The following is a 57,671-nucleotide window of genomic DNA, read 5'->3' on the forward strand; positions in this document are numbered from 1 at the left end:
GCTTCGGGTGGCACTCAAGGATTTCACGTTGACGCGAAGGAGCCGGGACAAACGAGCACCAAGCTTGTTAACCAGCTTCAAGAGATTCGCGGCGCGAACCTCTCTTGCTCCTTCGCGATTCCCAACCCAAGCGGCAAAGAGATCAACTACGACGCGGTCCGCGTGAACTTCACGAGTGGAAAGAACGTCGCGTCGACGGTGCCCTACAGCGAAGCGTGCACCGGCGACAATGGTTGGCACTACGATAAGGATCCCAAGGCTGGCAAGCCGAGCCAGATCGTGCTCTGCAAGAACACCTGCAACACCATCCAGGGCGATCCCGGTGGCAAGATCAACATCGCGTTCGACTGCAGAGGCACGCAGGCCGACGGCGGGAGCGGCGGCGTTCACTGAGATAGCGGCAGCCTAACGAAATAGCGAACGGCCCGCGTCGACACTTGGTCGGCGTGGGCTTTCGTCCGTTAAGGGGACACGATTTCAAGTACGCGTATATGCGCTGTGCCGGTTACCTACGAATCTTCGTACCTCTGACAGATCGGAACGCGCGCGGCCATGGGTCCATGGATTAGCGATGTATCCGTTTTTACTACATTATTCTCAATTGAGGAGAACCTCCCATGATCCGACATCGAAGCGTCACTCTCGCCGCAGTGTCGGCGTTCATCGCGACGGTCATTGCAGCAGGGTGCGGAGGTAGCGACGACTCGGGGTTCAACAACGGCGGGGACGGCAATGAGAATCCTGGAAATGGCGCACCTGGAAATGGCGCACCGGGTAGCGGTGGAGGCGTTACCAATGGCGCAGGGGATGCCGGTCTGCCCGGTACCAACCCTGGCAACACTGGCAACGTGACGAATTGTGCATCGCAGACGGCGCAGGCCACGCTGCGGCCGGTCAACCTGGTCTTCATGTTCGACAAGTCGCGCAGCATGATCCGGGACACGACCACGGGTGCTGATATCACCAGCAAGAAATGGGGGCCGATCGTCGATGCCGCAGAGTCGTTTTATGCGGACTCGCAATCGGCCCGAATGAGGGCATCCCTCACGTTCTTTTCAGGCTCGGGTTTGGCATTGTGCAGCGCAGACGCATTTTCGAAGTCCCAAGTGTCGCTCAGGGATCTACCTAATTCGAAAGACTTCAAAGCAGCCTTCGACGGCGTAAAGCCCGATGGCGGTACCCCTTCGGTCGCAGCCATGGGCGGTGCTGCCAAGCAGGCCCAGACCGTTGCAGCAGAGCACAAAGAGGAGGTGACGGCTATCGTCCTCGCAACGGACGGGACGCCCGAAGACAAGTGCCCGGATGGTTGCACGGATCCGCACGATTGCTGCGTTGCCAACTGCGACGGCCATGGAGGAACGCCGGTCATCGATCAGCAGTGCAAGGATAGGGAAACGACGTGCAAAGTAAATCTCGTCGCCAGCCAAGCCAAAACTGCAAAGGACCAAGGCATTCGAACTTACGTGATCGGAATCACCAGCGACCCTGAACACGACAAGCTCGAAAGGCTCAACACGGTTGCGAAGTCCGGTGGGACGACGGAAGCCATGTTGGTCAAGGTCAACGACACGACTTCGACGAAGCAGGCATTCATCAAGGCTTTGAACGAAATTCGCACGCAGAACATGTCTTGCGATTTCGCGATTCCCAATCCGCCCGGCGGCGGCACCATCAACTACGACGCCGTGCGGGTCAATTTCACGAATAGCAGCAATGCGGCCTCCACGATTTCCTATAGCGAAGCGTGCGCCGGTGGGAACGGCTGGCACTACGACGACAAGGCCGCGCCGAAGAAGATCTCGCTCTGCCCGAACTCGTGCAAGACGGTGCAAGGCGACCCGCTCGGTAAGATCAATATCGCGTTCGACTGCAAAGGCCAGCTCGCCGACGGAGGCACCGGCGGCGTCCACTGATTCACCCGTAATCCCCCCGGCGACCACGTCAGCCAATGCCGACGTGGTCGTCCCCTACCCCGCTACACCCGCAGCAGGTCCGGCTTTTTCGCCAAGAGCCGCACCAGCCACGCGTCGGCGAGCTTCTCTTGCATCGAATTGATGCGCAGCCGCTCGCGCAAGTGCTGGAAGTCGACCGAGTCGATCTCCTGGTCCTGATTGAAGCAGGAGAAGACCACGGTCTCCTTCTTCGTCACGGGGTCCACGTGCTTTTGCAGGCACTGGGCGCAGACCTCTTTCATCATGCACTGCATCGGCGAGTTGATGCTCGCGATGGCGCGGTGCACGGGGTTCAATTTGGGCGCCAGCACGCCGTGGCGAGCCTCCTTCACGGCGGCCATCATGCGGTCGGACCCAATGGCAATGATGCGGTTCACCGTGCTGAGCGGAATATCCACACTGCCCAGTTGGCCCTCGGCGTAGGCGCGCATGCCTTCCACGATGTTGCCGCGGAATTGGCGATCCTGCGGACGCCGCGGCGCAATCTCCTTCCCCATGTCGGTGCACCAAATGACTTGGTCGGTGTACCGCTCGATGTCGTCTTGCTTGAACAGGTCCTCTCCGCGCTTGTAGCCCGCGAAGTACAGCACGCGCGACCCTAATGCCTTGAAGGCCCTCGCAATCGAGAACAACACCGCGTTCCCGAGGCCGCCGCCGCACAACAACACGGTCTCGCCGTGCGCGATCTCGGTCGGCGTTCCCGTTGGACCCATCAAAATAACGGGCTCGCCAGGACGCAGCGCCGCGCACAAGCGCGAGCTGCCGCCCATCTCGAGCACGATGGTGCCCATTTCGCCCTTTTCCTCGTCGACCCAGGCGCCCGTCAACGCGAGGCCCTCCATTGCGAGGCGCGTATTGTCCACGATGGGCGCAAACGTCTCGAAGTTCTGCAACCGATAGAACTGCCCCGGCTTGAACTTCCGCGCCGCCAAAGGCGCCCGCACCACCACCTCGACGATGGTCTGCGTCAGACGATTCACCCCCACCACCTGGGCCACCAGCTCCTGATCCAGCTTGGCAAACGTTTCCCGCAACGCGCGGTCGCGGGCCGGTTGCTCCGACGCGAGCAATTGCTGAATCTCCGGGAACAGCGCCACCACGCGGGGATACCCGTCTTTGGCGCTGGACATCGCTTTGACGACGCTGCCGGCGTAGCGCGGATGGTTGTCGCCGTAGAACGACACCGTGCGCCGGCCTTTTTGGTAGCTCGTGAAGAAGCCTACTTCCGAGCCGCTCACCGGCACCAACGTTACGAGGCCCGAAGCATCCACCTCGGCACGGTGCGCTTTGAAGAAGTACTGCCGCTCGTCGAGCTGGAAGGTGCCCTCGTATTCGCGCTCGTAGGTCACGTTGGGGTTCGTGCCCGCGGCCACGCACACCGTGCGGGCGGGGAGTTCGATCAAGCTGCCGTCCTTGCGTTTGAACTTGATCCCACGCACGTGCGCCCGCTCGTCGAGCACCGCTTCGACCGGCGACATGTTCTCGATGTAGCGCACGCCCTCCTCGAGGCTCTTTTCCACCTCTTCGTGATTCAGCCGGTACGCCGGCGAGTCTTGCAGCGTCTTTCGGTACACCAGCGAAACGCCGCCCCACTTGTCGCAGAGCTGCTGCACCCGCGGCTCGCGGTTTTCCTTCTTGGCCAGGGCCTTTTCGGCGGCGAGCTCCTCGGCGTGAGCCAAATGTTGCTGCAGCAACTCCCATTCCTCGGCGTCGAACATCCCTTTCACGTCGTCCATCGTGCGGTCGCTCAAAAGCTGCTGGAAGCGCTCGCGCGTTTTCTCGATTTGAATGACGTAATAGGCAAGTAGCTCCGTGGCCGTATCGATCGCGGTCAACCCACCGCCAATCACCACCGCCGGAAGCGCAATTTGCAAATTGGCAATCGAGCTCTTTTTGTAAGCACCGGTGAGCTGCAATGCCATCAAGAAGTCGGACGCCTTGCGGATGCCGCGCGCAAGGTTGTTCTTCATGTCGATGATCGTCGGCTTGCCCGCGCCCGCGGCAATGGCCACGTGATCGATGCCCAGGTCCCAGACATCGTCCAAGGTCAAGGTGCCGCCGAAACGCACGCCGCCGTAGATGCGCAAATTCTTGTGCCGCGACAGCGTGAGGTACACCACCGTGAGGAAGTTCTTGTCCCAGCGAACCGTGATTCCATATTCGCTCACGCCGCCGAAACCGAGCAGGATGCGCTCGTCCAACTCCCCATAAAGCTTGTTGAAGTCGTGCACCGGATCGGGCGCTTCGCGATCGCGGCCGGTCAGGGTCGCGGGCAGCGGCTCGATCTTCAGACCATCGACGGCGATGACGCCGAAGCCCTCGCAGGCCAGATGGTGCGCGAGCGTGTAGCCCGCCGGGCCCAAGCCTACGACGAGCACGTTCTTGCCGTTGTACGGCTTGATGTGCGGGCGCGCGATGTTCAGCGGGTTGAAACGTGTGAGGAACCCGTAAATCTCGAGGCCCCACGGAAGCTCGAGCACCTCGGTCAGCACCCGCGTTTCGACCTGCGGAATGTTGACCGGCTCTTGCTTCTGGAAGATGCACGCCTTCATGCAGTCATTGCAAATGCGATGACCGGTGCCGGGGCACATGGGATTGTCCACGGTCACCAACGCCAGCGCGCCGAGCGGATCGCCCTGGCCGCGCAAGGTGTGCATCTCGCTGATTTTCTCTTCCAGCGGGCAACCATCCAGACCGACGCCGAGGGGATTCTTCTTGATGACGTGCTGCTTCGGATCGAGCAGTCCCTTGGAGCAGGAGTCCTTGTCGCGGTTATGACAAAGGATGCAGTAATCGATTTCCTGCTCGGTCTGACGCGCGTTGTAACGGCGATCCGTCAGGGTGAAGTTGCGCTCGCGGCGTTCGTGTTCTTCGCCCACGAAGAGCTCGGGGATGGCCGGATCGGGCCGCCGGAGCTGCACCAGCTTGGAGTAATCGAGCGTCTTCGGCTGCCGCAACGACGGCCACTTGGCCACGGGATCGTGATGATCCGCGCGCCGGGCCGCGAGGTACGCCTCGATGGCGTCGAGCGCCAAGGCCACCGCGGACTCGTCGTCGAGTTCTCCCGCGACGCCCTCCGCGCGCAGAGCCTCCGCCACCGTGTGCGCGCGGGCGCGCAACTCGTCGGTCCATGTGGCACCGCCGCCCTTTTTCACCTTGCGCGCGGTGTCGTCCACCTCGAGCAACGCAAGAACGGCGCGGGCCGTCACGAGCTCCTCGTCGGCCTGCTCCGTTTGGACCGCCGCGATGGCCACGCGGGAAACGAGGGCCGCGCGCGCATCGTCGTGGCCCAGGGCTTTCCAATTCTTCCCCGCGGCGTTGCCGAGCACGCGCTTCTTGGCGAATTCGTGTTTGAACTTCCACAGCGGGCCGCGCGATGCGACTTCATCGCGCAATCGCGCGAGCTCCGCCTCGACCCCGAACAAGCGCCCCACGAAGGAGCTGAAATGCGGCGCAGCCGCCAGGAGCGCTTCGCTTCGCTGCTCCGGCGTCATTCCCTCGCCACGAACGCGGCGATACGCATCGAACTGCGCGTGCGCTTCCGGCGCGCGCGCAGCGAAGTCCGCCTCGAAGGCGGTGTGGAGATCCGCCAGGCGCGCAGGATCGAACAGATCCTCGTAGGCGAATCCCGGAATCCCGAGTTTCAGCTCGGGCGGAGCGGCTGCGGCGATTTCTTTGTCGGGGGAAGTCATCGTCGATGCCGTTCTCCTATTTGGGTTCGTCTTCGCGCGGCACGAAGGCCGTGGCAGCCAGTTCACCTTCCTCGAAGCCGAAGTAGACGGCGGCCTGCTTCAGCATGAACTTCTGCCCCTCGGAGGAGGCCAGATCGAGGCGGTACGTGTTGATGTACTTGACCGAGTCCTTGAGCCATCTGTCCCAGGCCTCTTTGGACACTTCGTTGTAGATCTTTTGCCCAAGCTCATTCTTGTACGGCGGGCGGGCGAGCCCCGGGAGGTCTTTCTTCAGCAGGCGGCAATGGACAATGCGTTCGGACATGGCGTTGTGCTTACCATGCGCCCTAGCCTCGTTCCATGTGCCACGACCCGAGCGCCTGGGCTGGCCCCTAGAACGCGAAGGCCAGCTGCGTGGGCCGGCGCCGAGCGCCCGGTCTACGGCTCGAGCTGACGTCCAGCACGGCGACCGCGCCCGGCGAAATGGCCTGCACTTCGAGCGACCCCGACCTCTGACGCACTGCCTCAAGCGCGCGCTCGGGCATGTTGTTCGTTCGGGAAATGTGCCCCAGTAAAAGACGGGACACGCGGGTCCCCACGAGCTGCGACGCCAACTCCGCGGCCTCGTGGTTGGCGAGGTGCCCGGCCCCGCCCGAGACGCGCCGTTTGAGGCTCGGCGGGTAAGGTCCGATCCAGAGCAGCTCGGGGCAATAGTTGGCCTCGATGACCGCGACGTCGCACGCTCCGAGGAAGGGCGCCAGATCGGGCGGGACCTGACCGATGTCGCTCACTAGCCCAAAGGCCGCGTGCGCCGTGGAGATGCGCAGCGCCGCCTGCGGTGCGTCATGGGGCACGGGCAGCGCCTCGATGCAGAGCGAGCCCACGTGAAAGGGCGTGCGCGCCTCGTAGGTGCGCACCTCGTAGCGCTCACGCACCCGCCGCGCCGCGATACCGGGGTGCAGGTACACGGGCACGCCGAGCGCGCGCGCGTGCGCCTCCAGATGGCCGATGTGGTCGTGGTGCTCGTGCGTTACGACGATGGCATCGATGCCATCGGGGTACACGTGCGCCGCATCGCGGGCCCGCAGCCGATTCACGATCGCGCGTGGGCCCATGCCGCAGTCCACGAGGACTCGGGAGCCATCGGCTTCGACGATGGCCGCGTTACCGCTGGAGCCGCTCCCGAGTATCCAAACGCGCACCTAGGGGACTGTAGCAGCCGTGCAGGTGATCAGTGTCCCAATTTGCTCGCCGCCAACGGTGCACCTGCCCAAGTTGCACCTGGATGCGTCACGTGGCAGGCCGAGGTGCACTGATCGAAGCTTCGCTGCGACGTCTGCCCGACGTACATGTTGTCGATCGGCCCGAAGTCGCGAACGTGCCACTCCGGGTAGCTCTTGTGGCACGAGAGGCAGGCCGACTTGCTCGTGCGCTGGATGCTCTCCTCCGTGATGTGGCACTTCTGGCATTGATCGACCCGCGCATCGATGCGGTTGGAGCGCGAGTGAATGAAGTGCGTGCGCACGTAGATGTTCCCCTCGAGCTCGAACTCCAGCGGAACGTGGCACCCGGTGCAGGTGGCGCGGTCGTTGTTGGCGTGCAGGAGCACCCCCAGCGACGAATTGGCCTGGTGGCAGGTGTTGCACGGCCCCGTACCGAGCGGCGTGGTCGTTGGCTCCGGCGAGCCCACTTGAATCTTCACGGTGTGCGTCGCGGGAACATCTTCCCCGCGGTAGACGCGCCGTCCCTTGGTCGTGATGTAATACGTACCGGGTTTGGCATTGGAGGGAACCGTGTATTCCCACGTATCGGGCACAGGATTGTTCCAATAGGCCTCCCCGCCGAACAAATCGTGCGACGTGGGGAACGTGCGGAATTGGGCGGAGAAGCCATCGCGCTCGGGCAAGGCGGTGGGCTGCACGTCCAAGGTCCGGTCGAAGAAAATCGAACCGGGCGCGATGGTGCGGCTCGGCTGAATGTCCTGCGCCGGCCCCTCCAAGGTGCTCATCAGCATCCGCTCGCGGTGCTTGCGTCGGTAATACGTAGTCGTCGCGTCGAAGAAGGCTTGATAATAGCTAATACCCGTATCGTCGCGTTTGAACCTTACATCGTTGTAGGTCGGCAGCGAGCCTTTCGGATGCAATCGATGCCCGGCACCGTCCAAAAGGCTAATTTGGAATTTAATTTTCCCACCGGCCGGATACGTCCCATCGGCACGCGGTGGGGTGAGCGCCTTCACGTCGATGTTGAAACCATAGTCGAACGCCGGGGAAGGATCTTGCGTAACCGGAATCGTGTAGCACTTGCCCGGGTGCAGGGACCAGGTCAGGCGAAACTGCGTCGTCGACGCCGAAATGTAGAACGTGCGGTCCGGATGCATCGCGTTGCGCAGTTCGACGAGCGCTTCCTCGCGAAACCGCTCGGCGCCGTCGCAGTCCGTGCGCGTCTTGCAGTCGAAGGTCCACTGAATGCCGCGCGTGCGGCGCACGAAAAAGTCGTCCGTGTCGCGCCGATCGCGGTCGATGCCTGCGTCGTAGGTCAACGGCTCCGAGGTCGGTCGGCCGCGGCTGTCGAGCTGCTCCAGAACGAAGAACGAGCGCTCGTTCATCCACCGTGCGTCGCGGTAAAAGCGGCGGTTCGTGTAGAGGCCGGTGACCGCATCCGGGGTGTCCAACGCCGATTCATCGGCCTGCTCCAGGCCGCGCCAGGAGAGATCCGCGAAGTCGCCCCGGCGGCGCAAGCCGTCGATGCCCTCTTCCTCGTCGGTGTCGAACCAAGCACGCAGGTCGATCTGGTTGAGGAAGAACGTCTGTCCCGAACGAACCTTGATGGCGGTGCCCTTGCCGTTGTCGACATCGAGCGCGAGCCCGATGGGCGTTTGCCGCGTCGTCGGCTCGTGCGTGTGGATCGATTCAACGGTTACCGGGGCGCCATTCTCTTCTTGTTTGGAGACCGCACCGTCGTCCCCCTCGCCGGAGACACACGCGCCAGTAAGCGCTCCCCCGATAATCGCCGTCGCAAACGCCAAATAGAAAGAGCCACTCACCCTCCCGCACCGCTCCATAGAGCCTCCCTTTTATCGGAATCTCCTTTGGGCCTCGCGTCGGGACTGCGAAACCTGGCCGGATCGGAGCCTTCCGATAATCCGGAACATACGGTGCGAACTTCGCAATTTCTACTTGAATTATCTATCCATATAAAAATTTGAAGGTGGTTTCTTCCACTCCGCCCCGGTTGTGGGTGGCCGGTTCTGGGCGCGCCATCGAAGTAAAACCACGCTAGGACCAGGCCCGTTGCGGGCCGTTCACTTGGCAAACATTGCGACCAGAACGTCGAACGGTCCACTGCGTGTGCGAATGTCGCGGAAGCCGCGCGCTTCAAGCTCGCGAACGTAGAAGTCGATTTCACGCAACCGACTCACGCAGGAGTCGACGCCAATCAGGAAATAGGTCCAGAAGAACTGAATCGCCAGACGATCCGCCGTGCGGAATTCCTCGCAAATGACGAGTCGTCCGCCCGGCGCCAGCGCGCGCGCGGCCTTGTCGAGAAGCATCCGCGCGGTCGCAGCCGGCCAGTCGTGGAGCACGCGCACGAAGGAAATGACGTCGTAGCCGCGGGGAAATTCCTCGTTCAGAAAGTCGCCGGCCACGAATCCGAGACGCGCGCCCACGCCCGACCCTTCGGCGCGCGCACGCACCAAGGGCTCGGTGATGGGCAAGTTGAGCACGTCGGCCACGAGCCTCGCGTCCCGCGCGAGTACCGACGCGGCCAAGGCGCCATCCCCTCCTCCGACATCGAGCCAGCGCTCCGATCCCGTCACGAACATGTCGTCGTGGGCCGCGTGAAAGGCTTCGGCAATGGGAGGAACGCCCGCCGCCATGCTCGCTTCGAATTGCGCATGCTGCGACGGCGTGGAAGGCGGCCAATCGAAGGCGTCCCGCGGGATGTGGTGCTCTCCGCGCAAGGTCGCGGCCAGCTTGTTTTCCAGCACGCGCCACGGATACGCATCGCGGTCGCGCTCGATGGACGTCTCCCCGAGCACCGCGCGCGCTGCCGCTTCGAGCGGCTCTCGTGCGGTGTAACGCGTCGACTCGATGTCGTCGGCCTTGTCGTCGCGCGGGTCCTCCCGCGCCACGAAGCCCAATGTTTCCAGCGCATCGAGCAGCTTGTACAGACGCAGCGGAACGGAACCCGTCGCGCGCGCCAGCTCGCCCAGGGTCACGCTTCCTCGATCGAGTCGCGCGAGGATTCCCAGGTCGAGCGCCGTTTTCACGACATCGAGCCCTTTGCTTGCATTGAAAAGAAGACTCAATAGCGCCCGCGCGGAAAACGCCTCGCCCATGGCGTTTACCTTATCGCGCTTTCGACGAGCGCCTTCATGAATGTATCGATTTCGCTTTCCGTGTTGAACGCATGAGGACCAATGCGCACCCCACAGCGGTAGCTGCAGACCATTTGCCGTTGGCCTTCCGCTCGACCCGCGAGATCGCGCACCACCTGCTCGTCGTTCTCGAAGTGCAACGAGACGATGCCTGCCCTTCGCTGGGGGGCGCGCGGTGTCGTGACGGTGAGCCCCGCCTCGTCCGCGTGGTCGATGATGCGCTGCGTGTGCGCCAGCGAGAGCTCGCGCACCCGCGCAATGCCGAACGAGCGCATCAGTTCGAAGCCGACGCGCGCCATCATCAGCGGCAGCACCAAGGGCGTGCCCCCGGCGAAGCGACGCGTGCCCTCGGCGAGCTCCGTCTGCGGGCGAAACGTCAGCGGGTTGCGCGAGGCCATCCAGCCGGGCGTGAGCGGCACGAGGCGGGCGGCCAGCTCGGGACGCATGTACATGAATGCCGCGTGGTACGGACCGCAAAGCCACTTGCTCGCACCACCGAAGAGCACATCGGCCCCCAGCTCCGTGACGTCGAGCGGCACGACGCCAAGTGCGGCATAGGCGTCGAGCGCCACCAACGCTCCGACCTTTCGCGCCTGTTCCACAATGGGTCCAAGCGCGAGCAGCGCCCCCGTGTTGGACGTGGCGAGCGACAGAAAGACCAGGCGCGTGCGCTCGTCGATGGTGCGAACGATGGCTTCTTCGTCGATCGAATAGCCATCACGCGATGGCACTACGATGGTTTCCGCACCAAGCCGGTGCAAACCTCGAAAGAGAAGTTCGGCGGTGGGAAATTCCAAATCACTGGTGACAATTCGATTTCGCCCCGAATCGTATTCGAGCGCCGCCGCAAATCGACCGAGCAATGTGGCAACGTTGACGTCACAAAGCACGGATCCCGCCGGCGCGCCGAGAAATGCCGCGATATCATCGGCATAACGGTGAATTTCGCTCCACCACGTTTCCCAAGTATCGTCGCGCCAGTCGTCCAGGGTGTCCCAATATTTGGAAAGGACTTCCTGCACCCCGCGAGGGGCGAGGCCAGTGGAATTGCTATTGAGGTAGATGCACCGCTCCAAAATAGGGAATTGTGCGCGAAGCTTGCGCACATCGAGCGGCATGTCGAGATGCGAGCCGCTGTCCGGCCCGGACTTCATTTGCGATTTCCGAGACCCGCGCGGATACCCGATGCCGACTCGCTTTCGTCGCAGGCGACCAGCGGCCGTGAGGAAAGGCTCGGATGGCTGGGCGAGGTGTCGCGGGAGCGCAACGTTGCGGGGCTCGTACCGCCTTCCCGAGTCCACCCGCGCGACATCTCCACGCGGACGTCCCACAAGGCGGGGAAGAGCGGCTTCGTGGTGCGCGGCCCGAGGGCGACGGTCGGAAATCCGTCGAGCGCTTTCACCGACCGATCGATGCCCAACGTGCGCCGCACCAGCATGAAGTGGGCGGTCAGCCACATTTGAAAGCCGGAATCCAAATCGACGAAGCGTTCACAAATGTGGTGCAAATCGCGATACCGGGCGCGCTCCTCGTACACGTCCCGTATGGATACACCGCGCCGCTTCAACAGATCGCTCAATGCGTCATTGGCCGCCTCGGCTGCCAAGAGCAGCTCGAAGTAGCCCGGCGATTGAAGGCCACTTCCGTTGCCTAGATAACGACGAACGACGAGAAATGCCTCGGGTGAGAGGGTGGAAATCACCGCCAACTCACTTTCCAGGGTCTTCATCACCAGGATCTGGCGCTTCAACGTCTCGGCGGCGGCCCACAAATCGTCGCCGTCGATGGCCTCGACCAAGCCAATCGTCTCGAACGCGGCCAGCTTGAGCCAGAGTTCCTGACTTTGATGGGCGATTTGGAACAACATTTCGTCGGGGATGACGAGGTCCTGCGGCGACGATTGGAGCGATCGCAGCTCCGAGGTGCGCAGGTACACTTCGTAATCGAGCAAACCCGCGCCCACGGGCTTGCCCATGTACTTGTTCTCGATTGGGGCCTGGAGCGCGAGGTGGAGGTTTTTGGCACGCACGCTTCGCATTGCATCTCTGGAGGAAATACCTTCCATCTCATCCCCCTTCCCCCGCCCGCCGCGCCACTTTTCCCGGGTGGACACGTGCGGGCAACGGGAGCGACTGTACTATCGTATACGCCGGGACGGCGGCCCCTCGTTCAAGCCCGAAAATGAGCCTGTGGACGAGGGAGAAAGCATGGCCCGTAGGCGATGCGCAATCTCATTCATAGGGAGGCTTTTGGAAAGCCACCCGTGCGCGCTCGTTTCTGCAGCGCGTAAGCGAAGCTCGGACTCGTCGCTCGCGGAGAGCAAGAAATACTTCGTGTTCGGCCCAGCCGTACGACGGATCAACTCGATGAGCCGGTCCCCCCGCAGGCTCGGAATGTTCAAGTCGAGTAGAACGATATCCGGTTGGAACGCGCGAACCATGTTGGTGACCCCAATGGGCCCTTCGTGCGTGGCGACTTCGAATCCCTCCAAGGTAAGTCCCCGAAACAAAAGGTCCAGTTGCAAAGGATCGTCATCGACCGCCAGAATGCGCGGCCGCCGCCTCACTTCGGGAAGTCCGCTCGGCCTATCCATTCCCGGCTTGCCCCCGAAGGTGTTTTCGAATCGCGGCAATCAAAGTTTCGCGCTCCACTGGTTTGGTCAGGTAGTCCACACACCCTGCGCTGTCCGCACGTTCACGATCCTCCGTGCCCGCGCGCGCTGTAAGGGCAATGACGGGAAGGTGCCGAAGCCTGGGATCCGACTTGATACGTCGGGTTGCCTCCCACCCATCGATGCGGGGCAATGACAGATCCATGAGCACGAGATCGGGCGCATCGCGCTGCGCCCGTTCCAGTCCATGCTCACCATCCTCTGCTTCGAACACATTGAACTCCGGCTCGAGGTAACGGCGCACGATATCCCGGTTTTGCGGCGAGTCCTCCACGTAAAGAATGCGTGGTAGGCGCTCTTTCTGTTGCACACGTTGTTCGACAACGAGCCTCCTGGCCTCCGCTACCAAGTCGGCCATGGCGAGACCTCCCTTGCGTACAATCCGCGCGAAGGCCTCCGAAAGTTCCTGCTCCTCGACCTTGCTCAAGTCTTTGCCGGTCAGGACCACGACCGGAACGATGGTTCCTTCGCTGCGCATGCGGCGCAGCACCTCGAAGCCGTCCACCTTGGGCATGACCAGGTCCAAGATGAGCAACGATGGAGGGCTCACCTTCATGCGGACCAGCGCCTCCGAGCCATCGCGGGCATCCGCGGTGGGGAAGCCGTGACCCTGCAGGACGCGGGTGACCAACTCGCGGGTCGCCGCGTCGTCGTCGACGATGAGGACATCCCCGCCGCCGGGGGCCATCACGCGACGCACGGTTTCGACCAGTTGGTCCGTCTCGACGGGCTTCACCAAGTACTCGCACGCGCCCATGGAGAAGCCGCGCGCGCGTTGTTCCTCGACGGAGACGATGACCACGGGGATGCTCGAGAGCGAGGGATCGCTCTTGAGCTCCGTGAGCACGTCCCACCCGTGAAGCTTGGGTAGGTGCAGGTCGAGCAAGATGACGTTCGGCCTTCGGGCCCGCGCCTGATGCAACGCCTGCACGCCGTCGCCGACGATGATGGCCTGAAAGCCCGCGGTCTCGAGCTCCCCGCGCACCAAGGTTTGCACCAGCGGATCGTCGTCGACCACGAGGACCGTGCAGCCATCGACGGACACGGGTCCGCGCGGCTCCGCCTTGTTCTCCGGCACCGAGGTGCGGCCCGCGTCGATGGCGCCGGGAAGAATGACGGTGAACTTCGACCCGCGTCCGACCGCGCTGGTGACGGAGGCGGTGCCCCCGAGCACGCGCGCCAGCTCGCGCACGATGGCGAGCCCGAGCCCCGTGCCGCCGGCCCGCCGGGTGCTCGACCCGTCGACCTGGCGGAACTTCTCGAAGATGTTGCGCAGTTCCTCGGCAGGGATGCCCACGCCGGTGTCCTCCACCTCGACGACCAAGTCGTCGCCGGCGGCGCTTGCCGAGACGTGGATTTCACCGGTGTCCGTGAACTTTGCCGCGTTGGTGAGGAGGTTCAGAACGATCTGCCGCAGCTTGAGCGAGTCGGTGAAGGCCTGCGCGGCACCGTCCGCGACATGCGTGACCAGCTCGACGTCTTTGCTGCGTATCAGCTCTTTGATGGTCGCCGCGGAGTCCTCGATGAGTTCCGTGACGTCGACCCGCTCGCGCACGATCTCGATGCGGCCCGCTTCGATCTTCGACAGATCGAGAATGTCGTTGATGAGCGAGAGCAACGTCTTCGCGTTGGTCTTGATGACGTTGAGATCGCGGCGGCCGTGGGGCGTGAGGCGCGAGCCCTCACCGCGCATGAGCAGATCGCAGTAGCCGAGGATGCCGTTGAGAGGCGTGCGGATCTCGTGCGAGAAGTTCGCCAAAAATTCGCTCTTGAGGCGGGCGGCCGCTTCGATCTCGCGGGCGCGCTCCTCCTCGATGCGCTTGGCCTTCACCAGGTCGGCGGAGAGGCGCTCGAGGTCTTCGTTCTGCTGGCGGATGATCTCCATCTGCAGAACGCGCCGTTGGTAGCCGGCCAACGTGCGCGCGGAGAGCTCACGCGTGCGGCGGAGGGCCTCCTCGGTGCGTTTGCGCTCGGTGATGTCTTCGGTGACGCCCACGAGGTACGCGGAGTTTCCCTCGTCGTCGAGAATGGCCAGCTTGCGCGTCAGGTAGGTGCGGTTCACGCCGTCGGTGCGGGCCACCTCTTCGAAGACCTTCATCACCTGGGTGCGGAGCACCTCGCGATCCATGGCGTTGAAGCCTTCGACTTGATCGGGCGGGAAGATCTCGTGATCGAGCTTGCCCGTGAGCCACTCTTTTGTGGTGTGGAACGCGTCGGCGAAGGTCTGGTTCGCCATGATCTGGCGGAGGTCCCGCGCCTCTTTGACGAAGACGAGAAACGGCAACGCATCGATGATGGCTTCCTGAAGGGCCGCGCGGGCGGCCAGCGCACCCTGCCGGCGCACCCGCTCGACCTCGCGCGTGAGCACAGCGCCCAGGCGACCGATGCGCGAGGCGTCGATCACGTCGGCGGCGCCGCGTGCGAGTGCGCTTCGTTCCAGCGTGTCGTCACTCGCCTGCTGCTGCGTCACGAAGACCACCGGCAGGTCGTAGCCGAGCGTCTTACTCGCCTCGCGCAGCTTGTCGAGGAAGCCGGCGACCGCCTCGCGCGAATGCCCGAAGAACTCCGTGCCAGCGAGAACGAGATCCCAAGTTGCCGAGAGCCGCTCTTCGAGGCGCTCGAGGCTGTCGACCGAAGTGGTCTCCGCGGCGAACCCCGCGCGCTCCAACTCCGCAAGCGCGAGGGTCGTTTCGCTTTCGCTGAGCGCGACCAGAATGCGCGGCACACTGCCGGGAGGCGACGTTCGAGGGAGAGAAACGACGGCGGGCTTCAAGAGGGGGTTCCCGATCCAAATGCGAGTACGGTGAGCGTCGTGTTGATGTGGAATCCACAATAGATTTCGAAATGGCAATTGAAGCCCACCGCGGGCGGGGCCGTGGTGAACGTTTGCGCGAGCTCGGCGCGCTTTCCGACGGCGTCGGCGAACCATTGCCGTCCGCTGCACTGAAATAGAATCAGCGCATTCGGATTTCCGACACGATGTGGCAATTCCTCACGGAAGAAATGATTCGTCGCACGCACGATATCCCCCAATTGCATGATTTCGAGCTCGGTCCCTTCTTCGATCAAGTTGGCATAGAGGATCGAACCGTCCTCGAGCGGCCTCCACGGTGCGCGCACGAAGTACTCTCGCCCGACGCGCAGTGCGGTGGGTTGCGTGGCAAAGCCGTGCGGCTTGCCGAACTCGAGATCCTCCGGCGTGACGCCGAGCAGCTCGGCGTAGCGTTTGGCCGCGGGGCGGCCATCGATCTCCAACGCGCGGGTGCACGTCTCGTCGACGCGTGTGATGCGCAAGGTGCGCCCCGTGGGCACGTACCAGTGCGAGCGCATGGCCGCCCAGCGCACGTCGGTCTTGAAGAGCGCGCAGACGACGGCGTCGGTCACCACCTCGCCATCGACGTGGAGCTCGGAGCTCTGCTTGTTCGGATCGAGCTCGGTGTCGGAAGCGCCTCCGCCCACGAGCACCAGCGCCGGATTCGGCTCGAGCATGCCCAGGAGAAACTCCTCTTTTTTGTAACGAAACGCGTCGTCGATCACCATGCCGACGTGCTTCGAGCCCAGGTTGTTGGGCAAGATCCCAAGCTCGTCGCACGCTTGGCTGATGGCGATGTTGCCGGAGACGATCGCGTCTTGCGAGAGATCGCGTCCGACGCCGAGGCCCACGTCGAAGTCACCCGAGAGGGCGCCGAGGACGATGGATCGTTCGTGGATGCCGTCGTTGTCGAGCTCCGCACCACTGGTGGTGCCGACGATGCGCGTGCCCTTGGGCAACCTCTCACGCAACGCGCGGTTGAGCGCCAGCTGATCGTGCGATCGCGAGGCGAACACAGTGACGAGCTTGGGCTTGACGGACGACGGTAACTGCTCGAGAAGCCGCTCCGCGGCTTGTTGGGGATCGGTCACGAGCGTGCGTGCCCGATGGAGCTCAACGGATGACATGGGGCGTGCCGTTTTTGCGGTAGCTGTAGCTTGGTGTTTTTTTTCGTGAAGGCCGCGAGCGGAACCTGGCGATGGCCGCGCGCCAGTTTACTGTGTTGGGAATGGGCGACAACAACGCTGCACCGAATCCCATTGTCTGCCCGATTTCGTCCAAACGGTGGGCCAATCGTTGGCCAACCGTGACCGTTTTCTAATTATTGGACTTCGCTGTTTCGCCGACATCGAGATGTACTTGATGTGGCGGGCGAAAAAGAGTTAGGAATATCAAGGGCATCCTCGCCTACGTCGCAGCTTCAGCGACTGTTACGTTTCGTAACGCACTGTTGCTTTTCGCCGTTTCGTCCACCTGCTGTCGTTTGCCGTCCTGTTACGCATGCGCGCTCCGAACGAAGACCCTTACCCCCTGGTGGGGATGCCTCACGACGTGGCTCAAGCGGGAGATGCCACTGAGCTCGAGGACATCGCCGCAAAACTGCTTTCCCTCCCTGGAAGCTTGGGCAGCAAGCTCGAAGCCATCGAGCGTGCGGCCATCGCCGAAACCATGAGAAGTTGTGGCCACAACAAAAGTGAGGCTGCACGCGTTCTCGGCATGGACCGCAAAGCGCTCGAGAGAAGATGGCACCGGTTTCAATCGGAGCCAGCATTTCCAGCGGCCCCGCGCACAGTACCGGAACCTGCGCCTCCCCCATCTCAACGATCGGGTTAGTATCTGGCGCCGCTATGGCGACTCGAACGTGTGGGCATTGCGGAGCAGGAATCCCTGAGAACGCTGGCTTCTGCGGAGTATGCGGGGCCGTATCCCCTGCAGGGGTAAGTCCTTCTGCTTCTTCTGCGCCCGCCGGTTCCTCGGCACCCGCGGCTGCGGGTTCGAGCGGCGGCCCTGCCCGCACCGCGCCTGCGCGCACGATGCTGGGTATCTCCGCCGAGGAAGTGCAGGCGCAGCAGCAAAAAACCGTGCCGATGGCGCAGGTTCCAGGCTCTCTGCCTCCGCAACCCGAGGGAGCTCGGACGATGATCGGCGTGGCGATGCCCGGGGTTGCGCCCATTCTGCCGCCTGCCCCCACGGCGGACCAAAGCGGGGGTCTGCCTCCGGCCGCGCGCGGGGAGCAACGCACCATGCTCGGCCTGGCCATGCCCGGCATCGCACCGACGCGGAGTGATCCGCCGAACGCGCTGCCGCGCGCGCCACTGGCTCCTGCGCCGCTGCCGGCCATCGTGCCGGCCCCTGCGCCCCTCGTGGACGAGCCCCTTCCACCGGCACCGGTCCTCGCGAAAAAGGGTGGGCTGCCGCTCGGGGTGGTCGCAGGTGTGGTGGGGCTCTTGGTCGCGGCCGCCGGTGTGGGCGTCTATTTCTTCTGGAAGGCGGGTGCACCCTTGGTGGTGAAACCGCGGCTCGGCCCCCAGGGGAACGAGCAGCTTCAATTGACGTGCCCCACATGCCCCGACGGGACGAAGGCCACCGCCGCGGGAAGCTCGGGCACGTTCAAGGACAAAGAGGCCGCACTGGAGCTCGCAGCGCCGCTGAAGCTCGGGGAAAATCCGCTGGAGATCCAGCTCGATCGGCCGAGCATGGGCCGCGACGAAACGGTGAAGGCCTCCATCTTGGTGCCGTACCGCGTGAAGGTCGATCTCGCGAACACCGCGACGAGCGATCCCATCGTGGTGCGGGTCGAGACGCTGCCTGGGACGACGGTGAAGGTCGACGGGCGCGATGTGGCGCTCGATGGCGAAGGCAAAGGGACGCAGCCGATTGACGTGCGTGCGGAGACCGAGGGCGCGTCCGACGAGGGAAAGGTCATCGACCGAACCATCCCCTACGAGGTGACGCCCAAGGGCAGCGACACCGAGCGCGGGAACCTCAATGTGCGGGTCGGCGTCGTACCCCTCCACATCGACGCACCGACGGCGCACATGGTGACGGACGCCGATCGCTTCGTGGTGGCGGGGCGCACCGCAAAGGGTGCGAGCGTCGCGGTGAATGGGAAGTCCATCGAGGCGGGCACGGGCATCTTCTTCGGGACCTTCGAGCTTCCGGCGGACAAGGAAACGCCGGTGGAGATCCGCGCGTCGGGCCCGAACGTGGCACCGCGCACTGCACGCTTCGCCGTGCGGCGTGTGGCGAGCCTGGAGACCGAGGCCAAGGCCTTCGAGGCGGCGAACCCGCTCGGGTACGACACGGTCGCAGCCAACATCGAGGGCAACGTCGGCAAAGGACTGGCGGTCGACGGTGAGGTTCGCCAATCGCGCACGGTGAACCACCAGACGGTGGCCATCGTCGACAGCCATCGCGGCTGCGCAAAGAAGCCGTGCCTCGTGCGCGTGGTCTACGGCGGCGATCTCGAGCTCAAACCGCGGCAGGAGCTGCGCGCGTACGGCAAGATCACCCGCGCCTTTTCGGCGGGCGAGGCCGGCGCGGGCAAGCCGGTCCCCGAGGTGGAGGCCGACTTCGTGATCCGCGGGAAGACCAAATGAGACGCGCGAAGCTGGCCGGGCTGGCGTGCGCCATCGGCTTCGGCGCAGTGCTGGCCACGGCGGCCTTCGCGCAGCGTGTGGAACCGGGGCGACCGCGCACGGTCATCGTCGGTGCATCGCAGGCGTATTCGCCGACGGATCGCGTGGATGCGCGCCGCAGTGGCTTCTCGCGAACGACCCTGCCGACGGGCGGGCTACGTGCAGCCTTTCGTCACTCCTTCGGGCAGAGCATCGAGCATGCGCCGCTGGTGCTCGACGATGGAAGCATCGTGGTGGTGGTGAACCACAACGAGCTCGTGATGCTGGAACATGGCTCGCCAAAATTCGTCGCGTCGCTGGGCGGCAGTGCGCTGGGGCCTCCGACGGCGCTGGCCGATGGCACCATCGTGGCGGTGAATTCCGCCGGCGAGGCGGTGGGCGTGCGGCAAGGTGCGGTGCGCTTTCGCACGCGGCTCGGCGGCGATCGATCGCTCGCAGGACATGTTTCGCCGGTGTCGTTGGACGATGGCGGGTCGGTGGTGGCGACGGCGAACGAGCTCACGGCGCTCGATGCCGAAGGCGGCGTGCGTGCGCGGGCCGCGGTTCCGGAGATCCTCGCGACGCCGCTCTTGGCCGCGCTCGGCAAGATCATCGCGGTGGCGGCGTCGGGCACGGTTTACGGCTGGATGCCAGGAAAAGAGGTGCAGAAGATCGGGAGCTTCGGCGGGGGCATCGATGGGGGCGCGGTCCTCGCCGGTCCCAGCACTTTGGCCGCCGTGGTCGACGGAACGCGGCTCGCGGCCATGGACCTCGTACACGGTTCGGTGATGACGCGCTCGTCGGTGCAGGGTGCAATCTTCCTGGGGCCGCCTGCCGTGCGGGGCGACGCGGCCTACCTTCTCTCGATGGCGCCGGGGCGCACCATGCTCGTCGGCGTCGATGGCGCGGGCCAGGAGCTCTCACGGCAACAGGTCTCGACCTTCACGCCGATGGCCTTGGCGGACGGGGGGACGCTCGCATTGGTGGCCCCGCCGCATGCGGGCGTGCTCGTCGATGCCGCCGGAACGGTGGCCTTTGCCACGCCGGAGGGCTTTATTGGCGTATCCTCGTCGAACGGCGGTGTTCGCATGTTGGGCGAGACCCCATGGGCCACCCGCATCACGGCCGCAGGAAAACCGCACGGTGGAAACGTCGTCGGCATGGCGCCAACCCGCGAAGGTTTCGTGGTCGTTTCCGAGGCGGGCAACCTCGTCGAGGTCGTCGGCACCGCGCCATAGTGCCCCACGCGCCCCGCCCACCCCCCTGGCATAATTCCGACGTCGTCCGTATAATCGGCGAAGACCATGATCACCATCACTGAGAAAGCCGCTTCCAAGGTCAAAGAGATCGCCGCCGCCGAAAGCCTCGAAGGCCAAGGTTTGCGCTTGCGGGTCGTTGGCGGTGGCTGCGCCGGGTTCAGCTACGACCTGTACTTCGAAGACGCGATCGGTGAGATGGACGAGCAGTACGAGTCCAATGGTGTCAAACTTTACGTCGATCCGCTGAGCCACCAGTACCTGGAGGAGACCGAGATCGATTACGTCGAAGGGGTCCACGGCTCGGGTTTCAAATTCAACAACCCGAACGTCAAGGGCACCTGCGGCTGCGGTTCTAGTTTTTCTGCTTGAAGGGCTCCGCCCCTCAAAGTCCCGAGAGCTGCTTTGAGGGGGCTTCGTAGCCTAGTTTTGGGGGGCTCCGCCGCCCCAAGCCCCCGAGAAGGGCGTCACACCCTCCTCGGCTGAAGCGCGCACGGCTGCCACGGGGCGGCAGGACTGCCACGTTCATCTTGGAACACGACCTCCGTTTGCGCGGCGCGTCGAGTTGCTGAGGTGCGCGTTTTTTGCGGAACCCACGTCAAGTCCTTGACGACGAGAGCGTGGCGGGGCCGCTCGCACTGATCCTGCATCGTGCGGCCATGTGGACCGAGCCGCCATCGCCCCTTCACACGGCCTGGGTCGTGAAGATCGGAGCTTCGCAACATGAAGAGCTCCCTCGACCCCAACCCCAGCATCTCGAACTACATCGCGCGCGTGCAACGAGCACCGACGTTGTCGCGTGAAGACGAGGTGGCCCTCGCTTTGCGCGTGCGAGACCACGGTGATCCGAAGGCCGTGCGCGCGTTGGTCGAAGCCAACTTGCGACATGTCGTTGCCATTGCGCTGACGTATCGGCGCTACGGACTGCGGCTTGCCGATTTGATTTCCGAAGGAAACGTCGGCCTCATGACCGCACTTCGGAAATTCGATCCCGACCGCGGAACGCGTTTCGTAACGTACGCTGCACATTGGATTCGCGCGTACATCCTCGACTACGTGATTCGCGCCTGGAGCATCGTGGGCGTTGGCGCCGGTCCGTTGCGCTCGAAGGTGTTCTTCCGACTACGGCGTGAGAAGGCGAAGATCTCCGCGCTGACCTCGGACTCGGACGAGGTGACCGAACAGCTCGCGTCACGCTTCGGCACGACCAAGGAGAAAATCTCGCAGCTCGCGCAACGGGTCGAGGCGCGCGATCTTTCGCTCGACACGAAAGCGCATGACGACACGACCTCGTCGATCGTCGATGCGCTTCCCTCCCCGCTTCCCTCGCAAGAGGAACACTTTCTGCGCTACGAGCGGACGCACGAGATCGAGAGCCGCGTGCGCGAAGCCCTCGACGAGCTCGATCCGCGCGAACGTTACATCGTGACCGTGCGGGTGATGGCCGATGATCCGGACGAACTGAGCCTCGCCGAGATTGGGCGGCGCCTCGGGGTCTCACGCGAACGCGCTCGCCAGATCGAATCGCGTGCCAAGATGAAGCTGCGCCGGCGTCTCGGTGAAGAGCTCGAGATCAAAGACGCGCCGGTCAGCGAAACCGAGCCCGGGACCACGACCAAAGCCGCCTGAACGCGCGGCGCTCTCGCCAGCTGCCCTCAGCTGCCGATCACGTAGTCGACCTGGCCGCGGAAGTGATCGGGCATGGCTTCGAAGGCTTCGCGCATCACGATGGCATCGCGGTCGATGGCGTGGTCGACGGCGAGGATGCCGTCGAGGTGGTCCATCTCGTGCTGAAGCAGCTCCGACGTCGAGCGATCGAGCTGCGTCCACGTTCGAGCTTCACCGCGCTCGTCATGGAACGAGAGCGAAATGGAGTCGTGCCGCCGCAGCCGCACGAGGATGGAGGGAAAACTCATGCAGTCGTCCCACATCGTGAAGGTCTGCTCGCTGCGCCACGTGATGACCGGGTTGATCAGGAGGCCGTGAAACGAGGTCCTTCCCGTGAGGTGCACCGCGATGAAGCGCTGCGCGACGCCAATCTGCGGGGCGGAGATGGCGCGCCCGAAGCCGTGCGCCTCGCGAAAGGCGTGCAACGTGGCGGTGAGGCGGCGGCCATCGGCCACGAAGGCGGGATCGGCGATGTCCGCGACCGGCTCCGAGATGCGGCGTAGCCCGGGCTCGCCCATTTGCAGCACGCGGGCGGGTGCGTCGATGCTCATCACGGGGACGATAGCGCAAAGCACGACGCCCGCGTTCCCGAAGGAGCCGCGGGCGCGTGGTCGACGTCGTCCGTAAGCCGAGTTCTGTTCCGCGGGGAAGTCGCCCTTCCCGCAGCAGCAATCATTCCTCTAGGGCGGCCGTTACCGGACGCCTCGAGCAGCCAACCCGCAGGCTCGGGCGAGTAGCCCTCGAACGCCTGCCTACGCGGCCTTGCTCCCAATGGGGTTTGCCATGCCATCGACGTTACCGCCGATGCGGTGGGCTCTTACCCCACCGTTTCACCCTTACCCTGCGCCGAGCGAGCTAGGCTTGCCGGGGCGGGGCGGTTTGTTTTCTGTGGCACTCTCCTGGGCGTTTCCGCCACCGGGCGTTACCCGGCATCGCACTCTTTGGAGCTCGGACTTTCCTCCCGTTCGTCAGTCGTGAAACCGGAACCGGCGATTGCCTGTTCGGCGTCGACCCGCGCAAGGTGGCACTTTGCGCGCCGCTTCGCAACGAAAGCGTGATTTAAGTCGCGCGCGATGCGCAAGCTTGGTGCCCGGCTCTCGTTTCTTTCGTTGTTTGGCTTGTTTGCCTGCGGGGCGGGCCCGCTCGAACTGCACGTCCCCACGCTCGCCCCGAACACGGCCCGCGAGGCGGTCACGCCCATCGATTTCGAGCCCATCGGCGCCTCGCCCAACCTCGACGTCATCTTGGTGCCCGGCGGGGCGGAGCCTCCGGGGCCTGCCGCCGTGCTGGCCAGCGGCATCCGCAGCGAGCTCCAGGCACGCGCCTTCCACGGCGGGGAGCCCGGAGGCTACGTGGTCAAGTCACGGCTGGATCGCTTCGCACTGCGGCGCGCTTCGGACAAGGGCTTCGGCTACGCGGTTCTGTACGTCGATTTGAGCTGCGAGATCAAACGCAAGGCCGACGCCGCCCAGGTCTGGCGCGGCGAGCTGCGCGGTCGCAGCGCTGCCCTCGGGTCCCGTCAGTTTTTCTCGGACGCGCAGGTGATGCATCAGATCCTCGCCGATCGCCTGATGAGCGACGTGACCCGCGAGCTCGCGAGCGATCTCGCGGTGCGCGTTCTCGAGCTTTCGGGCAAGCCTTCGGCGCGGGTGTTCGCGGACCAAGACGCCGAGCAGCAGCTCGCCGGTGTCGATGATGGGCCGGCGGGCGTGGCGGCGCTCACGCAAGATCCCGAGGCGGCGGCGAAGTTCGTCGACGTGGCACACGACTCGGTGAACGATCGAAACGCGCGTGCGGCAGCGTGGAACGCCATCGCGATGGCCAGCGCACCGGATCGGCCGTGGATCGGTGGCATCGATACCGGGATCGACAAGGATACGTTCATCCGGTTTTTCCAGTACAAAGCGCTCGCGCGCCACGCGACGGTGCCCACCTTGCGTGAGTTGAAGACCGCGCGCGGGAAAGAGGAGAACGACCTACTCAAGGAGTTCCTCTCCGACCTCGAGTCGACCAATGGTTTGGGCCTCACCGGATTTTCGCGACGTCGCGGGAATCTGGGCCTTTGAGCTCGCTCGCTCGTCGCGTACCCTCGGCGGGGTGAGTGAGACTCTGCAGGAAGGGGAACTCTTCCTCGACAAATACCGGATCGAGCGCCTCATCGGAAAAGGGGGGATGGGCGCCGTCTACGCCGCGGTGGATACGGACTTGGCCCGCAGGGTCGCCATCAAGGTGCTCCTTGCGAAGATTGCCAACATGCCGCAGGCGGTCACCCGATTCATCAACGAAGGGCGCGCGGCCGCGCGCATCGAGGGCGAGCACGTAGCCCGCGTTTTTGCGGCGGGCCACACCCCCAACGGACTCGCGTACATGGTGCTCGAGTACCTCGATGGGATGGATCTCGCCGGCGTGCTGCGCGAACGACCCCGCTTGCCCATTGGTGAAGCCGTCGACATCGTGCTGGAGACGTTGGAAGCGGTCGCGGAAGCGCACCGCCACGGCATCGTGCACCGCGATCTCAAGCCGGGGAATTTGTTCCTGGCCCGCAAGAGCAACGGGCAGACCATCGTGAAGGTGCTGGACTTCGGGATATCGAAGGCGACCAATCCGCTGGCCGAAGCCGGAGACCACGCGCTCACGTCGACGAAGGCGACCCTTGGCTCGCCGCTGTACATGTCGCCCGAGCAGCTTCGCAGCGCGAAGAACGTCGACCGACGATCGGACATCTGGTCCATCGGGGTCATTCTGTACGAGATGCTGACGGGCACCCTCCCCTTCCGCGGCGAGGCGCTGGGGGAGCTGTTCGCGGCCATTTTGGAGCAGAATCCGGCGCCGATTGCACACTACCGGCCCGACGTGCCGCAGGAGCTGCAGCAGGTGATCTACGCGTGCCTGCAGCGCGATCCGCAGCATCGTTTCCCCGAGGCGTCGCACCTCGCACAAGCGCTCGCGCCCTTTGCGTGGCGCGCACGTGGGTCGGTCGAGCGGGTGCAGAGTTTCTCCGATGCGACGATCAGCCAACCGAATCTGCCTGCGCCCGCACCGGGGATGTACCCGACGAATCCGCAAGCGTGGACCGGTTCGAACGCGGCCGCGTCGACCACGGGCGGATCCACCGGGCCGTCCATCACGTCGCCCGCAGGGCTTCCGCCGAAGCGCTCGATGCTCGCGTTGGTCATCGGCATCCCGGTGGTGTTCGTCGTCGCGGGAAGCATCCTGGCGATTTTCTTTCTCACGCGCACCAAGACGCCGCCCGCGAGCCCGCCCGTCGTCGTCGCAAGTGGGACGGCTACGGCGACCGCCGTCGCGAACACGGCGGCCGCCGCGATTCCTGCGCCACCCGCGACCGAAGAAGCGGTTGCCGAAAAGGTCAAGGAGCCCGAGGCCGTGGACGCGGGCGAGAAAACGTCGCATTCCTCGAAGCGTCACCGCCCCCGCGGCGCGGCCTCGGCATCGAGCGCGCCCGCAGCAGCGGACGATGGGACATTCGATCCGACGAAGGCGACGCGGAAATAGAGAAAGAGAAATACGTATTCCATGAAGGGACACTCGACGATGAATCCGGTGCGATCCATCACCGTGGCCGCGCTCTTGCTCGCAAGCGTCGCAGCCGCGACACCCGTCCGAGCGCAAAGTTCGAGTGCGCCGGCCGAGGCTCTCTACCGCGAGGGACAGCGCCTGATGGCCGCTGGAGATGTGCATAATGCATGCATCAAATTCGCCGAGAGCCAGCGATTGGAGCCGGCGACCGGCACGCTGATCAACTTGGCCGGGTGCCACGAGAAGGAAGGAAAGACGGCCAGCGCGTGGGCCGAATACGTCGAGGCCACGGCGACCGCCGCGCGCTCGGGGCAGCGCGATCGCGAGAAGTACGCGAAGGAGCGCGCCGAAGCACTGGAGAAGAAGCTGCGAACCTTGGTGGTCGCGGCCGCGACGGCGCCGCAGGGCACCGAGGTGAAGCTCGATGGGCTGCCCTTCGGTAGCGGCGCCATTGGAACGCCGCTGCCCGTCGACCCCGGCGAGCACGAGGTGACGGTATCGGCACCGCGAAAGAAGACGTGGACCCAGCGCGTGAACCTGGAGCCCGGGCCCGGAACGACCCGGCTCGACGTGCCGCCCTTCGAGGACATGCCCGCGGAGAAGCCCGCGGTCGCGGCCGCGCCGCAGTCGCAGGAAACCGCGACGTCGAACGACGTGGACCTCGAGGCGGTGCGTACGGCGCGCCAAAAGAGGACCATCGGCCTCGTGGTGGGTGGAGCCGGCGTGTTGGCGCTGGGTGCGGGCGTCTTCTTCGGGCTGCGCGCGAAGGCCTTCGATGACAAATCGGGCCGCGAGCACGATAGCGCCGTTCGCTATGGTGCACAGGGCGACATCGCCAACACCGACGTGCAGAACAAGGCTGCAACGGACGACTACAACAGCGCCAAAACGAGCCAGACCATCGCCATCGTGTCAGGTGCAGCGGGTGCGGTGGCGCTCGGAGTTGGAATTTATCTTTTTGCGACGTCCAAGGAGCCGCGCCCCTCGTCGGCGGCGCGCGTGACGCCGCTGCTGTCCCCCAACACGGCCGGCGCGAGCGCCAGCTTTTCGTTTTAGGAGCCTTCGCCATCATGAAGCGACGTTTTTCGTGGACCCTGATTTTCGCGCTCCTCCCGGTCGGAGGGGTCGCGCTCGGCGCGTGCGTGGGGGACGAGCCAGCACCGGTCACACCGGTCTACGTGGAGCGAGACTCCGGACTGGGCGACAAAGATGCAACGCCGGGAGATGCGCAGACGGATCAGAACACGCCGTGGAATCCGAGCAAGGTGGGCGGATTGTTCCTTTGGCTCGACGGAGCCGATGCCAATGCCGTGAAGCGGACCGCGGACAACCGCGTCACCGAATGGACGGACAAGTCACCCAAAGCGAAACACTTCAAACAAACGGCGCCGGAACGAGCTCCGTACTTCACGACCAGCGCGATCAGCGACAAGACGGGCATTGTCTTTACCGCGAGCTCGGCGCAGTATCTTCTCGGCCCATCGTTCTCGGAGCTGCGTGGGGCCCACGCGTTCGCGATCTACAAGACACTGAGCGCAACGCAGACGAACAACGGGTTCTGGAAGTTCTCGAACGGCGACTACGTCTACATGCCGTTTAACGACAATTTCATGTACGACGGCTTCGGCGCCACTGGCCGGCAGTTGACGGGGGTCCCGCAGCCGAATGCTGCGGCGCCGCACCTGTATGAGGTCGTCTCCACCGTCAATCATTGGGCGGGCTTGTTCGACGGCGATCCCAAGACAGGTAAAACGGCGGCGCCAAACACCGTGGACTTCTTCGCCGACGGCTCGCTGCTCGGCGCGTCGGCCAACACGGACGGCAAGCTCACCCCGGGCGTCTACTTCACGGGCATCTTTGCCGAGGTGATCGTCTACGACCACGAGCTGCTGGACTCGGACCTCGCCCAGGTTCGCGACTATCTGTCCGCGAAATGGCAGATCAACATCGCGAAACCCGACGGAGGTTGAGCGCGGCCAGGGCGGTGACGAAGGGGACGACCACGAGACCGTAACGGCCCGCGCCGAAGAAGACGGCGTGGGTCGCGGCGGTGGCGGCGATGACCGCGGCGGTCCATCCGAAGAGGACCGCGCCGGCTGGTTCGGCGAGGGCGGCTTCGGCGGCAAGAAGGGCCAAAACGAGGTACGCGAGCCATCCGACGGGCGACAAGGCCAGGGCGACGCCGAGTAGACCGGTGAGGCGGCGAAGATTGCGGCGTGGGCCGGGGCGAAAGGCCAAGGCGGCGAGCGCAAAGACGAGAAGGAGCCGTGAGACCACCGTTTCGACGGTGCCGAGGGCGAGCTTGGCGCGCTCGGAGAAAGCGCTCGCGTTCGCGGTGCGGAGGTACCACGGGGCCGCGCCGAAGTAGTCCAAGGTAACGGCGAGCTTGCGCGGCATCTTGGCGAACCACGCGGCGGGGGCCTCGCGGATGCGGCGGCGTGCGACGCGTTCGAGGCAGACGTCTTTTTCGGCCTCGTCCCAAACGGTGCTGCACTCCTCGGGAAAGCGGGCCTCCTCCCAAGCGCCGCTCCGCGTCTCCTCCCCGATGAACATGTTCCATCCGGCGTTGACGCTCACCAAGGCACATCGATGCATATGCATGCAATTACGCAACGTCCACGGCGCGCAGCAGAGAAGCGTGACGCCGAGCACGGCACCTGCGGCGGCGGCGCGTGCGCGCCACGAGAAGGACCGTGCGAGCGCGAGCACGCCCAATGCGGGTGCGAGGACCAGCGACTGCGGGCGTACCAAGGTGGCGATGCCCATGGTGATGCCTGCGGCAAGGAGCCATGGAACGACACGGCGTGGCGCGCTTACCCCGCGCGCACGCGATGCAAACGCCGCAGCCACCGTGAGCAGCGCCGTCGTCGTGCCCTCGGTCATCAACGCGGCGGTGTACGGTACCAACGCAGGGTGAAGCCCCACGCCAAGGGCCGCCAGAAACGGCGCACGCGGGTGCACGCCGCGCGAAACGATGGGCTCCACGAGAACATGGGTCGCCCACGCCATCGCGGCGCCGAGCAACGCGTTCTGCACCATGGCCACCACCGGGTGCACGCCGAAGAGCGCATACCCAAGCGCCATCAAGGCCGGATACCCCACGGGGTAATGCGCGGCATACGTCACGGCGCCGTCGGGCCATAGCCACGTATAGCCGTGGCCCTCGGCCAGGCGCACGGCGAGCTTGTGGTAATACGTGCCATCGGCGCTCGGCGGAAAGATGCGCCAGGCCCAGGCCACCACCGCAAGGCGCACGCCCAGCGCCACTGCGGATGCGGCCAGCGCCGCATGCCAGGGGCGCTTCATGGCTGCGCGTGGCGGCGCAACGCTACGACGAGCTCGCACGCGGGCAGGCCGACGACGTTGGAGTACGAGCCCTCGATGCGCGAAACCAACGAAGCGCCAAAGCCTTGAACCGCGTACGCGCCCGCCTTGTCCAGGCCCTCGCCGCTGGCGGCGTAGTCGCGCACTTCCTCCTCGGAGAGGGCGCGGAACGTCACGCGCGTCGTCACCGTCTCGGCGTGAAAGGGCACGATGCCCGCGTCTTCGCCGGTGAAGGCGAGAAGAAAGCGCGTTTTCACCTCGTGCGTGTCGCCGGCGAGGCTGCGCACCATGTCCTCGGCGTCTTCCACGCTGGCCGGCTTGCCCAGGATTTCTCCACGGTGGATGACGCTGGTATCGGCCACGAGCACGATGGCGCGTTGGCGCTCGCCCTCGTCGAGCAAGGCGTGGATCGCCGCGAGCTTCGCCCGGACGATGCGATCCAGGTAAACTTCGGGCTCCTCGCCCTCGTTCACGCTTTCGTCCACCTGGGGGATGCGCACGATGAATGGAATCCGCAGGGCCTCCAGGATTTCTCGCCGGCGAGGCGAGCCACTGCCCAGGATGATGCGGGTCACGGGGTCATTCGGCGAGATCGACACTTCGGCCGCTCTACTACCATGATAACGTGCCCGCGCATGCGCCGATTGCGGCCCCCTTCCTTTCGCACCGTCCACGCGTTCCGTTCGGTCGTTCCTTCGCTTCTCGCATCGTTGGTCGTGTTGGTTCCGCACCCGGCTCTGGCCGCGCCGAGCAGTTGCGACAACCCGCAGACGAACACGTGCATCAATGCCGAGACGCTGTGGCCCAACCCGGGTCCGTCGCGTTTCGTGGGCGTCGCTGGAACCGAGACGGTGGCACCGGCGCACCTTGGTTTCGGGCTGCTCGCCTCGTACCTGTCGCGCCCCATCGTGCTGCACCTCCCGTCGCCCGCCCCCACGGGCACGGACGTGAATGCCATCGACAACCAGATCAACGCGAACTTCCTCTTCGCCTACGGCATTGCGAAGCAACTCGAGCTCGATCTTGCGCTGCCGCTCACGCTGATCCAGAGCGGTAGCGGAATCAGCGGCCTGACCGCGGGCGATCGGCTGCGCAACACGGCCATGCGCGATCTGCGTTTCGGCCTGGCCTACGCCATCCTGCCGCGGGTCGAGCCGGAGCAGCACTTCGCGCTGGCGGCGAGGTTCGTGGTGTCGGCACCCACGGGGGACAGCGACCAGTTCGCGCGCGACAAGAGCGCGGTGTTTGCGCCGTCGGTGGCGGCGGATTATCGCCGGGGCCGGTGGTTCGCGGGGCTTGAGCTCGGGGCCCGCATCCGTGAGACGTCGGAGTTCGTCGGCGGGCGCGTGGGCACGCAGGGCTATGCGGCCCTCGGTATTGGCTTCGACATTCTCCGGAACGACCTTCTGAGCGTCACCGGCGAGGCCCGTGTGATGCCTATTTTTCCCGAACAGCACGACCTCGTGCAGGACGGGTCCTTCCTTCGCAGCGAGCCGAATGGCAAGCACCTCGTGCCGGCGGAGTGGACCGCCGGCGTCCGCAGCGCGCCCTTCGAAAAGACCGACGTCGCCTTTCAGATCAGCGGCGGCGGCGCCATTCCATTCAACGATCCCCTGGCGATGACCACACCCCGTTTCCGATTCACCTTGGGCATCGTCTATGCGCCGCGCGCGCCCTCTGCCTCCATCACCAATGTCACCAAGCCAACTGTTGCCCACCCGTAGCCGCGTCACGTTGAAAGATGAAAACGACCTCGAGCGAAAAAGTCCGTCACCTCGTTCTCCAAGGCACCCGCGGCGAGACATTGCCCGACGCACTCGTCGCAGCATTCCGTGAGGAGGGCGTCGCGCGCATGTGGCTGCGCGGCGGCGGTGTCATTTCGGATGTCGTTCTTCGAACCTTGGGCGAAGCCCCCGGTTCGCCGGACGTGCTGCGCCGCATCGCCGGTCCCGTGCAGCTCCTGCTCCTCGAAGGCAGCCTGGGGATCTTGCCGGATGCGCCTCTTGCCCTGCGCGCAGTCCTTGGCCGCGAGACGGATCGCGGGCTGGATACCTTGGCAGGCGAGATCGTGACCGCGCGCATCGTCACCTTCGAAGCCGTGGCCACCGCCCTCGATGGCGCCGCGGCCGTGCATGGCGACGCAGGCGAGCCCTCCGCCCTACGAGAGGAAGTGAGCCCCGCACCTCCTCGCGCGGAACTGCCGTCGCCCGTGGCGCCCGCAACCACGTGGTCCGATGCCATTGCCGCGAGCAACAACGCCCCCGCGCCCCCGCGCCCGGTGCGGCGCCACACCGACGATTTGGACACGGTTTTTCCCGAGGCCGGGGACCTGGTCGACCATTTTGCCTTCGGCCGGTGCGAAGTGCTGAAGAGCGACGGCGATCGCCTTCACCTTCGCGTGGGCAAGGACGGCCGCATCCGCGAGATCGCACTGGAAATGCTGCGCGTGCAGCCGTTGCCCGACGAAGGCGACAAGCGCCGCTTCCGGCTCGATCGAAAGCTGTAGGCCTGCACGAAATTTCGAAGACTGCAGCGGCGAAGAACCGGCATGAAGCATTGGCTCCGTGCCGGCTCGGCCGCTCTCGTTGGTAGCTTTCTCGCCGCGTGCTCCGCCCACCGGGCACCTCCACAACCGCCCGCGGTCACCGCGGCAACGCGTGCGGAAACGCCGCCGCCTGCCCCCACGACCGGGGCGGATTCCGGCCTCGATCTCGAGTTGCTGCGGCGGCTCGATGCCATCTGGAAACGCGCGGGCGACGCGTACGACAACAAACGGTACGACGAAGGCCCCGCCGCGCTTCGGGAGATCTTCACCATGGATCTGCCACCGAAGCTCCGTGGCATGAAAAGCGCGGCGCAGTACCAAATTGCCTGCTTCGAGGCGCTCGCCGGAAAGAAGGCCGCGGCCCTCGATGCATTGCGCGCCGCCGCGGACATTGGCTACGACGATATCCAGTCGCTCGAGACCGATGACGACTTGACCAGCGTGCGAAGCGAGGCGCGTTTCTCGGCGATTCGCGAGGCCGTGCGCACCAATGCGCGGCGTCATCGCGTGTACGACGTGGTGAAGTTCGACAACGCGGACAATGACTTCGCGCGGTTGCACGAGTTCGAGAACATCGACGCGAAGGACTTCGTGGAGCTTCGCACGCGCTACAAGCTCGAGAGCGTCGTGGCGGGCGAGCGCACGCAGCTTGGAAAGCAACTCGCGCTGCTCGCGTGGGTGCACAACCGCTGGTCGCACTCCGGCCTCGTGGAGCCCACGCACGAGGACGCACTGACGATCCTCCGCGAGGTCGAGGCGGGAAAGCACTTCCGCTGCGTCGAGTACAGCGTCACCTTGGCGCAGGTGTTTCAAACCATGGGATACCCCGCTCGCACGCTCGGACTGACCCGCGACGGTGCCTCCTTCGGATTGGGTAAAGGCCACGCGGTGACCGAGGTGTGGAACGACGATCTTGGCAAGTGGTACGTGGCCGATGGCCAGAACAACGGCACATGGCGCCTTGGCGACGTTCCCTTGTCCGCCGCGGAAATTCGCGACGTGCGGCGCGGTTCCGCCCCGGAGAAGCTGCGCTTCGTGCTCGGGCGCTCGTCCTGGATGGAAGAGAAGCCCGAGCCCAAACAGCGTGCCGAGTGGGAAAAGTATTTCGAGCATCTGACCTACAACCTCGACAACGTGCAGCCGCCAGGAAACGACAAGCACCGCCGCCGGGTGGCGCTCCTGGGACCCCGTGAGCACCACGAGCTGCTCTTTCAGGGCTCCACGATCCCGGAGCGGGTGCAGGCGTCGACGGTCGCGAAGATTTATCCGGCGATGAACCGCGTGCACATCGACGTGGGGGCCTCCGCCGAGCGCCCGGGCGTTCTCACGTTGCACTTCGACGCGGGCGGACCTTGGTTGGCCGGCTACCGCATCGACGACAACGGACGCGCGGGCGAGACGAAAGACGCCACGTGGACATGGACGCTCCGCCCGGGAAAAAACCAGCTCCGCGTGAGCATGGTGAACACGCGGGGTGTCGTCGGACGCGCCTCCGCGCTGGAGGTCGACTATTTCCCGCCGGAGTAGATGCGCGCGTCGCGGCCTGCGACCTTCACCGCCGCATCGGGCGCCACGGCCGACGCTTTCAGCATGGCGAAGGCCACGTGCGCATCGTGCGTGGGGCTGGGCGCGCTGCTGGTGATCTCGCCCACCTTGGTGCCCGCCGCGTCGAATACCTCGGTGCCCTTCGCCGGGGGCTCTGCGGCACCGTCTTTCGCGAGAACGATGGATGCCAGCTTGCGTTTGACCCGGCCGCGCATCTCGAGCATGCACACCACCTCTTGCCCGAGGTAGCAGCCCTTGTCGAAGGAGACAGCGCGCCGCTCCAACGTGGCCTCTTGCGGGTACGTCGTGCCGTCGAAGTCCCGGTCGAAGCGCGGCACGGCCTGCTCGAGGCGCAGCGCTTCCCAGCCGGCATCGTCGCCCGCGAGGCCGCCCACCTGATCCAGCGCCGTGGAGAGCGCCTCGAATACCTTCGCCTCGCCTTCCGCGGGCGCGGCGATCACAGCCCCGCCGAGGCCCGTCGGATCGAGCTCCGCCGCCGACGCCCCCACCGCCCGAGCGGCAGCCACGAGATCGCGTGCGCGCGGACCGTGGGCGTGCCACACGGCGTACGGTGCGTGGGAAAATTCCGCGTCTTCCATCACGAGGTAGTGATCGAACGACTTCTCCAGCTCTTCGCGGATCGAGCCCGGCACGACCAGTAGAACGCGGTCCTCCTCGACGAGGACGGTGACGTCGCAGACGATGCGGCCTTTCTGCTGAACCGCGAGGCCGTAGATGGCCTGTCCCGGCGCGGCCGCAGCGAGGTTGCACGTAAGAAGACCGTTGAGCCAGGAAATGCGGTCGCTGCCGCGAACCACGATGACCTCGAGCTCGCTCGCGCGCACCAAAAGGACGCTGCGACGGGCGTGGTCGATTTGTGAGGAGAGGGGGCTAAGCATCGACGGCATCATAAGCACGGATATAGGCTCGAAGGTCGTCCGGCAGTCCCTGCTTGACCGATGAGCCCACAATCGTCATACCAAGCGGTCATGTCCGGAATCGGTGTCGTTCTCAACCCGCGCAGTCGGAAGAATTCGCGGGATCCCCGCGCCGCGAAAAGGCTTGCGCGCACGTTGGGCGACCACGGCATTTTGCGCGAGGCGCGGTCCATCGACGAGCTTCACCGCATCGCGGAAGACTTCCGCCGGCTGAAAATTGACGTTCTCGGCATCAGCGGCGGCGACGGAACGAACCACGTCACCATCACCGGTTTCATCAACGTGTACGGCGGAAGCGCGCTTCCCCAGCTCGCTTTCCTGCGCGGCGGCACGATGAACACGGTGGCGAACTCGGTGGGCATCCGCCGCGGCAAGCCGGAAGGGCTTTTGGGCCGCCTCATTCGCGACTACGCCGAGCGCGCCACCCGCCCGCTGGTCAACGTCGAGCGCCATGTCATGCGCATCGGCGAGCACTACGGATTCCTCTTCGGCACCGGCGTGGTGCACGGCTTCTTGGCCGAGTATTACCGCGATGGCGAACCCACCCCGCTGGTCGCCGCGAAGACGTTGGCGCGCGGCGTGGGGAGCACGTTGGTGCGCGGCGAGATGATCCGGCGCATGGCCCAGCCCTTCCGTGGCTCGGTGCTTTTTGCCGATGGCTCGCGATGGGAGAAGCGCGATTTTCTGGCCGTCGCCGCCGGCACCATCGACCAGATCGGCCTGGGCTTCCGGCCGTTCTACCGCTTCGACGAGCGTCCGCAGTCGTTCCACATGCTCGGCATCACGGCCTCGCCCATGGGCTTCGTGCGGGAGCTTCCCCGCATCTGGCGCGCGGAACCGATGCGCGCGGGCAAGACGCTGGAAGAGACGTCGCACCGCGCGATCATCGAAAGCGCCGACGGAACCATGCGCTACATGATCGACGGCGATCTGCATGAGATGCGCGGCGAGCTCGAAATGACGGTGGGTCCGCGCGTGAAGATCGTCGTCGGTTCGTGACGTAACGTTCGAATGATTGTGCCGGTTCGGCGCGTGTGTTGCAGCCGAGCAGCGGCAGCGAAACCATCCCGGCGGGGCCGGAGCCCTCGTCCGACTCTCGTGAGAGGATCGCCCTAACGCTCTTGCGTAACTTATCTCTCGAAGCCGCACACCGCACCGGTCTCGCCGGTTTCGTCCCGCTGCCGCCGTCCTCGCAGAAGGACCACTCGAAGCAGATAAGCCAATCGGACGACGACGTCTCGAAAGATACGGGTTAGAGTGCGGGGCGCATGGCGGGCGCAACGCGGCGAATGCTTCTTCTTGCCCTTGCCTCGCTGGCGGTGGACCGCGTGGCGCGTGCCCAGGAAAATGCGCTGACCGAGGCGGAGCTCGCGCGCATCGAGCGCGGTGAGACGGTGGTGCGGCCGCAGACGTCGCACCTCGATGGGCACCGGTACGTCGGCGGGGTGACGTACACCATCGTGCCCGTGAGTGCGGAAGAGCTCCTGGCGCTCGTGGACAGCGAAACCGCGTACGCCGAGGTCATGCCCCGCGCGAAGTTCGTGAAGCGCCTCCAATTCGGGCCCGAAGGCGGGTACATGGAGGTGCACCATGGCAACGCCTTCATCGATGCCGCGTACACGATGCACCTGAAGAAGGAACCCGCCGAATCGCGCATCCGATTTTGGGTCGACCTGTCGCGCCCCCACGACGTGGAAGATGCGTGGGGCTTCTTCCGCTACGCGCCCCTGCCCTCCGGCGGCGCGGGCGAACCGCGCATGCTTCTCACTTACGGCGTGCTGGTGAACCTCGGCGACGGCATCCTGCGATCGCTCTACGAGGAGAAGGTGCGCACGGCGATGCTGTCGCTTCCGCAGCGGCTGCGGCGGTACGTCTCGCGGACGTTCCATCGATGATGTCCCGCGTCGTGGCGATCACCATGAACGCCTTCCGCGAGGCGGTGCGCGCGCGCGTGCTGCATGCGCTGCTCGCCCTCGCGCTGGCGACGTGCGCTTACGCCGTGCTCGTGGCGGCGCTGTCGATTCACGAGGAGCTTCGCGTGGTGGCGGACCTCGGCGCCGCGTCCATTTCGCTCTCCGCGGCGGTCGTGGCCATCGTCCTCGGGTCGACCACGTTGCACCGTGAAATCGAGTACAAGACGATTTTCCCCTTGTTGACCCGCGCGCTGCGCCGGCACGAGTACTTGGTGGGCAAGTACCTGGGGACCTTGCTGACCATCGCCGTGTTCGTGGCCATTCAGGCCGCGGTGGTGCTCGCGGTGCTGGCGCTCGAGGCGGGTGGGAACCTCGCGCTCGCCGGCCGGGAGATTCGGCTCGTGCTCGCATCGAGTGTGCTCACGCTCTGCGAGTCGGCCATCGTCGTCGGGCTCACCACGGTCTTCGCATCGTTCTCGTCGCCGGCGCTGACGGCGGTGTACAGCGGCGGGGTGTTCCTCGTGGGGCGGCATGCCGACGCCCTGGCGCACCTTCCGTCGCGGTATTTCCCGGAGGCGGGGCGCGCGGTGGGGCGGACGCTGTCGTTCGTCTTTCCCAACTTGAACCTCTACGCTCCGCCGCGGGCACTGCTCCTGGGCGAGGTCGCGGGCACGCCGCTTTGGCCTTTCGTTGCGGGGGCCGCGCAAAATGCGCTCTTATACGCGGTGTTGCTCGTCACCATGGGGGTTCTCTTGTTCCAGCGGCGCGATTTTCCGTGAAGGGCGTGGTCGTTCGCGTCGTCCTCGCCGTGGTGGTGCTGCTCTCGGTCGCGATGGCGCGGCAGTATTCCATTGGGGCGCGCTCGATGTCGGCGAGCGATGCCGCCATGTCGCGCGGCGATGCACCGGCAGCCATCGACGAAGCGCGCGCCGCGGCCGAGGCTCGCGCGCCCTTCAGTCCGTACCCCGACCGCGGATTCGAGCGGCTGACCGCGCTGGCCCAACGCGCCGAGCAAAGTGGCAACTGGGGCGATTGTGCACGAGCCTGGCGTGCAGTGCGGAGTGCTGCACTTTCGACCCGCGTCCTGGAGGGCGATGGCGGCGAGCGACTGCACGAGGCCAACGTGCAACTTGCACGCATCGGCGCCCGCACGAGATCCGATGTTTCCGCCGCCACCGGCGAAACGCTCACGGGCCCCGCGCTCGAAGAGCATCTGCGCGAGGACCTCGCCCGCGACGAACATCCGAGCGCCTTGGCGTACGCGGCACTCGGGGCCGGGGGAATCCTCTTTTATTTGGGAATCGCAGGCCTCTTGCCCGGCGGCCCGAAGCGCTGGCCGGCAAAATGGATGGCCGCGCTCGTGGCAGCCGGAGCCCTGCTCGCGATTTTGGGCTGTCTCCTCGCTTGACCCGCTCCCGCTCCCGTCTTTTTTATTCTTCGGGAGCGGGAGCGGGAGAGGGGTGAGGGGTTGTGCACGGTGGTGCGGTCGTGGCAAATGCCGATCATGCCGACCGTACCCATGGACGAGGACAAAGTCGCGGAATGCCGCGGGCTCGCGTCCGACATTGCCGATGACGTACAGCGTTATATCGACCGTCACACGACGGTGGGGGCGGAACGCACGTTTCTTCGAGCCTACGGCGTCGACGGTGTCGACGATCAGGGCGCCCCGCTCGTGAATTTGGCGGTGGACCGCTACCACAAGGCCGGGCTCTTGGGCCGCGGAATGCCGCTTTTTCTGGGGCGCGCACTGCTCGACGGCGCGAGCACGATTCAAGACGCCGCCGAGCGCCTCGCCTATGGCCACGAGATCGACTCGGGCGAAGGCGGGCCTTCGCTCGAAGAGGTGCGCGGGGCGCTGGCGCCGCATACGACGGCGGCCATCGAGCGCATCGACCGCGCGCGCAAAGAGCGCGAGGACCTGAAAGAGCGCGTCCGCCCCGGTGGAACGCCGCTTCGTTACGTCATCGTGGCAACGGGGAACATTTACGACGACGCGGTGCAGGCCAAGGCAGCCGCATACGCCGGCGCCGACATCGTGGCGGTCATCCGCGCGACGGCGCAGTCGTTGCTCGACTACGTGCCGCACGGCGCCACCACCGAGGGTTACGGCGGCACCTTCGCCACGCAGGAGAACTTCCGCATCATCCGCCGCGCGACCGACGAGGCCACCAACGAATATGGCCGTTACATCCACCAGACGAATTACTCGTCGGGGTTGTGCATGTCGGAAATCGCGTGGATGGGCGCGGTGGAGCGGCTGGACATGCTGCTCAACGATGCGATGTACGGCATCTTGTTCCGCGACATCAACATGTGTCGAAACTTCGTCGACCAGTACGTGTCGCGAAGATTCATCGCGCGCTCGGGCCTGATCATCAATACGGGCGAGGACAATTACCTCACCACGGCCGACGCGGTGGAGAAGGCCCACACGGTGTTGGCGAGCCAATTCATCAACGAGGCCTTCGCCAAGCGCGCGGGGCTCGTCGACGAGCAAATGGGCCTGGGGCACGCTTACGAGATCAATCCATGGCTGGAAGATAGCTTCCTCATGGAGATCGCGCAGGCGCAGTTGATTCGGCAGATTTTCCCGCGCCATCCGATCAAGTGGATGCCCCCGACAAAGCACAAGGTGGGCGATATCTTCTTCGCACACGTGCACGATGCGATGTTCAACTTGGTGGGCGTCACGACGAATCAGTCCATCGAGTTGCTCGGCATGTTCAGCGAGGCGATTCACAACCCGATGCTGATGGATCGCTATCTGTCATTGAAGGCGACGCGTTACGTGTTTGGCGCGGCAAAGCACCTGGGCGACGAGATCGAGTTCAAGAAGGACGGCATCGTGGCGACGCGCGCGCGGCAGGTGCTCGACGAGGCGCACGAGCTGCTCGCCGAGGTGAAGCGCGATAGCATTTGGGATGCGATTGGCACCGGCGCATTTGCCGACGTGAAGCGCACGCGCACGGGCGGCAAAGGCTACCGCGGTGTCGCGGAGCGTTCGCCCGACTATTTCAACCCCGTCCTCGATGTGCTCGAGGGCAAGTCGTCCCTATAAATCGAGAAGAGATCGCGCCATGCCCAACAAGCTGCAAAACGCACCGCTCCCCAGCCGCCCGCTTTCTCCGTATGGCGATCGCGATGGAGACGGCATGGTTCAACTCTCCTTCACGTTGCAGCTTCCGCCGTCGGCCCGCGCGCGAGAAGCCGCGAAGCAGCTGGCGGAATCGCACGGCATTCGCGAGCCCATCGTGGCCACGATGGAGGAGTGCGCCCAGGGTTATTCGTACTTCGTGGTTTACGGGCACTCGCAGCACACCGTCGACGTGGCCGCCATCGAGGTGCCCGAGGTGCGCACCGAGGCTCTCTCTCGCGAGGAGATCGAGCATCGCATCACGGCGCGTCTCGGTCGCAAAATCGTGGTGGTGGGCGCGTGCACGGGCTCGGACGCGCACACCGTCGGCATCGACGCGGTGCTCAACTACAAGGGCTACGCGGGCGACAAAGGCCTGGAGAGCTACAAGGGCTTCGAGGCGTACAACCTGGGCGCCCAGGTGGAAAACGAGCAGCTCGCCGAACGCGCCCGCGCGCTGAATGCGGACGCCATTCTGGTGAGCCAAGTCATCACGCAACGCAACTGCCACAAGGAAAACGCGGGCGCGTTAATCGACTTGGCCAAGAAGCAAGGCTGGCGCGACAACCTCGTTCTGCTCCTCGGCGGCCCGCGCATCGACCACAAGCTGGCCTTGGAGCTGGGCTACGACGCAGGCTTCGGCCCCGGCACCAAGCCGAGCGACGTGGCGTCCTTCTTGGTGGAGAAGATCTGCGGCTAAATATGGATCGCCGACATCTTGCCGGCGGTCCGCCGCCTTCTAGGCGACTCGTCGAGCAGGTCTAGCCGGCTGGAAGCCGGCGCACCGCCGGCATCTTGCCGGCGCTCCATGCTCGATTCATCGCTTCGAAGAAAATCGCTTCGAAGAAAGAGTTTTAGGCTGCGCAGGGGGCGCGGACGAGGGAGGCGGCGGAGATGAGCTCTTCGTGCTCCTCCACCATTTCCTCGATCATGTGGTGACAGGACCCGCAATCGCCGCCGGCCTGACAGGCCTGGGTCACCTCCTCGCGGGAACGAGCGCCCTCATGGATAGCAGCGCGGACTTCGGACTCGGTGACGGCGTTGCAGATACAGACGAACATGCTCCAGGAGCGTCTCGGCGAGTTAAGCGGCGGCCGCCTCGACTTTCCTTAGGATAATGAAAGCTATTTTCAGTTTCAAGCCGATAATTTGACCCATCGGTCCGTCCATGACGGATCTGGCCTATTTTCGCGGGATAACGCCGTGGCCGGCCGTGATGTGGCGAAGCTGGACGGTGGCTCCGTTGTACTCGAGACCCCCGTCGAGGGGCTCCTCCGCCATGAAGAGCGGGGTGTCCAGGTCGATGTGGGTGAAGCCGCCAACCCCCGCGGCAAAGCACGCGGACATGGACATGGTGAGCTTGGACTCGACCATGCCGCCGATCATCAGGCCCAACCCGGCGGCGCGCGCGACGGCGGCGATGTCCAGCGCTTCGGCCACGCCGAATTTGCTCAGCTTGAGGTTGAGCACGTTGGCCGCACCGCGGGAGGCGATCGTCCAAGCGCCCTCGAGGCTGGCGCAGCTTTCGTCGGCGGCCACGGGTGCTTTGCCCGACGCGGTCACGCGCGCGAGGCCGTCGAGATCCCGTCCGGCGACGGGTTGCTCGAGCAATGCGAGGCGCACACCGCGGCGTTCGAGGGCGTCGAGGAGCTCCAACGCCACGGCGGCATCCAAGCCCGCGTTGGCGTCGGCCACCAACGTCGCGTGCGGGGCGGCTTCGTGCACGGCCACGATGCGCTCGACGTCTTCCGCGAGCGCGACGCCGCCGATCTTGATCTTGAAGGTGCGAAAGCCGCGGCCCGCCCACGTGCGCGTGGCCTCGCTGGCGCGGGCAACGGTGCCTGTGGGGATGGTCATGTCCGTCACGAGCTCCGCCTCGCGGCCGCCGAAAAAGGCCCAGAGCGGAATGCCCGCGCGGCGCGTGAGGGCGTCGAGCAATGCGGTCTCGATCGCACAGCGCGCGGAGCCCACCTTGGGGATCGCACCGCGAAGAACGTCCGCGACGGCGCGCCATTCGCGCACGTCGCACCCCTCGATGCGGGCGCGCACCGACTCGATGGCGGCGCGCGCGATCTCCTGCGTCTCGCCGTTGAACGCCGGCAAGGGCGCTGCCTCGCCATAGCCACGCGTGCCATCGGCGAGCTCGGCCACGACGAGCAAGTTGCGCACGGCATCCTGCGAACCGCCCGAAATGCCAAAGGGCTCGCGCAGGGTGATGTTCAAATCGTGGACTTCGAGGTGACGGACGGTGGTGGCGTTGTTCATATGCGAAGGTGGACTCTACTCGGCGCTGACCGCGCGAAGCAACGCGTCCACGGCGGCGTCGTAATAGGCTTCGTAGGTGCCCATTTCCGCGTAGCCAAGGTGCGGCGTGCACAGCGCATTGGGCAGGCGCAAAAGCGGGTGCTCGCCGCCGAGCACGGGCTCGTCCTCGTACACGTCGACGGCGGCGAAACCTGGGCGGCCTTTTTCCAATGCGGCGACGAGTGCCCCGGGTTCGATGAGGGGAGCGCGGCTCGTGTTGACCAGGAGCGACGTGGGCTTCATCCACGCGAGATCCGCGGCGGTGACGATGCCGCGGGTTGCGTCATTGAGGGGCAGATGCAGCGAGAGAACGTCGGCCGACGCGAAGAAAGACTCGCGATCGCCCGCGTTCTGGCGCCCCAGGGCAGTGACCTTCATGCCGAAGGCTCGCCCGACGTCGGCGACCGCGGTGCCGATGCGCCCGAGCCCATAGATACCCAATGTCTTTCCGCGGAGTCCGGTGCCGACGGTGCTCTGCCAGGCGCCCTCTTTCAGCGCGCGCACCTCGAAGGGAATATGGCGGACGCTGGCAAGAATGAGCGCCCACGTCAGCTCGGCCGTGGCGCTCGGGGTGCCCTTCCCCGCCGTGACGATCACAATGCCGCGCTCGGCGCAGGCCTCGACGTCGATGTGGCTGGTATGGGCCCCCGTTTGCGCGATGAAGCGTAGCTTGGGCAGCTTTTCGATGACCGCGCGCGGGAAGCGCGAGCGCTGCTGCGTGAGAAGGACGGCCTCGGCGTCGCGCAAACGCGCGGCGAGCCTATCGGGATCGCGCTCCGTATCGCGGAAGACGGTGACATCGTGCCCGCCGAGGCGGGCGAAGGCGGCGGTCTCGGGAAAGACGCCCGGGTAGTCGTCCAGCACGGCGATGCGCATGGGACGACTATAGGGCGCCTCCCAGAGAGAGAGTTCACAGGAAGGCGGGAAGGGATTTTCAACGCGCCGCTGCGCGGAACGCTTCTTGGGTTTTCATTTTCGGTTCACGACGCCGATTGAAACCCTCACAAAACCTTTCCCGTCTTCGCGTCTTCCTGTGAACTTCTCTTTTCTCTATTCTTTGATCTGCTGCGCGAGGTAGTGCGCCTCGCCGAGTTGCTTCACCAGCTCGAGTTGCGACTCGAGCCAGTCGACGTGCTCCTCCTCGCTCACGAGGATGTCCTTCACGAGATCTTCGGTGCCATTGTCGCCGGTGTCGCGGCAGATTTGGATGACGCGATTGAGCAGCGGAATGGCCGTCATCTCCGCGGCGAGATCGTTCTTCAAGATCTCGACGGGCGTCTGGCCGATGTTCACTTTGCCGAGGCGTTGCACGTTGGGAAGACCCTCGAGAAACAAGATCCGTTTGATCAGTTTGTCGGCGTGCTTCATCTCATCGATCGACTCTTTGTAAATCTTCTCGTTGAGCCGCTGGTAACCCCAGTTCTCGCACATGCGCGCGTGCAAGAAATACTGGTTAACGGTCGTCAGCTCGCCGGTGAGGATCTCGTTCAAGAGGTCGATGATTTTCGAATCGCCTTTCATGTCGACCTCCGTTCTCCGGAGGCATTTCGGGCTCCGGCTTGCTGCAAATGGTTTTCACTCGAACGCGGACTCATAGCGAACAAAGACCATCTCTAGAGGCCCATCGCAAGGAGAACCGCATCGATAATTTCACTTAGATTGTTCGCGAATTTCATTTGCAACTTCGACATCCGATCCCACTGCGAAGTCGACTATCGAGAACTCTTTGGAGCGAGGTCGATGGTCATCCAAACGTCGACGCCGTCGCGACCCAAGCGATGCGAACCGGTCACGCGGAGAACGATGCATTCGCACCGATCGCGCAGCTCGATCGAGCCGCGGGCGCCGAGCAAACGGGGCTCGTCGAGGTCTGCATCGACACCGCTGCGCGTGACGATGGCGTGCGAAAACGGAATGGATGCGGCAAGTCCGCCGGTGGTCCCGGGTGCGGAGAGGAACCCGGCCGACGGTTCGAGCGGCGCATCCGTGAGGAGTCGCGCGACCACAGGGTCAACGCCTTTGCGAACGGCCACGTTGGCCGAAAGGTGGAGGCCATCGATGCGACCGACGCGGGAGCGTGCGACCACGGCGTGGCCATCTTCGGCCACGTCACCCGAGGGTCGAAAGGCACGCAGAACGTGGGCGCCCTCGGCGCCGAGCCCGAGGAACGTGTGTGTGGCGGCGGCGCGCCATCGCATGACGGGATCGGCACGGGTGTCGTCGCCGGTGAAGCCCGCAGAGGCAGCCGCCTCGAATCCGTCGCCGCGCCCCCACCGGCCGAGGGCATTGGCGAACCCCGTTTCCGCGACCCACGTGCCGCCCGACACGCCGCCAAAGCCGCGGGCGCGGCCGAAGTCCGTCGTCAATGCGTCATCCGCGCGGACCCCCAAGGCTGCGACGCTGGCGCGCGGCTCGATGCGGTGACGCCATGGATCGGCGGGATCGCTTCCCTCGAAGCTGCGCACGAAGGGCACGGTGAACTCGGCGCGCGCACTGCCCGCGGCGTCGATGCCGCGGCGCTCGCCGCCGGCGGCATTGCTCGCACCGCGCAACGAGAGCGATGCTCCCACGGCACCGAATCGGGTCGCGAACAACGCGCCGCCCTCGGCGCGAGCGTAGGGGACCATTTCGCGAGAGTCCTCGGCGCGGAGACCGCCGCCGGTGAGGGCGATGTCGTAGGCACCGATGCCGCCGATCGCATCGCCACGGCGCGCGGTGACGAGAGGGCCCCACGCGCCCAAGCTTCCCACGTCGCCGCCGCGCACGGAGGTGGAGCGTAGGCCAGCGGAAAAGGTGAACGGGCCCTCGCGAAGCTGGCCCTCCGCCCGCGCGCGGTCGAAGCGGCGTGCGGCGGCCTCCAATTCCGTGGTGGCGCGAAGTCCGCGTGCACCGCGAAGCACATCGATGTCCCATGCGAGGGTTTCGCCATTGGCGCCCGGACGCGAGGTGTCCACTTTGTCGACGATGCTGCCGCGGGCATCGGCGACCAGGCCGTCGCCGTCGAAATGGTCGTAGCGCACGCGCGTCTGGCTGGCGGGCGTGCGCAAGTACATCTCGTAGGCGCTGCCGCCGCGAAGGTAGGCACCGGCGCGCACGTCGAGAGCGGAGCTCGGGTCGTCGGGTCCCCACGGAAGATGGATGCCGCCGCCGACGAAAAAGCCGTCCGCACCGCGGTAGGCGAGATCGGGCGCGAGGACGCCGAAGCGCTGCGGCGAGCGAAGCCAGAAATAGGGGAACCAGAAAATGGGAAGCCCGAGGACCTCGAGCCGCGGGTGACGAAGAACGAGATCGCCCGGCGGCGCGACGATGGCGCCATCGAAACCGACGGCCACCGGCGTGCCGAGGCATTGGCAAAATGCAAGACGGCCCGTGCCCTCCACCTCGATGCCGTGGGGGGTGCGGCGCAACTTCAACGCATCGCTGCGCAAATGAAAGGGCGGCGATTCGAGGCGGACGTTGCCGCGCAGTTCGAGCTCGCGCAAACGCGCGTCGAGCACCACGTCGTCGGCGTGCGTCTCCAGCGGCGGAATGTCGGCGGCCGCCACGCGGGGGATGACAACGACGGAAAGGGCGAGTCCTGCTGCGAGCGCGGCCGATGCCCCGGGTGCCAATACGCAACGCGTGGGTAGCACTTTTGCGGGCGATGTAGTCACGATCTCGAGTTGCCCGGATGCCGCTGGCCTGCTAACTGCCCGACCATGGATTCGTCCCTACCCGCCACCGAAATTACGGCACTCCTTGGGCGCGGCACCCAGTTCGAAGGAAAGCTCGCCTTCGAGGGGCGCGTGCGCATCGACGGCGTCTTCAAGGGGGAGATCAAGAGCGAGGATACGTTGGTCATCGGAGAAGGGGCCGAGGTCCACGCCGAAGTCGACGTCGCCACGGTCATCGTCCGCGGCGGGCAGGTGCACGGTAACATCCGCGCGAAGCACGCCATCGAGATTCATGCGCCGGGCAAGGTGATTGGCAACATTCACTCCCCCTCGGTGTTCATCGACCGCGGCGTCGAGTTCCAGGGCAGCTGCCGCATGGATCCCGTGGACAGCAAGCCCGCCACCGCCACCGCCCCCGCCGCGAAGCCCGCCGGGGCTACGCGCTCCAGCCAGCAAACAGCGTGACGGACGTGACAGGCGTGACGGTGCGCGCTCTGCTCGTGGCGACCGCCGTCATGGCGGGATGCGCAGGCTCGGAGAGCCCGAAGCCCGCGCCCGCGGTCACGCCGTCGCTTCAAGCGACGACGTGGACGGCGACGGATGCCGCGGTGGAGCCGAAAAAGCCGGCCACGCCGGAGCGCTCGATCGAGGCGCTCGCGGAGGACGGCAAGGCTGCGGCCGCGGGCATGCGCACGCTGAAGAGCGCGCAGCTCTCGGGGCAGCGCGAGGTTGGCCAGGAGCTGCTCGCACCGGGCGATGCCGATGCCTGCGTGCGCATTGCCTTCAGCGCGGGCGAACCCGTGGTGGCGCAGCTGCTCGACGACAAGGGCCGCGTGCTCTCGGAAACGCCGGCCACGACGGATGGGAGGCTGGGCGAACGCGGTCCCGTGTGCATCCGCCGCCAAGAAGCGATGCGCGTTCGTTTCGCCGCGAAAGGCGACGCCGACGTCCGCTTCGTCGCCTGGACGTCGCGCTAGCGCGCCCCTCGTAACCAGCGCGAGGCGACGCGGGCGAAAACGGGCGCAGCGACTTTGCCGCCGCTTTCGCCTTGGCGCGCTTGCTCGATGCCGACGAGGATGACGGCGCGCGGGGCATCGGCGGGGACGACGCCGACGAAGCTCGCGTAGAAGGCCTCGGTGCCGTCGGGGAGTGACCACACGGAGGTCCCCGTCTTTCCGGCCATGGGGACGCCGTCGATGCGTGCAAGCTTGCTCGTGGCGCGCGGGTGGTTCACCGCTCGCTGAAGCAGAGAGAGAACGGTGTGGGCCGTCTCGGGGCGCACGACGCGTTCACGCGGGACAGGTCCCTTGCGCCGGGTGGACGTGGGCGCGATGTACACGCCGTCGTTGGCCAAGGTGGCGTAGGCGGCGGCGAGCTGCAGCGGGGTCGCCGTGCCTGCCCCGCCGACGCCCATGGCCGGACCGCGTTCGATGCGTGCAGGCGCATCGAAATGGAAGGCGCGCAGCCATCGGTCGAAATGGTCCGGGCCGATGCGGTCGTAGATCTTGGCTATGCCGATGTTCGAGGAGACGGCGAGCATCTCGGGGATGCTGAGCACGCCGTTGGAGTCGCCATCGTAGATGCCGCCGTCGTGGCGCGCGCAGTCGATGCGCTCGTCGGGGGAAAGCGCGCCTTCCTCGAGCGCGGCGGCCAAGGTGATCGCCTTGAAGGTCGAGCCGGGGACGTAGCTGCTTCGCGCCGAGCGGCTGGCGTTGGCCAGGATTTCCCCGGTCGATGGGTCGAGCGCCAGGACGGTGCCGCCCTGGGCGTGCCATTCGGCCATCGCGCGATCGAGCTCCTCGTCGGCGATGGCCTGCAGCGAAGGGTCGAGGCTCGATGGCGCAGGCTCCGCAGGCGCTGCGGCCGCGACGGCGACGACGCTCACAGCCACGCCGCCGGCGAGAATGCCCGCACGGAAACGCGACGGCGGGCGGCGGGCGCGGGCCGCGGCAACGATGGCGGTCACGCGGGCGACGAGCTGGGAGCGCTCCGCCATTCCCAACGCAAACGAGGGCGCGGCGCGCGATGCACCGGCACCCGCGATCGCGAGCAGATCCTCCGCATAGGCCGAGGCGCGTGCCCCCGCGACGAGCACCGCATCGTCGGCCGCGAGCTCGCGTTCCACACGGAGGCGCCTCACGGCCATCCAGACCAGCGGATCGAACCAATGCACGGCACACGCGAGCTGCGCCATGGCATGCACCAGGCAATCACGCTGGCGGACGTGCGCAAGCTCGTGCAACAGCACCGCGTGCCGGCGTTCCTCGCTCCATTGCTCCGAACCACCGGGAACGAGCACCACGGGTGCGAACAGGCCCGTGACCGCCGGCGCATCGAGTTCCTCGGTCACGCGCACCGCCGCACGGACGCCCATGCTGGCCTGCGCGCGCGCCATGGTGCGCGACCATGCGGCGGACTCCGCGGCCCGCCGCACGATCGCCCGCGTTCGCACGAGCCCGACACCGAGACGCACGAGCACGAGCAGCGCCCCCAGGGCCCACACACAAGCAAGCGCGCGCGCGACGTCGAAGCGTGCGCCCTCGCGATGAACTGCGACAGGCGGCGCATCGCCCGCCGCAACGACAGGGGTTGGGTCATCGACCGGCGCGGGATCCACGATCACGACGCCGCGGAGGACCGAGGCCGGCGCCTCCACGTGCCACGAAGGCGTGATCGACGACACGATGGGAACGAGCAACACGCCGCCGAGGGCAAGCGCGAGCACCAGCCGGCGCGTGGCCGCGCTCGCACCGCGCAAGAACGGCATGGCCACGAGCGCGAGGCCGAGCAGCACCGCCCCACGAAGCGCATTCGCCACGAAAAATCCGGGCGACACTCAGCGCCCCTCTTTCTTGGCGCGGTCGATGATCTCGGACAGCCGATCGAGCTCGGCGCGCGAAAGTTTCGCCTGCGAAGATTCCACCAGAGTCGCCACCGCTTGATCAACGGACCCGGCAAAGAACGTCTTCACCACGTGGGCGAGCGCGCTTTTTCGCGCATCGCTCCGCGCGACCGACGGCGCATAGACGTACTTTTGCCCTTCCTGCGCGTGCTTGACGTGCCCGCGCTCCTCGAGCAGACGCAGCAGCGCGCGCACCGCGGAGTAGCTCGGCGGATCGGGAAGTTCATCCAGCACTTCCTGCGCGGTGGCCCGCCCGCGCCGGTAGATGATGTCCATGATCTCCCGCTCGCGACGCGTGAGGCTTTTCTCCGGGGTCTTCGCCATCGATGCCAAGGTGTAGCCGATGCTATAAATTTAGCAACCATTGGCCGATGGGCATTCATCGACTAGAACGCTCGCATCGTGGGTCGCATCATCGACAAAGTCGCATGGATTCGCTTGAAAAATGGGCGCATTTTGAGCACGCGCTCGCATGGCAAGGACGTGTATTACCTGCCGGGCGGCAAGCGCGAGCCGGGCGAAAGCGACCAAGATACGCTGGTGCGCGAGATCAAAGAGGAGCTCACGGCCGACATCGTCCGCGAAAGCGCAACGCACGTCGGCACCTTCGAGGCGCAGGCCCACGGCCACCCCGAGGGCACGCTCGTCCGCATGACGTGCTACACGGCCGACTACAGCGGCAACCTAGCCGCGAGCAGCGAAATTGCGGAGGTCGCGTGGCTCACGTACGCCGATCGCCCGCGCGTCTCGCCGGTGGATCGCATCATCTTCGACCACCTCCAAGCCACCGGCCAACTCGCGTAAACTCGCGCCGCGGAGGAGAAAGAGTTCACATGAAGGCGGGAAGGCGGGAAGTTTTTTTGGTTTTCTGATTGGCCAACGTGCCGAAAGGAAAACTCTCAAACCTTCCCGCCCTTCCCGCCTTCATGTGAAATTCCCCAGGGAGAGCGGATCGACGTCAGAGCTGGGTTAGCTGCCTAGTCCGATCTGTCGCGGGCTCGGGCGGGAGACGTGGCGGCTGCCCGTTTCGAAGAAGCGCCACGGCTTCTCGGCCCACGTGCCCGAGTAGGCGACACCGACCCGCGCCGTCGTGGTCATTTTGGGGCGGCCTAGGTGCGGTGTGCGTGGGGCGAGGAATAGGGAGCTCTCGCGCAGGTTGAAACCATCGTGGGCGCGGGTGATGCCGAGGGCGCGGGTCATGCGGCCGGGGCCATCGGTGCGGGCGACCTCGGGGATGCCCGAAAGGGGCTCGCCCGCCCGCACCAGCACGGCGTGGCCTTTTCCTTCGCCGAAGCAGACGACGTTGAAGCAGTCGTACATGCCGTAGATCAAATAGACGTACGCATGCCCGGGTGGACCGTAGAGGGTGCGCGTTCGCTTGGTGAGGCCGACGCGCGCGTGGCAGGCGAGATCCGTCGGGCCACGGTAAGCCTCGGTTTCGACGATGCGCACGGCGCGCACCTCGCCATCGAGCTGGTGCACGAGCACGGTGCCGAGCAGCTCGCGGGCCACCACCAGCGCGTCGCGCGCGAAGAAGTCCGCGCCGAGGCGCGTCTCGTAGCTAAGTTGGGACGGAGGCGTGATGGGCATCGGGAACGACGTCGCGCACCAGATCGACGAGGCGCGCATGACATGTAAATAGCAGCACTTGCGTGCGCTCGGCGAACGCGGAAAGCGCTTCCAACGCACCGCGGGTGCGCTCCTCGTCGAAATTGACGAGCACGTCGTCGAGCACCATGGGCAGAGACTCCGCGCTCTTGGAGTAGCTCTCCACGTACGCCAGGCGCAGTGCGATGAAGAGCTGCTCGCGCGTACCCGTCGACAGCGCGTCGGGATGCACCGTGCGGCCGTCGTCGCGCTCCACCAAGAGCGAGCCATCGAGTCGCCGCTCGATGCGCTGGTAGCGGCCGCGGGTCATGCGGGCAAAGGCCTCCGAGGCACGGAGCAAAAGCTCGGGCTGGTGCTCGCGCTCGAAGCGGCGGATGCTTCCATGCAGGATTTCCTCGGCGAACGTGAGCACCGCGTAGCGTTCCACGTCCTCCGCCAGGGCCGCGCGATCCGCCTCCGCGGCGGCTTGTTCGTCGGCGGCGCGCGAACCACCATCGAGCCGTGCGAGGCCCTCGGTGAGCTTTCCCACCTCTTGATCGATGCCGCGCGCACGCTCGCGCAACGCGTCGGCCTCCTGCTCCAGCGCATGGATGCGATGCTCGAGCAACTCCGGCGCGGCCTCGGCCACCTCCGCCAGAAAGGCGTCCTGTCCCCAGCGCGCGCCGGCGCGACGAAGGACACGCCGCTGCTCCTCGGCCGCGCGCACGAGCTCGTCGATGCGCAGCGCCAGCTCGGCCACACGGCGCACGCCCTCGTCATCCCCCTGCCCCGCCAGCGCGCGGTATTGCAGGATCTCTTTTTCGGTCGCCTCGAGGCGCGCCCTCGCTTGCTCGGCACGCTGCTCGTCCGCCTTGCGCCCGCGTTCCAGTTCTTCGCGCATGCGCACCGCTTCGCGCGCGGCCAAAAGGCGCCCTTGCCATCGCTCCACGCTGCGCACGGGTTCGGAGATGCTCGCCTCGAGCACGCTCCCCAGAAGGCGCACGCGTTCCTCGTAGGCCTCGGTCTCGCGCGCGATGCGTTGCGCCGCATCCTCCAAGTGTTGCTCCTCGCTCAGGAACGTCCGACGCAACTCCGCGAGATCCTCCACGATTTTGCGCGTCCGCGTCACCCCCAGATCGGGCGACAGGCCCATGCCCGAGGCAAGCTGCGCAAAGCGCGCACGCCACGCGCGTTCGTCGCGTTCGAGGCGCTCGCCGTCGCGCCGCCACTTCGCGCGCTCTTCGGCACACGTGATGGACATCTCCACGTACGCCAGCCGGTCCTCGAGCCAGCGCCGCATCGAAGGTGGGCTCATGGGCTCGATGCCCGAGCGCGCCCACAGCGCGAGCCACTCGCGCCGCGTCTCCTTCTCCGTCTCCTCGAACTTCGCGATCTCGCGTTCCAGCTCGCGCACCTGCTCGCCGAGCCGCGCGGCCATCGCCTCGTGCAGCGCGCGCTTTTGCACGGCGTCGGCGTGCAGCCGCATGCGATCGGCCACGTCGTCCGCCACCGCCACCGCGCGCTCGTAGGCGCGGGCCAAAGGCTCGCCTTCGCCGTAGCGCTTCACGTCTTCATCCATCGCGCCCGCCCCCAACACGAGCGCCCGCTCCACGATGCGCCAACCGATTTCCCTGCGCGCACGCGCCGACTCCAGATCGCGCGCCGCCGGCGCATGCCCGGCCGACTCGATGGCCGAGAGCTCCTGCTCGTGCGTGCCGAGCTGCCCCTTGAGATCCGCGCGCCGCTCCCGCCGCATGCCGAGCTCGCGTTCGCATGCGGCGAAGCGCACCTCGAATCGCGACACCTCGTCCACCGGCGGCACGACCATCGTGGCAGGATCGAGCGACTCGAACGTCGACAGCGGCGCCTCCAGCTTTCGCCGGTGCTGCTCGCGCTGCCGGTCGAGCGCCTCCAGCTCCTGCTCGCGCTCCGTCCACCGTTCGCGCTCCGTGCGCAGCCGCTCGTGATCGGCCGCTGCATCGAAAAAGTCGCTCTTGGCCATGGCATCGAACCGCATCGCACGAAGCGCGGCCAAGTCCCACGACGGGTGCATCTCGCGAAGGCGCTCCTGCGTGCGGCGCCCGAGACGCTCCACGTTTTCCGCGTTCTTCGGCCGCTCCGTCAGCAACTTCTTGTACGCGCCCAAGTCGCCTGCCAACGCATCGATCGCATCGGCAGCCGCGAGCGCCGCCGGATCGTCGCGCCATGCGGACAGACGCTCGCCCGTCTCGCGCGTCCGCTCCTCCACCGAGCGCAACTCCTCGCGCACGCGTTCGCGCACCGCGACCAGCTTCTCGTACGCGCGCCCGCTCTCCGCCGTGAAGCCGCTCGGGCACGACAGCGCCTCGAGCTCCGCCTCGGCCTCCCGCAGCGCGCGATAGGGCTCGATGGCCATCATCACCGCGCGGGTGCGCTCCACCTCCGTGCGCCGCGCAGATTCCTCGGCGTAGGTGCTCTGCGCCAGCGTCTTCTGCTCGCGCAGCTGTTCGGTGACCCGTCGGTGCTCCTCGCCCGGCGTCGTGGCCGCGCGAATCGCGCGACGCCGCTCGTCGAGCACGCGCGCCAGCTGATTGATCCGCGGATTGCGCCCGCTCTCCTTGAACAGCGACTCGCGCTCCTTGCGTAGATCGCTCAGCACCTTCTCCAGGTCCACATTGCCGCCGAAACCTGCACCGTAAATAGCGCTGCGCACCTCGTGCTCTTTCAGCGACTCGGCGCCGCGCGCCAGCATGTCCAGCGAGAAGCCGAACACGTTCTCGAACACGGCGCGGCTCGGCCGATCGAGTCGGTGATGAAACCACTCCTCGTCGAACTCCTCGCCGCCCTCCAGGCTGCGCCCGAAGAGCGTCTGCTTGCGTCCCTTGGTCCGCGAAGCCTCGTAGCGCCGGCCATTGTCGAGCTCCACCAGCGCGCCCACGCGCAAATCGCTCTGCTCGAAATCCAGCACCAGCTCGGGGCTCTTGTCGCGGAAGCCGAAGAGAAAGCAGCGGATCGCCGAAAGCACCGTCGTCTTCCCCGCCTCGTTCGGCCCGTAGACGATGGTCAGATGGCGGCCCTTGCCCTCGCCCGCGAGCGAAAGCTTCTTCTCGCGGAAGTGCCGGAACCGCTCGAGGTCGAGCCGCAGGAGACGCATCAGTCGTTTGCACCCGACGTGAGCCGCTCGGCCAAGAGCGCCTCGGCCCGATCGAGCACGCCCGCGAACCATGCCTCGTCTTCCACGACGATTTCCAGCTCCTCGAGCTCGCGCCCGAGCTTCTTCTTCAGCGGCTCGAGCGCGCGCAAGAGCCCGAGCCGCTCGGTGTCGGCGTCCTCCCCGCGCAGGCGGTCCGTCCACGTCAGAAGCTCCGCCACCAGCCCCTTCGCCGCGCGCAGCGCTTCAATCGACGCAGCCGGCGAGGTCGAAAGCTTCACCTTCTCGAGCCACACATCGCCGCCTCGATCGATGGTGTCGGCGCGGATCTGCCCGAGGATGGACTCGCGCTCCGCCACGATGGCCGCGTGCGCCCGGCAGCTTCCTTTGATCTCGAGCCGCACCGCGGCCAGGGAATTCTCCGCCCGCGCCACCACGTCATCGAGCCGATGGCGCACCTTCTCGTAGAGGTCCGCGGTATCGTCCTCGGGCCCGAGGAGCACCTCCTCCACGAAGTAGCGCATCGTGTCCGTCGGCATGAAGCGCACATCCAGCGCGCGATCGCCCGAGCTCTCCACGAGCACACATCCCTTCGGCCCGACCTCGCGCACGCTCCGCCCCTGCGTGTTGCCCGGGTAGACGACCCACGGATCCTCGTGAAGCACCGCATGCGAGTGCACGTGGCCCAGCGCCCAGTAGTCATAGCCGTGCGCCACCAGCTCCGAGACGGTGCACGGGGCGTACGCCGCATGGTCGCGACTCCCCGTGGCGTTCGTGTGAAGCACCCCCACGTTGAGGAGGCCCGCCACCGGTGGCGCGTAAAGGGGAAGGAGGCTCTTGTCGACCTTCTTCTGGGCGTAGCTCACACCGTGGAAGGCCACGCCCTCGGCCTCGAAGAGGTGCGTGTACTTTCCCCGCTTCGAGCCGGCGGCGCCGAACTCGAACACATGCTCGGCGTACGTGAGCTGCTTGGTGAGCTCGAAATCGTGGTTTCCGCGAAGAAGCAGCACCCGGCATGCCGTCTCGCGAAGCCGGGCGAGTTGGCTCACGAAGTAGAGACCGGTCCCAATGTCCTTCCAATCCCCGTCGAAAACGTCGCCCGCCAGCACGAGAAACTGCGCTTGTTCGGTCAGGCACAATGCCACGACGCGCTCGAATGCCTCGCGGGTGGCTCGTCGAGCCCGCTCGACAGGTGCGCCTTCGTAGCGGGTTAGACCACGGAGTGGGCTGTCAATGTGCAGATCAGCCGCGTGAACGAACTTCACCCGCGTGTTCTTAGCCGATTAATCGGCGCTCGCGGCAAGAGCACTTCCGTAAGCAGGGAAATGTAAGGCGATCTCGGCGCTAATTCTTCCCACCGCTGGCATGGTTGTCGCTTTTGCGCCTCTCCCCACGTGATAAGCTCCATACGTTGGCCCCCGGTTGCTGCGTCGGGCCAACCAGGTCAGACACATCATGGAAATAAAGCAACAGCTCAAACTGAGTCAGCAGCTCGTGATGACCCCGCAGTTGCAGCAGGCGATTCGCCTCTTGCAACTGTCGCGCCTCGAGCTGATTGACGAAATCCGAAAAGAGCTCGATGCCAATCCGGTCCTGGCCGACGACGACATCGACCCTCGGGCACGTGGCGCGGAAGGGATCGGCAGTGATCCTGCGAGCGGCGGGCTTCAGACCGACGAACGGGTCGAGCGCCTCGAAGGCCTCGAGAGACTGAAGAACACAGACCCACAGCAGCTCCAGACGGAGAAGAAAACCCAGGATATCGACTGGGAGCAGCTCCTGGAGAATCGCACCCTGCAGCAGGCCCTCCCCGCGAACCGCGGTGGCTTCGACGACCTGCCGCCCATCGAGCAAAACCTCACGAAGCCGCAGTCGCTGGTCGATCATCTGCGCTGGCAGCTTCAGATGAGCGACTTCACCGAGGCCGAGCGGCGATTTGCCGAGCTCGTGCTCGGAAATCTCGACGATAACGGCCTTCTCGACCTGAAGGGAACCGAGCGCGAGGGCGGCGAGAAGACGCCGGATCTCACGATCGAGGAGCTGGCCGACGAGTCCGGGCTCGACCCGGAGGACGCGCCCGAGGTCCTGCGCATGATGCAGGAGTGGGATCCGGTCGGATCCTGCTCGCGTGACCTACGCGAGTGTCTGCGGGTCCAGGCCGAGGTCTTCGGCTACGAGGACCTGGAACTCCAAATCATCGATAAGCACCTTCATAACCTGGAGAAACACAATTATCAGGCCATCGCTCGAGACCTGAAGGTGCCGGTCGAGGAGATTTACGAGGCTGTCAAAGAGATTCAAAAGCTGGAGAGCCGCCCCGCGCGCAACTTCAGCGAAACCGACGAGCGCACCATCGGCATCACGCCGGACGTGTACGTCATCAAGGACAGCGACCGATTCGTGGTCACCGACAACGACCGCGGCGTACAGCGTCTCTATATCAATGAAACCTTGACGAAGCGGCTCCTGAAGGACCCCGGCGCCAAGGAATTCATTGGGGAAAAGCTACGCAACGCCCAGTGGCTCATTCGCGCCATCGAGCAGCGTAGGAAGACGATCATCCGCGTCACGGAATGCATCGTGGAGAAGCAGCGCGAGTTCTTCGAGCGCGGGGTGCAGTTCCTCAAGCCGATGATCCTGCGTGACGTGGCCGATGCGGTCGGCATGCACGAGTCGACCATCAGTCGCGTCACGACCAACAAGTACGTTCACACGCCGCAAGGCTTGTTCGAGCTCAAGTATTTCTTCAACTCGTCCATCCGACGCATGGCCGAGGAAGACATCGCCTCGGAAAGCGTGAAGCAGGCGATCAAGAAGATCATCGAGGGCGAGGACAAGTCGAATCCGCTCTCCGATCAGGCCATCGTCGAGATCCTCGCGTCACAAAATGGCATCCAAATTGCTCGACGCACCGTGGCAAAGTACCGCGAGATGCTGGGGATTCTCGCGTCGAGCAAACGGAAGAAGCTGTTCTAGCTAGGCGCTCGCAGGCGTTCTCCAGCTTGCGCTCGCGGTATGGAACGCCGGCGTCCCGCCGGCGGTCCGCCGCCTTCTAGGCGGCTCGCGCCACCATCGCGTACTCGAGCCGGCCGGAGGCCGGCGGACCGCCGGCGAGACGCCGGCGTTCCATCGGCGCTCGCGCCACCCGAAGACTTTCGCCCCTTTCGCTAACCTTTCGCGCAAGGTCTAGCTATTCTCGTTTGTATACGGAGAGGCTGGGGAATTGTCACATCCTGTTTACCTATTCGTTGCAGGAGTCACCCTCTCGGGAAGGAGCGTGCGAAGCTCTCATGAACATTGCCATCACCTTCCGGCACATGGAGTCGACCAAAGCAGTCAAGGCCTACGCGGAGGAGAAGATCGCCAAACTGCAAAGGTTCCTTAGACACCCGCTGAAAGTACAGGTCGTCCTGAGCACGCAGCATCGTGCTCACGTCGCCGAAGTCGACCTCCATGCCGGGGCCGAACATTTCCACGCCACGGAGACCACCGAGGACATGTACGCCTCGATTGACAAGGTGTCGGATAAACTAGAGGCCCAGATTCGCAGTTGTAAGGATCAGAAGAAGGGGCAAGAGCGCGCGTCCGATCATTTGATTCCCGACGCGGGCGGCGAGGACTAAGCATTCCATCTCTGCCCGTACACGTGCACGTTCCCGTTCCCCTACCCGATCTTCACCTTGGGGGCTCTGCGGGAGCGTGTACGGGAACGGGAACGGGAACGTGTACGGGCACGTCGAATCCGGTTTACAGTGTGCAACGGGCGGGGGGTTCAACGTATCAGGATGCACGTCTACCAACTCCCGAAGGCGGCGCCACGCACCCAGCCAACCTGGACCAACCTGGCTGGTGCGGTCAGCGCCGGAGCGAACCGATAAAAGACGCCATGCGACTTACGGATCTTCTCTCGGCGGAGCGTGTTTGCGTTCGCCGGGGCAATGAAACGGTTTCGAGCAAGAAAGAGGCACTGGCCCTGCTTGCAGATCTGCTCGCCGATGGATCCCAACCGGCCATCCCGCGCGACACGATCGAGAGCATCCTGACGGAGCGCGAAAAATTGCAATCGACGGGTATCGGCGATGGAGTGGCGATTCCGCACGGGGCAGTGGCGGAGCTCGATAGGCAATGCGCGGCATTGCTCATCGTTCCGGACGGCATCGACTTCGATGCCATCGATGGAGAAAAGGCCAATTTGCTCTTCTCGGTCATCACGCCGAAACGAGCCACGGGTGAGCATCTGAAGACGCTCGCCCGCATCTCGCGTTTGCTTCGCAACCGCGGCTTTCGGGAGCGGCTTCTTGCCGCGGAGGATGGCCGAGCGGCGTTCGAGCTCATAGCTTCGGAGGAGGGAGGCACTTCGTGAATGCGTAGCTCCGACCAGAGTGGCAATAGTTCCCCACCCGGCATGCCACCCAGCGTGCAGTCTCAGGGGGAAATCTCGGTGGAGACGTTCGTGTCCGATCCGGGGCTTGCCATTCGGTTGAGGCAGGTTGCGGGCGAAGGCGGGCTCCAGCGGCCCATCCGCCATCCACGGGTGCAGAAGTCGGGTCTGGCGTTGGCGGGGCACTTTTATGGCGTGGTGCCCACGCGCGTGCAGGTCCTGGGGGAAACCGAGCTGTCGTACCTCGAGGCGCTCGATCCGGGCGTGCGCGGAGTGGCCGCGCGGGGGTTTTTCTCGCTCGGACTGTCGTGCGTCATCGTGACGAGCAATCACACGCCGCCGCGGGCGCTGCTCACGGCCGCAGAGGCCACGGGCACGCCGCTGTTCGTGTCGCCGAGCCGCTCGAGCCGCACCATCAACGCCGTGCATGCCGTGTTGGACGATCGGCTGGCGCCGCAAGCGCAGCTGCACGGGGTGCTGGTCGACGTATTTGGCATTGGGCTCCTGCTCCTCGGCAAGAGCGGGATCGGTAAAAGCGAGTGCGCGCTCGAGCTCGTCCTGCGGGGCCATCGCCTCGTGGCGGACGACGTGGTGGTCTGCGATTGGCGCCCGCCGGGCATGGTCTTCGGTGCACCGGCCGACCTCTTGCGGCATCACATCGAAGTACGTGGCCTGGGCGTGCTCAACGTGAAAGCCTTGTTTGGCGTCACCTCCGTGCGCGAGCGCAAGCGTATCGACATCGTGATGC

General features: G+C 65.5%; 50 protein-coding genes and 1 other RNA gene (2 of these 51 running past the window's edge). 26 read left to right on the forward strand and 25 right to left on the reverse strand.

The features are described 5' to 3' along the window. Positions 1-393, forward strand: the final stretch of a protein-coding gene (locus LZC95_31605) for a VWA domain-containing protein (GenBank protein ID WXA90987.1). It extends 816 nt beyond the left edge of the window; 393 of the gene's 1,209 nt are visible here — the last part of the coding sequence; its start codon lies off the left edge, out of view; its stop codon occupies positions 391-393. 224 nt (positions 394-617) lie between these two features. Then, entirely contained in the window at positions 618-1,913 is a 1,296-nt protein-coding gene (locus LZC95_31610; GenBank protein WXA90988.1) for a VWA domain-containing protein, read from the forward strand. A 62-nt stretch (positions 1,914-1,975) separates the two neighbouring features. Here the strand turns inward: LZC95_31610 and LZC95_31615 are convergent, their stop codons facing one another. From LZC95_31615 to LZC95_31660, 10 genes are all read right to left on the reverse strand, one after another. Next, positions 1,976-5,644, reverse strand: a complete 3,669-nt coding sequence (locus LZC95_31615; GenBank protein ID WXA90989.1) for an FAD-dependent oxidoreductase — start codon at positions 5,642-5,644, stop codon at positions 1,976-1,978. A 16-nt stretch (positions 5,645-5,660) separates the two neighbouring features. Then, positions 5,661-5,948 carry an oxidative damage protection protein gene (locus LZC95_31620; GenBank protein WXA90990.1) on the reverse strand — a complete coding sequence of 96 codons (288 nt, stop codon included), beginning with the start codon at positions 5,946-5,948 and terminating at the stop codon, positions 5,661-5,663. 67 nt (positions 5,949-6,015) lie between these two features. Then, positions 6,016-6,825, reverse strand: coding sequence for an MBL fold metallo-hydrolase (locus LZC95_31625; GenBank protein ID WXA90991.1), 810 nt, complete (start codon positions 6,823-6,825; stop codon positions 6,016-6,018). A gap of 29 nt (positions 6,826-6,854) precedes the next feature. Next, on the reverse strand, positions 6,855-8,669 hold the full coding sequence (locus LZC95_31630; protein ID WXA90992.1) for a cytochrome c3 family protein: 1,815 nt from the start codon (positions 8,667-8,669) through the stop codon (positions 6,855-6,857). A 258-nt stretch (positions 8,670-8,927) separates the two neighbouring features. Next, a complete protein-coding gene (locus LZC95_31635) occupies positions 8,928-9,965 on the reverse strand; it encodes a methyltransferase domain-containing protein (protein ID WXA90993.1) in 1,038 nt (345 codons plus the stop codon). Between the two features lie 5 nt (positions 9,966-9,970). Next, complete coding sequence (locus LZC95_31640; protein WXA90994.1) at positions 9,971-11,158, reverse strand: aminotransferase class V-fold PLP-dependent enzyme; 1,188 nt, start codon at positions 11,156-11,158, stop codon at positions 9,971-9,973. Then, the gene (locus LZC95_31645; GenBank protein WXA90995.1) at positions 11,155-12,042 is read right to left on the reverse strand and encodes a tryptophan 2,3-dioxygenase family protein; all 888 of its coding nucleotides are present in this window, start codon (positions 12,040-12,042) and stop codon (positions 11,155-11,157) included. Before LZC95_31645 ends, LZC95_31640 begins: the two co-directional genes overlap by 4 nt. 99 nt (positions 12,043-12,141) lie before the next feature. Further along, the gene (locus tag LZC95_31650) at positions 12,142-12,597 is read right to left on the reverse strand and encodes a response regulator (protein WXA90996.1); all 456 of its coding nucleotides are present in this window, start codon (positions 12,595-12,597) and stop codon (positions 12,142-12,144) included. Then, positions 12,590-15,448 (reverse strand): response regulator, encoded by a 2,859-nt coding sequence (locus LZC95_31655; GenBank protein WXA90997.1) that lies wholly within the window; start codon positions 15,446-15,448, stop codon positions 12,590-12,592. The genes LZC95_31650 and LZC95_31655 overlap by 8 nt, the downstream gene beginning before the upstream one ends. Next, positions 15,445-16,614, reverse strand: a complete 1,170-nt coding sequence (locus LZC95_31660; protein ID WXA90998.1) for an FIST C-terminal domain-containing protein — start codon at positions 16,612-16,614, stop codon at positions 15,445-15,447. The genes LZC95_31655 and LZC95_31660 overlap by 4 nt, the downstream gene beginning before the upstream one ends. 906 nt (positions 16,615-17,520) lie before the next feature. Between LZC95_31660 and LZC95_31665 the strand changes: the two genes are divergently transcribed. The 4 genes from LZC95_31665 to LZC95_31680 all read left to right on the forward strand — a co-directional run bounded on the left by LZC95_31665 (position 17,521) and on the right by LZC95_31680 (position 21,989). Next, positions 17,521-19,086: a hypothetical protein gene (locus LZC95_31665; GenBank protein ID WXA90999.1), complete on the forward strand. Its 1,566-nt coding sequence runs from the start codon at positions 17,521-17,523 to the stop codon at positions 19,084-19,086. Next, complete coding sequence (locus tag LZC95_31670) at positions 19,083-20,342, forward strand: hypothetical protein (protein WXA91000.1); 1,260 nt, start codon at positions 19,083-19,085, stop codon at positions 20,340-20,342. Before LZC95_31665 ends, LZC95_31670 begins: the two co-directional genes overlap by 4 nt. 66 nt (positions 20,343-20,408) lie before the next feature. Beyond that, the gene (gene erpA, locus LZC95_31675; protein ID WXA91001.1) at positions 20,409-20,732 is read left to right on the forward strand and encodes an iron-sulfur cluster insertion protein ErpA; all 324 of its coding nucleotides are present in this window, start codon (positions 20,409-20,411) and stop codon (positions 20,730-20,732) included. Between the two features lie 351 nt (positions 20,733-21,083). After that, positions 21,084-21,989: an RNA polymerase factor sigma-32 gene (locus LZC95_31680; protein ID WXA91002.1), complete on the forward strand. Its 906-nt coding sequence runs from the start codon at positions 21,084-21,086 to the stop codon at positions 21,987-21,989. Positions 21,990-22,015: 26 nt separating this feature from the next. On the opposite strand, the gene LZC95_31685 is transcribed toward LZC95_31680, so the two are convergent. Both LZC95_31685 and rnpB read right to left on the reverse strand, forming a co-directional pair. Continuing rightward, a complete protein-coding gene (locus LZC95_31685) occupies positions 22,016-22,579 on the reverse strand; it encodes a peptide deformylase (GenBank protein ID WXA91003.1) in 564 nt (187 codons plus the stop codon). 57 nt (positions 22,580-22,636) lie between these two features. Then, an RNA gene (rnpB, locus tag LZC95_31690) (RNase P RNA component class A) lies at positions 22,637-23,038 on the reverse strand. Positions 23,039-23,101: 63 nt separating this feature from the next. Between rnpB and LZC95_31695 the strand changes: the two genes are divergently transcribed. From LZC95_31695 to LZC95_31710, 4 genes are read left to right on the forward strand one after another with little or no spacing between them, the layout of a single operon-like run. Continuing rightward, positions 23,102-24,094: a hypothetical protein gene (locus LZC95_31695; protein WXA91004.1), complete on the forward strand. Its 993-nt coding sequence runs from the start codon at positions 23,102-23,104 to the stop codon at positions 24,092-24,094. 31 nt (positions 24,095-24,125) lie between these two features. Next, positions 24,126-25,541, forward strand: coding sequence for a serine/threonine protein kinase (locus tag LZC95_31700; protein ID WXA91005.1), 1,416 nt, complete (start codon positions 24,126-24,128; stop codon positions 25,539-25,541). Positions 25,542-25,580: 39 nt separating this feature from the next. Then, positions 25,581-26,621 carry a PEGA domain-containing protein gene (locus LZC95_31705; protein ID WXA91006.1) on the forward strand — a complete coding sequence of 347 codons (1,041 nt, stop codon included), beginning with the start codon at positions 25,581-25,583 and terminating at the stop codon, positions 26,619-26,621. 14 nt (positions 26,622-26,635) lie between these two features. Continuing rightward, positions 26,636-27,535: a hypothetical protein gene (locus LZC95_31710; protein ID WXA91007.1), complete on the forward strand. Its 900-nt coding sequence runs from the start codon at positions 26,636-26,638 to the stop codon at positions 27,533-27,535. Here LZC95_31710 and LZC95_31715 read toward each other — a convergent pair. Both LZC95_31715 and LZC95_31720 read right to left on the reverse strand, forming a co-directional pair. Then, positions 27,507-28,871 (reverse strand): glycosyltransferase family 39 protein, encoded by a 1,365-nt coding sequence (locus LZC95_31715; protein WXA91008.1) that lies wholly within the window; start codon positions 28,869-28,871, stop codon positions 27,507-27,509. The genes LZC95_31710 and LZC95_31715 overlap by 29 nt on opposite strands. After that, positions 28,868-29,488 carry a Maf family protein gene (locus LZC95_31720; protein ID WXA91009.1) on the reverse strand — a complete coding sequence of 207 codons (621 nt, stop codon included), beginning with the start codon at positions 29,486-29,488 and terminating at the stop codon, positions 28,868-28,870. The genes LZC95_31715 and LZC95_31720 overlap by 4 nt, the downstream gene beginning before the upstream one ends. Before the next feature lie 36 nt (positions 29,489-29,524). On the opposite strand from LZC95_31720, the gene LZC95_31725 reads away from it, so the two are divergent. Genes LZC95_31725 through LZC95_31735 form a run of 3 tightly spaced genes read left to right on the forward strand, consistent with a single transcriptional unit; the run spans position 29,525 to position 32,961 of the window. Beyond that, positions 29,525-30,613 (forward strand): hypothetical protein, encoded by a 1,089-nt coding sequence (locus tag LZC95_31725; protein ID WXA91010.1) that lies wholly within the window; start codon positions 29,525-29,527, stop codon positions 30,611-30,613. A 17-nt stretch (positions 30,614-30,630) separates the two neighbouring features. Beyond that, on the forward strand, positions 30,631-31,395 hold the full coding sequence (locus LZC95_31730; GenBank protein ID WXA91011.1) for a hypothetical protein: 765 nt from the start codon (positions 30,631-30,633) through the stop codon (positions 31,393-31,395). Positions 31,396-31,437: 42 nt separating this feature from the next. After that, entirely contained in the window at positions 31,438-32,961 is a 1,524-nt protein-coding gene (locus LZC95_31735; GenBank protein ID WXA91012.1) for a transglutaminase-like domain-containing protein, read from the forward strand. Here LZC95_31735 and LZC95_31740 read toward each other — a convergent pair. After that, positions 32,943-33,878, reverse strand: a complete 936-nt coding sequence (locus LZC95_31740) for a folate-binding protein YgfZ (GenBank protein WXA91013.1) — start codon at positions 33,876-33,878, stop codon at positions 32,943-32,945. The genes LZC95_31735 and LZC95_31740 overlap by 19 nt on opposite strands. Positions 33,879-33,968: 90 nt before the next feature. Here LZC95_31740 and LZC95_31745 point away from each other — a divergent pair, with 90 nt between their 5' ends. The 6 genes from LZC95_31745 to LZC95_31770 all read left to right on the forward strand — a co-directional run bounded on the left by LZC95_31745 (position 33,969) and on the right by LZC95_31770 (position 39,666). Further along, a complete protein-coding gene (locus LZC95_31745) occupies positions 33,969-34,916 on the forward strand; it encodes a sphingosine kinase (GenBank protein ID WXA91014.1) in 948 nt (315 codons plus the stop codon). Between the two features lie 290 nt (positions 34,917-35,206). Next, positions 35,207-35,812 carry a hypothetical protein gene (locus LZC95_31750; GenBank protein WXA91015.1) on the forward strand — a complete coding sequence of 202 codons (606 nt, stop codon included), beginning with the start codon at positions 35,207-35,209 and terminating at the stop codon, positions 35,810-35,812. Further along, the gene (locus LZC95_31755; protein WXA91016.1) at positions 35,809-36,609 is read left to right on the forward strand and encodes an ABC transporter permease; all 801 of its coding nucleotides are present in this window, start codon (positions 35,809-35,811) and stop codon (positions 36,607-36,609) included. Before LZC95_31750 ends, LZC95_31755 begins: the two co-directional genes overlap by 4 nt. After that, positions 36,606-37,238: a hypothetical protein gene (locus tag LZC95_31760; protein WXA91017.1), complete on the forward strand. Its 633-nt coding sequence runs from the start codon at positions 36,606-36,608 to the stop codon at positions 37,236-37,238. Before LZC95_31755 ends, LZC95_31760 begins: the two co-directional genes overlap by 4 nt. A gap of 96 nt (positions 37,239-37,334) precedes the next feature. Beyond that, a complete protein-coding gene (locus tag LZC95_31765) occupies positions 37,335-38,891 on the forward strand; it encodes a lysine 5,6-aminomutase subunit alpha (protein WXA91018.1) in 1,557 nt (518 codons plus the stop codon). A 19-nt stretch (positions 38,892-38,910) separates the two neighbouring features. Next, positions 38,911-39,666, forward strand: a complete 756-nt coding sequence (locus LZC95_31770; GenBank protein WXA91019.1) for a cobalamin-dependent protein — start codon at positions 38,911-38,913, stop codon at positions 39,664-39,666. A gap of 154 nt (positions 39,667-39,820) precedes the next feature. On the opposite strand, the gene LZC95_31775 is transcribed toward LZC95_31770, so the two are convergent. The 5 genes from LZC95_31775 to LZC95_31795 all read right to left on the reverse strand — a co-directional run bounded on the left by LZC95_31775 (position 39,821) and on the right by LZC95_31795 (position 44,923). After that, entirely contained in the window at positions 39,821-40,027 is a 207-nt protein-coding gene (locus LZC95_31775) for a (2Fe-2S)-binding protein (GenBank protein ID WXA91020.1), read from the reverse strand. A gap of 121 nt (positions 40,028-40,148) precedes the next feature. After that, positions 40,149-41,231 (reverse strand): dipeptide epimerase, encoded by a 1,083-nt coding sequence (locus tag LZC95_31780; GenBank protein WXA91021.1) that lies wholly within the window; start codon positions 41,229-41,231, stop codon positions 40,149-40,151. Positions 41,232-41,246: 15 nt separating this feature from the next. Further along, entirely contained in the window at positions 41,247-42,146 is a 900-nt protein-coding gene (locus tag LZC95_31785) for a D-2-hydroxyacid dehydrogenase family protein (protein ID WXA91022.1), read from the reverse strand. A 174-nt stretch (positions 42,147-42,320) separates the two neighbouring features. Then, a complete protein-coding gene (gene bfr / locus LZC95_31790; protein ID WXA91023.1) occupies positions 42,321-42,791 on the reverse strand; it encodes a bacterioferritin in 471 nt (156 codons plus the stop codon). A gap of 191 nt (positions 42,792-42,982) precedes the next feature. Next, a complete protein-coding gene (locus LZC95_31795) occupies positions 42,983-44,923 on the reverse strand; it encodes a hypothetical protein (protein WXA91024.1) in 1,941 nt (646 codons plus the stop codon). A gap of 45 nt (positions 44,924-44,968) precedes the next feature. Between LZC95_31795 and LZC95_31800 the strand changes: the two genes are divergently transcribed. Together LZC95_31800 and LZC95_31805 are read left to right on the forward strand one after the other, a co-directional pair. Further along, complete coding sequence (locus LZC95_31800) at positions 44,969-45,388, forward strand: polymer-forming cytoskeletal protein (protein WXA91025.1); 420 nt, start codon at positions 44,969-44,971, stop codon at positions 45,386-45,388. Then, positions 45,385-45,900 (forward strand): hypothetical protein, encoded by a 516-nt coding sequence (locus LZC95_31805; GenBank protein WXA91026.1) that lies wholly within the window; start codon positions 45,385-45,387, stop codon positions 45,898-45,900. Before LZC95_31800 ends, LZC95_31805 begins: the two co-directional genes overlap by 4 nt. Here the strand turns inward: LZC95_31805 and LZC95_31810 are convergent. Then, complete coding sequence (locus LZC95_31810) at positions 45,897-47,759, reverse strand: serine hydrolase (protein WXA91027.1); 1,863 nt, start codon at positions 47,757-47,759, stop codon at positions 45,897-45,899. The two genes, LZC95_31805 and LZC95_31810, sit on opposite strands and share 4 nt — an antisense overlap. Then, on the reverse strand, positions 47,760-48,149 hold the full coding sequence (locus tag LZC95_31815; protein WXA91028.1) for a BlaI/MecI/CopY family transcriptional regulator: 390 nt from the start codon (positions 48,147-48,149) through the stop codon (positions 47,760-47,762). 78 nt (positions 48,150-48,227) lie between these two features. On the opposite strand from LZC95_31815, the gene LZC95_31820 reads away from it, so the two are divergent. Continuing rightward, the gene (locus tag LZC95_31820; GenBank protein ID WXA91029.1) at positions 48,228-48,629 is read left to right on the forward strand and encodes an NUDIX domain-containing protein; all 402 of its coding nucleotides are present in this window, start codon (positions 48,228-48,230) and stop codon (positions 48,627-48,629) included. A 165-nt stretch (positions 48,630-48,794) separates the two neighbouring features. Here the strand turns inward: LZC95_31820 and LZC95_31825 are convergent, their stop codons facing one another. Genes LZC95_31825 through LZC95_31835 form a run of 3 tightly spaced genes read right to left on the reverse strand, consistent with a single transcriptional unit; the run spans position 48,795 to position 53,807 of the window. After that, on the reverse strand, positions 48,795-49,454 hold the full coding sequence (locus tag LZC95_31825; protein WXA91030.1) for a DNA-3-methyladenine glycosylase: 660 nt from the start codon (positions 49,452-49,454) through the stop codon (positions 48,795-48,797). Then, the gene (locus LZC95_31830; GenBank protein WXA91031.1) at positions 49,387-52,545 is read right to left on the reverse strand and encodes an AAA family ATPase; all 3,159 of its coding nucleotides are present in this window, start codon (positions 52,543-52,545) and stop codon (positions 49,387-49,389) included. The genes LZC95_31825 and LZC95_31830 overlap by 68 nt, the downstream gene beginning before the upstream one ends. After that, the gene (locus LZC95_31835) at positions 52,545-53,807 is read right to left on the reverse strand and encodes a DNA repair exonuclease (protein ID WXA91032.1); all 1,263 of its coding nucleotides are present in this window, start codon (positions 53,805-53,807) and stop codon (positions 52,545-52,547) included. The genes LZC95_31830 and LZC95_31835 overlap by 1 nt, the downstream gene beginning before the upstream one ends. Positions 53,808-53,997: 190 nt before the next feature. Here LZC95_31835 and rpoN point away from each other — a divergent pair, with 190 nt between their 5' ends. From rpoN to hprK, 4 genes are all read left to right on the forward strand, one after another. Then, a complete protein-coding gene (rpoN, locus tag LZC95_31840) occupies positions 53,998-55,518 on the forward strand; it encodes an RNA polymerase factor sigma-54 (GenBank protein WXA91033.1) in 1,521 nt (506 codons plus the stop codon). Between the two features lie 314 nt (positions 55,519-55,832). Further along, positions 55,833-56,165 (forward strand): ribosome-associated translation inhibitor RaiA, encoded by a 333-nt coding sequence (gene raiA, locus LZC95_31845; GenBank protein WXA91034.1) that lies wholly within the window; start codon positions 55,833-55,835, stop codon positions 56,163-56,165. A gap of 263 nt (positions 56,166-56,428) precedes the next feature. After that, on the forward strand, positions 56,429-56,905 hold the full coding sequence (locus tag LZC95_31850; protein WXA91035.1) for a PTS sugar transporter subunit IIA: 477 nt from the start codon (positions 56,429-56,431) through the stop codon (positions 56,903-56,905). Next, positions 56,906-57,671: the 5' portion of an HPr(Ser) kinase/phosphatase gene (hprK, locus tag LZC95_31855; protein ID WXA91036.1), read on the forward strand. It continues 416 nt past the right edge of the window; 766 of the gene's 1,182 nt are visible here — the first part of the coding sequence; the start codon lies at positions 56,906-56,908; the stop codon falls past the right edge of the window. It abuts the gene before it with no gap.

It is taken from the genome of Sorangiineae bacterium MSr12523 (assembly GCA_037157775.1).
Taxonomy (GTDB): Bacteria; Myxococcota_A; Polyangia; order Polyangiales; family Polyangiaceae; genus Pendulispora; species Pendulispora brunnea.

Bases quoted from the DNA above. Each gene is read 5' to 3' on its own strand.
- LZC95_31780 (WXA91021.1), bottom strand. From the start codon at position 41,231: ATGAACAACGCCACCACCGTCCGTCACCTCGAAGTCCACGATTTGAAC.
- erpA (WXA91001.1), top strand. From the start codon at position 20,409: ATGATCACCATCACTGAGAAAGCCGCTTCCAAGGTCAAAGAGATCGCC.
- raiA (WXA91034.1), top strand. From the start codon at position 55,833: ATGAACATTGCCATCACCTTCCGGCACATGGAGTCGACCAAAGCAGTC.
- LZC95_31650 (WXA90996.1), bottom strand. From the start codon at position 12,597: ATGGATAGGCCGAGCGGACTTCCCGAAGTGAGGCGGCGGCCGCGCATT.
- LZC95_31825 (WXA91030.1), bottom strand. From the start codon at position 49,454: ATGCGCGCCTCGTCGATCTGGTGCGCGACGTCGTTCCCGATGCCCATC.
- LZC95_31745 (WXA91014.1), top strand. From the start codon at position 33,969: ATGTCCGGAATCGGTGTCGTTCTCAACCCGCGCAGTCGGAAGAATTCG.
- LZC95_31665 (WXA90999.1), top strand. From the start codon at position 17,521: ATGCTGGGTATCTCCGCCGAGGAAGTGCAGGCGCAGCAGCAAAAAACC.
- LZC95_31670 (WXA91000.1), top strand. From the start codon at position 19,083: ATGAGACGCGCGAAGCTGGCCGGGCTGGCGTGCGCCATCGGCTTCGGC.
- LZC95_31750 (WXA91015.1), top strand. From the start codon at position 35,207: ATGCTTCTTCTTGCCCTTGCCTCGCTGGCGGTGGACCGCGTGGCGCGT.
- LZC95_31685 (WXA91003.1), bottom strand. From the start codon at position 22,579: ATGAGCATCGACGCACCCGCCCGCGTGCTGCAAATGGGCGAGCCCGGG.
- LZC95_31715 (WXA91008.1), bottom strand. From the start codon at position 28,871: ATGAAGCGCCCCTGGCATGCGGCGCTGGCCGCATCCGCAGTGGCGCTG.
- LZC95_31735 (WXA91012.1), top strand. From the start codon at position 31,438: ATGAAGCATTGGCTCCGTGCCGGCTCGGCCGCTCTCGTTGGTAGCTTT.
- LZC95_31765 (WXA91018.1), top strand. From the start codon at position 37,335: ATGCCGACCGTACCCATGGACGAGGACAAAGTCGCGGAATGCCGCGGG.
- LZC95_31705 (WXA91006.1), top strand. From the start codon at position 25,581: ATGAATCCGGTGCGATCCATCACCGTGGCCGCGCTCTTGCTCGCAAGC.
- LZC95_31610 (WXA90988.1), top strand. From the start codon at position 618: ATGATCCGACATCGAAGCGTCACTCTCGCCGCAGTGTCGGCGTTCATC.
- LZC95_31645 (WXA90995.1), bottom strand. From the start codon at position 12,042: ATGCGAAGCGTGCGTGCCAAAAACCTCCACCTCGCGCTCCAGGCCCCA.
- LZC95_31740 (WXA91013.1), bottom strand. From the start codon at position 33,878: ATGCTTAGCCCCCTCTCCTCACAAATCGACCACGCCCGTCGCAGCGTC.
- LZC95_31725 (WXA91010.1), top strand. From the start codon at position 29,525: ATGCGCCGATTGCGGCCCCCTTCCTTTCGCACCGTCCACGCGTTCCGT.
- LZC95_31660 (WXA90998.1), bottom strand. From the start codon at position 16,614: ATGTCATCCGTTGAGCTCCATCGGGCACGCACGCTCGTGACCGATCCC.
- LZC95_31730 (WXA91011.1), top strand. From the start codon at position 30,631: ATGAAAACGACCTCGAGCGAAAAAGTCCGTCACCTCGTTCTCCAAGGC.
- LZC95_31755 (WXA91016.1), top strand. From the start codon at position 35,809: ATGATGTCCCGCGTCGTGGCGATCACCATGAACGCCTTCCGCGAGGCG.
- LZC95_31620 (WXA90990.1), bottom strand. From the start codon at position 5,948: ATGTCCGAACGCATTGTCCATTGCCGCCTGCTGAAGAAAGACCTCCCG.
- LZC95_31635 (WXA90993.1), bottom strand. From the start codon at position 9,965: ATGGGCGAGGCGTTTTCCGCGCGGGCGCTATTGAGTCTTCTTTTCAAT.
- LZC95_31680 (WXA91002.1), top strand. From the start codon at position 21,084: ATGAAGAGCTCCCTCGACCCCAACCCCAGCATCTCGAACTACATCGCG.
- LZC95_31770 (WXA91019.1), top strand. From the start codon at position 38,911: ATGCCCAACAAGCTGCAAAACGCACCGCTCCCCAGCCGCCCGCTTTCT.
- LZC95_31850 (WXA91035.1), top strand. From the start codon at position 56,429: ATGCGACTTACGGATCTTCTCTCGGCGGAGCGTGTTTGCGTTCGCCGG.
- LZC95_31800 (WXA91025.1), top strand. From the start codon at position 44,969: ATGGATTCGTCCCTACCCGCCACCGAAATTACGGCACTCCTTGGGCGC.
- LZC95_31815 (WXA91028.1), bottom strand. From the start codon at position 48,149: ATGGCGAAGACCCCGGAGAAAAGCCTCACGCGTCGCGAGCGGGAGATC.
- LZC95_31615 (WXA90989.1), bottom strand. From the start codon at position 5,644: ATGACTTCCCCCGACAAAGAAATCGCCGCAGCCGCTCCGCCCGAGCTG.
- bfr (WXA91023.1), bottom strand. From the start codon at position 42,791: ATGAAAGGCGATTCGAAAATCATCGACCTCTTGAACGAGATCCTCACC.
- LZC95_31775 (WXA91020.1), bottom strand. From the start codon at position 40,027: ATGTTCGTCTGTATCTGCAACGCCGTCACCGAGTCCGAAGTCCGCGCT.
- rpoN (WXA91033.1), top strand. From the start codon at position 53,998: ATGGAAATAAAGCAACAGCTCAAACTGAGTCAGCAGCTCGTGATGACC.
- LZC95_31830 (WXA91031.1), bottom strand. From the start codon at position 52,545: ATGCGTCTCCTGCGGCTCGACCTCGAGCGGTTCCGGCACTTCCGCGAG.
- LZC95_31640 (WXA90994.1), bottom strand. From the start codon at position 11,158: ATGAAGTCCGGGCCGGACAGCGGCTCGCATCTCGACATGCCGCTCGAT.
- LZC95_31695 (WXA91004.1), top strand. From the start codon at position 23,102: ATGCGCAAGCTTGGTGCCCGGCTCTCGTTTCTTTCGTTGTTTGGCTTG.
- LZC95_31785 (WXA91022.1), bottom strand. From the start codon at position 42,146: ATGCGCATCGCCGTGCTGGACGACTACCCGGGCGTCTTTCCCGAGACC.
- LZC95_31710 (WXA91007.1), top strand. From the start codon at position 26,636: ATGAAGCGACGTTTTTCGTGGACCCTGATTTTCGCGCTCCTCCCGGTC.